The 57,671-nt window shown below is 56.3% G+C and carries 51 protein-coding genes and 8 pseudogenes (2 of these 59 cut by a window edge); 29 read left to right on the forward strand and 30 right to left on the reverse strand.

Features of this window, described 5'->3' with window-relative positions:
• Positions 1-481 (forward strand): annotated as a pseudogene (locus tag HB780_RS33305) (helix-turn-helix domain-containing protein) (its annotated part extends 32 nt beyond the left edge of the window); the annotation flags it as partial.
• Positions 482-906: 425 nt separating this feature from the next.
• Complete coding sequence (gene repC / locus HB780_RS32805) at positions 907-1,260, forward strand: replication initiation protein RepC (protein ID WP_286202867.1); 354 nt, start codon at positions 907-909, stop codon at positions 1,258-1,260.
• A gap of 97 nt (positions 1,261-1,357) precedes the next feature.
• Here repC and HB780_RS01985 read toward each other — a convergent pair whose 3' ends face one another.
• Positions 1,358-1,639 carry a hypothetical protein gene (locus HB780_RS01985; protein ID WP_183686647.1) on the reverse strand — a complete coding sequence of 94 codons (282 nt, stop codon included), beginning with the start codon at positions 1,637-1,639 and terminating at the stop codon, positions 1,358-1,360.
• Between the two features lie 167 nt (positions 1,640-1,806).
• Here HB780_RS01985 and HB780_RS01990 point away from each other — a divergent pair, with 167 nt between their 5' ends.
• Together HB780_RS01990 and HB780_RS01995 are read left to right on the forward strand one after the other, a co-directional pair.
• Positions 1,807-3,423 (forward strand): RcgA family putative transporter, encoded by a 1,617-nt coding sequence (locus tag HB780_RS01990; RefSeq protein ID WP_183686649.1) that lies wholly within the window; start codon positions 1,807-1,809, stop codon positions 3,421-3,423.
• The gene (locus tag HB780_RS01995) at positions 3,413-4,417 is read left to right on the forward strand and encodes an alpha/beta hydrolase family protein (RefSeq protein WP_183686651.1); all 1,005 of its coding nucleotides are present in this window, start codon (positions 3,413-3,415) and stop codon (positions 4,415-4,417) included. Before HB780_RS01990 ends, HB780_RS01995 begins: the two co-directional genes overlap by 11 nt.
• Before the next feature lie 1,161 nt (positions 4,418-5,578).
• Here HB780_RS01995 and HB780_RS02000 read toward each other — a convergent pair.
• A complete protein-coding gene (locus HB780_RS02000) occupies positions 5,579-6,478 on the reverse strand; it encodes a LysR family transcriptional regulator (RefSeq protein WP_183686653.1) in 900 nt (299 codons plus the stop codon).
• 117 nt (positions 6,479-6,595) lie between these two features.
• Here HB780_RS02000 and HB780_RS02005 point away from each other — a divergent pair, with 117 nt between their 5' ends.
• The 4 genes and pseudogenes from HB780_RS02005 to HB780_RS02020 all read left to right on the forward strand — a co-directional run bounded on the left by HB780_RS02005 (position 6,596) and on the right by HB780_RS02020 (position 9,653).
• Positions 6,596-7,474: an NmrA/HSCARG family protein gene (locus tag HB780_RS02005; protein ID WP_183686654.1), complete on the forward strand. Its 879-nt coding sequence runs from the start codon at positions 6,596-6,598 to the stop codon at positions 7,472-7,474.
• Between the two features lie 44 nt (positions 7,475-7,518).
• A complete protein-coding gene (locus HB780_RS02010) occupies positions 7,519-8,478 on the forward strand; it encodes an alpha/beta hydrolase (protein WP_183686656.1) in 960 nt (319 codons plus the stop codon).
• A gap of 2 nt (positions 8,479-8,480) precedes the next feature.
• The gene (locus HB780_RS02015; RefSeq protein WP_183686658.1) at positions 8,481-8,864 is read left to right on the forward strand and encodes a hypothetical protein; all 384 of its coding nucleotides are present in this window, start codon (positions 8,481-8,483) and stop codon (positions 8,862-8,864) included.
• 160 nt (positions 8,865-9,024) lie between these two features.
• A pseudogene (locus HB780_RS02020) lies at positions 9,025-9,653 on the forward strand (NAD(P)-dependent oxidoreductase).
• Positions 9,654-9,685: 32 nt separating this feature from the next.
• On the opposite strand, the gene HB780_RS02025 reads toward HB780_RS02020, so the two are convergent.
• A complete protein-coding gene (locus HB780_RS02025; RefSeq protein WP_286202868.1) occupies positions 9,686-10,639 on the reverse strand; it encodes an AraC family transcriptional regulator in 954 nt (317 codons plus the stop codon).
• A 39-nt stretch (positions 10,640-10,678) separates the two neighbouring features.
• Here HB780_RS02025 and HB780_RS02030 point away from each other — a divergent pair, with 39 nt between their 5' ends.
• The gene (locus HB780_RS02030) at positions 10,679-11,413 is read left to right on the forward strand and encodes an SDR family oxidoreductase (RefSeq protein ID WP_183686660.1); all 735 of its coding nucleotides are present in this window, start codon (positions 10,679-10,681) and stop codon (positions 11,411-11,413) included.
• Between the two features lie 214 nt (positions 11,414-11,627).
• On the opposite strand, the gene HB780_RS02035 is transcribed toward HB780_RS02030, so the two are convergent.
• The 15 genes and pseudogenes from HB780_RS02035 to HB780_RS02105 form a co-directional block, all read right to left on the reverse strand.
• Positions 11,628-11,789: a hypothetical protein gene (locus tag HB780_RS02035; RefSeq protein WP_435693851.1), complete on the reverse strand. Its 162-nt coding sequence runs from the start codon at positions 11,787-11,789 to the stop codon at positions 11,628-11,630.
• A pseudogene (locus HB780_RS02040) lies at positions 11,786-12,196 on the reverse strand (nucleotidyl transferase AbiEii/AbiGii toxin family protein); the annotation flags it as partial. The pseudogene HB780_RS02040 and the gene HB780_RS02035, both read right to left, overlap by 4 nt.
• Before the next feature lie 132 nt (positions 12,197-12,328).
• Positions 12,329-13,088 (reverse strand): annotated as a pseudogene (gene istB / locus HB780_RS02045) (IS21-like element helper ATPase IstB).
• Positions 13,085-14,578 (reverse strand): annotated as a pseudogene (gene istA, locus HB780_RS02050) (IS21 family transposase). The pseudogenes istB and istA overlap by 4 nt, the downstream one beginning before the upstream one ends.
• A gap of 119 nt (positions 14,579-14,697) precedes the next feature.
• The gene (locus HB780_RS33310; protein WP_353622944.1) at positions 14,698-14,895 is read right to left on the reverse strand and encodes a preATP grasp domain-containing protein; all 198 of its coding nucleotides are present in this window, start codon (positions 14,893-14,895) and stop codon (positions 14,698-14,700) included.
• A gap of 230 nt (positions 14,896-15,125) precedes the next feature.
• Positions 15,126-15,614, reverse strand: a pseudogene (locus HB780_RS02060) (IS6 family transposase); the annotation flags it as partial.
• 74 nt (positions 15,615-15,688) lie between these two features.
• Entirely contained in the window at positions 15,689-16,639 is a 951-nt protein-coding gene (locus HB780_RS02065) for a carbohydrate kinase family protein (protein ID WP_183686664.1), read from the reverse strand.
• 104 nt (positions 16,640-16,743) lie between these two features.
• On the reverse strand, positions 16,744-17,187 hold the full coding sequence (gene rpiB / locus HB780_RS02070; RefSeq protein WP_183686666.1) for a ribose 5-phosphate isomerase B: 444 nt from the start codon (positions 17,185-17,187) through the stop codon (positions 16,744-16,746).
• 252 nt (positions 17,188-17,439) lie between these two features.
• Positions 17,440-18,087, reverse strand: a complete 648-nt coding sequence (locus tag HB780_RS02075) for a class II aldolase/adducin family protein (RefSeq protein ID WP_183686668.1) — start codon at positions 18,085-18,087, stop codon at positions 17,440-17,442.
• Between the two features lie 330 nt (positions 18,088-18,417).
• The gene (locus tag HB780_RS02080; RefSeq protein ID WP_183686670.1) at positions 18,418-19,230 is read right to left on the reverse strand and encodes a GntR family transcriptional regulator; all 813 of its coding nucleotides are present in this window, start codon (positions 19,228-19,230) and stop codon (positions 18,418-18,420) included.
• A gap of 283 nt (positions 19,231-19,513) precedes the next feature.
• Positions 19,514-20,467: a nucleoside hydrolase gene (locus HB780_RS02085; RefSeq protein ID WP_183686672.1), complete on the reverse strand. Its 954-nt coding sequence runs from the start codon at positions 20,465-20,467 to the stop codon at positions 19,514-19,516.
• 37 nt (positions 20,468-20,504) lie between these two features.
• Positions 20,505-21,425: an ABC transporter permease gene (locus HB780_RS02090; protein ID WP_183686674.1), complete on the reverse strand. Its 921-nt coding sequence runs from the start codon at positions 21,423-21,425 to the stop codon at positions 20,505-20,507.
• Positions 21,422-22,450 (reverse strand): ABC transporter permease, encoded by a 1,029-nt coding sequence (locus HB780_RS02095; protein WP_183686676.1) that lies wholly within the window; start codon positions 22,448-22,450, stop codon positions 21,422-21,424. Before HB780_RS02095 ends, HB780_RS02090 begins: the two co-directional genes overlap by 4 nt.
• Entirely contained in the window at positions 22,447-23,967 is a 1,521-nt protein-coding gene (locus HB780_RS02100) for an ABC transporter ATP-binding protein (protein WP_183686678.1), read from the reverse strand. Before HB780_RS02100 ends, HB780_RS02095 begins: the two co-directional genes overlap by 4 nt.
• A gap of 66 nt (positions 23,968-24,033) precedes the next feature.
• Entirely contained in the window at positions 24,034-25,059 is a 1,026-nt protein-coding gene (locus tag HB780_RS02105; RefSeq protein ID WP_286202869.1) for a BMP family ABC transporter substrate-binding protein, read from the reverse strand.
• A gap of 417 nt (positions 25,060-25,476) precedes the next feature.
• Here HB780_RS02105 and HB780_RS02110 point away from each other — a divergent pair.
• Positions 25,477-26,250, forward strand: a pseudogene (locus HB780_RS02110) (IS6 family transposase).
• Between the two features lie 85 nt (positions 26,251-26,335).
• Positions 26,336-26,635 (forward strand): hypothetical protein, encoded by a 300-nt coding sequence (locus HB780_RS02115; protein WP_183686680.1) that lies wholly within the window; start codon positions 26,336-26,338, stop codon positions 26,633-26,635.
• Positions 26,636-26,854: 219 nt separating this feature from the next.
• Here the strand turns inward: HB780_RS02115 and HB780_RS02120 are convergent, their stop codons facing one another.
• Positions 26,855-27,682, reverse strand: coding sequence for a purine-nucleoside phosphorylase (locus HB780_RS02120; protein ID WP_183686682.1), 828 nt, complete (start codon positions 27,680-27,682; stop codon positions 26,855-26,857).
• A 106-nt stretch (positions 27,683-27,788) separates the two neighbouring features.
• Between HB780_RS02120 and HB780_RS02125 the strand changes: the two are divergent.
• Positions 27,789-28,726 (forward strand): annotated as a pseudogene (locus HB780_RS02125) (sugar-binding transcriptional regulator).
• Between the two features lie 78 nt (positions 28,727-28,804).
• Here HB780_RS02125 and HB780_RS02130 read toward each other — a convergent pair.
• Genes HB780_RS02130 through HB780_RS02140 form a run of 3 tightly spaced genes read right to left on the reverse strand, consistent with a single transcriptional unit; the run spans position 28,805 to position 31,336 of the window.
• Positions 28,805-29,542, reverse strand: coding sequence for an amino acid ABC transporter ATP-binding protein (locus tag HB780_RS02130; protein ID WP_183686684.1), 738 nt, complete (start codon positions 29,540-29,542; stop codon positions 28,805-28,807).
• Positions 29,542-30,402 (reverse strand): amino acid ABC transporter permease, encoded by an 861-nt coding sequence (locus tag HB780_RS02135; protein ID WP_286202870.1) that lies wholly within the window; start codon positions 30,400-30,402, stop codon positions 29,542-29,544. The genes HB780_RS02130 and HB780_RS02135 overlap by 1 nt, the downstream gene beginning before the upstream one ends.
• A 10-nt stretch (positions 30,403-30,412) precedes the next feature.
• A complete protein-coding gene (locus HB780_RS02140) occupies positions 30,413-31,336 on the reverse strand; it encodes an ABC transporter substrate-binding protein (RefSeq protein ID WP_286202873.1) in 924 nt (307 codons plus the stop codon).
• A 48-nt stretch (positions 31,337-31,384) separates the two neighbouring features.
• Here HB780_RS02140 and HB780_RS02145 point away from each other — a divergent pair, with 48 nt between their 5' ends.
• Entirely contained in the window at positions 31,385-32,683 is a 1,299-nt protein-coding gene (locus HB780_RS02145) for a trans-sulfuration enzyme family protein (protein ID WP_183686686.1), read from the forward strand.
• Between the two features lie 508 nt (positions 32,684-33,191).
• Here HB780_RS02145 and HB780_RS02150 read toward each other — a convergent pair.
• Together HB780_RS02150 and HB780_RS02155 are read right to left on the reverse strand one after the other, a co-directional pair.
• Positions 33,192-33,527, reverse strand: a complete 336-nt coding sequence (locus tag HB780_RS02150; RefSeq protein WP_183686688.1) for a hypothetical protein — start codon at positions 33,525-33,527, stop codon at positions 33,192-33,194.
• A gap of 80 nt (positions 33,528-33,607) precedes the next feature.
• Positions 33,608-34,087 carry a DUF305 domain-containing protein gene (locus HB780_RS02155; RefSeq protein ID WP_286202871.1) on the reverse strand — a complete coding sequence of 160 codons (480 nt, stop codon included), beginning with the start codon at positions 34,085-34,087 and terminating at the stop codon, positions 33,608-33,610.
• A gap of 124 nt (positions 34,088-34,211) precedes the next feature.
• On the opposite strand from HB780_RS02155, the gene HB780_RS02160 reads away from it, so the two are divergent.
• The 8 genes from HB780_RS02160 to HB780_RS02195 all read left to right on the forward strand — a co-directional run bounded on the left by HB780_RS02160 (position 34,212) and on the right by HB780_RS02195 (position 40,428).
• A complete protein-coding gene (locus HB780_RS02160; RefSeq protein WP_183686690.1) occupies positions 34,212-36,698 on the forward strand; it encodes a heavy metal translocating P-type ATPase in 2,487 nt (828 codons plus the stop codon).
• Between the two features lie 18 nt (positions 36,699-36,716).
• Positions 36,717-37,121 carry a Cu(I)-responsive transcriptional regulator gene (gene cueR / locus HB780_RS02165; RefSeq protein WP_183686692.1) on the forward strand — a complete coding sequence of 135 codons (405 nt, stop codon included), beginning with the start codon at positions 36,717-36,719 and terminating at the stop codon, positions 37,119-37,121.
• A 25-nt stretch (positions 37,122-37,146) separates the two neighbouring features.
• Positions 37,147-37,395, forward strand: a complete 249-nt coding sequence (locus tag HB780_RS02170) for a hypothetical protein (RefSeq protein ID WP_435693852.1) — start codon at positions 37,147-37,149, stop codon at positions 37,393-37,395.
• 170 nt (positions 37,396-37,565) lie between these two features.
• Positions 37,566-37,829 (forward strand): type II toxin-antitoxin system ParD family antitoxin, encoded by a 264-nt coding sequence (locus HB780_RS02175; RefSeq protein WP_183686694.1) that lies wholly within the window; start codon positions 37,566-37,568, stop codon positions 37,827-37,829.
• The gene (locus tag HB780_RS02180; protein WP_183686696.1) at positions 37,826-38,131 is read left to right on the forward strand and encodes a type II toxin-antitoxin system RelE/ParE family toxin; all 306 of its coding nucleotides are present in this window, start codon (positions 37,826-37,828) and stop codon (positions 38,129-38,131) included. Before HB780_RS02175 ends, HB780_RS02180 begins: the two co-directional genes overlap by 4 nt.
• A gap of 31 nt (positions 38,132-38,162) precedes the next feature.
• Positions 38,163-38,687, forward strand: a complete 525-nt coding sequence (locus tag HB780_RS02185; protein WP_183686698.1) for a hypothetical protein — start codon at positions 38,163-38,165, stop codon at positions 38,685-38,687.
• Positions 38,688-39,089: 402 nt separating this feature from the next.
• Positions 39,090-39,560, forward strand: a complete 471-nt coding sequence (locus tag HB780_RS02190; protein ID WP_183686733.1) for a transposase — start codon at positions 39,090-39,092, stop codon at positions 39,558-39,560.
• A 259-nt stretch (positions 39,561-39,819) separates the two neighbouring features.
• Positions 39,820-40,428 (forward strand): hypothetical protein, encoded by a 609-nt coding sequence (locus HB780_RS02195; protein ID WP_183686699.1) that lies wholly within the window; start codon positions 39,820-39,822, stop codon positions 40,426-40,428.
• A gap of 359 nt (positions 40,429-40,787) precedes the next feature.
• Here HB780_RS02195 and HB780_RS02200 read toward each other — a convergent pair whose 3' ends face one another.
• Together HB780_RS02200 and HB780_RS02205 are read right to left on the reverse strand one after the other, a co-directional pair.
• Positions 40,788-41,471, reverse strand: coding sequence for a DUF1796 family putative cysteine peptidase (locus HB780_RS02200; RefSeq protein ID WP_183686701.1), 684 nt, complete (start codon positions 41,469-41,471; stop codon positions 40,788-40,790).
• A 464-nt stretch (positions 41,472-41,935) separates the two neighbouring features.
• The gene (locus HB780_RS02205; RefSeq protein WP_183686703.1) at positions 41,936-42,598 is read right to left on the reverse strand and encodes a class I SAM-dependent methyltransferase; all 663 of its coding nucleotides are present in this window, start codon (positions 42,596-42,598) and stop codon (positions 41,936-41,938) included.
• A 331-nt stretch (positions 42,599-42,929) separates the two neighbouring features.
• Between HB780_RS02205 and HB780_RS02210 the strand changes: the two genes are divergently transcribed.
• Positions 42,930-43,658, forward strand: a complete 729-nt coding sequence (locus HB780_RS02210) for a class I SAM-dependent methyltransferase (protein WP_183686705.1) — start codon at positions 42,930-42,932, stop codon at positions 43,656-43,658.
• 115 nt (positions 43,659-43,773) lie between these two features.
• On the opposite strand, the gene HB780_RS32810 is transcribed toward HB780_RS02210, so the two are convergent.
• A complete protein-coding gene (locus HB780_RS32810) occupies positions 43,774-43,905 on the reverse strand; it encodes a hypothetical protein (RefSeq protein WP_286202872.1) in 132 nt (43 codons plus the stop codon).
• 163 nt (positions 43,906-44,068) lie between these two features.
• Here HB780_RS32810 and HB780_RS02215 point away from each other — a divergent pair, with 163 nt between their 5' ends.
• Positions 44,069-44,878 carry an ABC transporter permease gene (locus tag HB780_RS02215; RefSeq protein ID WP_183686707.1) on the forward strand — a complete coding sequence of 270 codons (810 nt, stop codon included), beginning with the start codon at positions 44,069-44,071 and terminating at the stop codon, positions 44,876-44,878.
• 439 nt (positions 44,879-45,317) lie between these two features.
• Here the strand turns inward: HB780_RS02215 and HB780_RS02220 are convergent, their stop codons facing one another.
• The 3 genes from HB780_RS02220 to HB780_RS02230 all read right to left on the reverse strand — a co-directional run bounded on the left by HB780_RS02220 (position 45,318) and on the right by HB780_RS02230 (position 50,033).
• Positions 45,318-47,099 (reverse strand): autotransporter outer membrane beta-barrel domain-containing protein, encoded by a 1,782-nt coding sequence (locus HB780_RS02220; RefSeq protein ID WP_183686445.1) that lies wholly within the window; start codon positions 47,097-47,099, stop codon positions 45,318-45,320.
• A gap of 253 nt (positions 47,100-47,352) precedes the next feature.
• The gene (locus HB780_RS02225) at positions 47,353-49,149 is read right to left on the reverse strand and encodes an HAD-IIIC family phosphatase (RefSeq protein ID WP_183686447.1); all 1,797 of its coding nucleotides are present in this window, start codon (positions 49,147-49,149) and stop codon (positions 47,353-47,355) included.
• 404 nt (positions 49,150-49,553) lie between these two features.
• On the reverse strand, positions 49,554-50,033 hold the full coding sequence (locus HB780_RS02230) for a hypothetical protein (RefSeq protein ID WP_183686449.1): 480 nt from the start codon (positions 50,031-50,033) through the stop codon (positions 49,554-49,556).
• 979 nt (positions 50,034-51,012) lie between these two features.
• On the opposite strand from HB780_RS02230, the gene HB780_RS02235 reads away from it, so the two are divergent.
• From HB780_RS02235 to HB780_RS02260, 6 genes are all read left to right on the forward strand, one after another.
• Positions 51,013-53,028, forward strand: coding sequence for a hypothetical protein (locus HB780_RS02235; RefSeq protein ID WP_183686451.1), 2,016 nt, complete (start codon positions 51,013-51,015; stop codon positions 53,026-53,028).
• A gap of 574 nt (positions 53,029-53,602) precedes the next feature.
• Positions 53,603-54,076 carry an IS66-like element accessory protein TnpA gene (gene tnpA / locus HB780_RS02240; protein ID WP_286202845.1) on the forward strand — a complete coding sequence of 158 codons (474 nt, stop codon included), beginning with the start codon at positions 53,603-53,605 and terminating at the stop codon, positions 54,074-54,076.
• Positions 54,073-54,429 (forward strand): IS66 family insertion sequence element accessory protein TnpB, encoded by a 357-nt coding sequence (gene tnpB / locus HB780_RS02245; protein WP_435693849.1) that lies wholly within the window; start codon positions 54,073-54,075, stop codon positions 54,427-54,429. The genes tnpA and tnpB overlap by 4 nt, the downstream gene beginning before the upstream one ends.
• A gap of 71 nt (positions 54,430-54,500) precedes the next feature.
• Positions 54,501-56,033, forward strand: a complete 1,533-nt coding sequence (tnpC, locus tag HB780_RS02250; RefSeq protein ID WP_183686455.1) for an IS66 family transposase — start codon at positions 54,501-54,503, stop codon at positions 56,031-56,033.
• A 14-nt stretch (positions 56,034-56,047) separates the two neighbouring features.
• The gene (locus HB780_RS02255) at positions 56,048-56,275 is read left to right on the forward strand and encodes a hypothetical protein (RefSeq protein WP_183686457.1); all 228 of its coding nucleotides are present in this window, start codon (positions 56,048-56,050) and stop codon (positions 56,273-56,275) included.
• A gap of 198 nt (positions 56,276-56,473) precedes the next feature.
• Positions 56,474-57,671, forward strand: partial view of a tyrosine-type recombinase/integrase gene (locus tag HB780_RS02260; protein WP_183686459.1) — the 5' portion only. 35 nt of this gene lie beyond the right edge of the window; the window shows 1,198 of its 1,233 coding nt (coding positions 1-1,198); its start codon is at positions 56,474-56,476; its stop codon lies beyond the right edge, outside the window.

Genomic DNA, 57,671 nt, shown 5'->3' on the forward strand with positions numbered 1-57,671 from the left:
GCGGGTGACCGCCGCTAGCCTTGACACTCACCGCACTGTTGCAAGTTACCAAGCGGATCATCGAACCAGATCCAGTATCAGTCGTCCTTCGCGGACGCAGGCGCTGCAGGTGGCCAAACGTTACGCCTCAGCAATCGGGCTGAAGGCCGCAAAGATTGCGCTAATCGACCAGCTATTTGCCTTCAGCATGGCCATAGACTGGTCCGACGCTCAGACCGTTCCGGTCGTTTGGCCATCAAATGAATTGTTGGCCCGGCGCCTGGGCATCAAAATATCGACCCTGAAATATCATCTTGCCGGCTTGGTCGAAGCGGGTCTGATTTGCTACTCCGACCATCCGACCTATCAGCGTCGTGGCCGGCGCAGTGAGGATGGCCGCATCGCCGAGGCCTACGGCATCAATTTATCGCCAATTGCGGCCCGGTACAGCGAACTACTCGATCTCGCAGATACAGCGGACTTTGAAGCACGAAAGTGCAAGGGCCTCTCCAATCAGCGCACTCTGCTCAGGAGGGGCATCGCGGCAATCATAGAGGCGGCGAGGCTGGAACTGGGATCACTCAGCGATGAGTGGAATTCGGTGCTAGCACGCCTTGATCGACTTCGCGAGCGACGTGGGCGGGGATCGGTCGAACTGGCTGATGTCGTTGACGCGCTTGAGGCTCTGCGCGCTGAGGCAGCCGAGCTCCTTGAGGTTCTCTATGACAGCCGAGATTTCAACACCGCGGTAGCGAAAACTCGGCCTCTACAAACTACAGCTGAAACTCGACATTCTGAATCTTGTAATGGAGAGCGGAATTGCGCTGACGCGCAATACATTGGTGAGCCCAGCGCCATTGGCGCGATGGCTTATGAAAAAAGCCTGCGGATACTCCGGCGCCAAGCAAGCGAAAAACGCAGCCAGCGGTGCCGGATGACGACATTGTCAACGTTTCGTTGCCGCTGCTGCGCTCGGCATTGGTCCATTTGTCTCAGATGGTGCCCGAGGTGTTCGATCACTGGGCGGTGTTCCGCTCTTCGGGTGGGCTTCTTTGCCGACTGTGTTACGTCAATCCCCAAGTCTATCAGGAGGCCGTGGAGGTGCTTGGGCAGGATCTTGCGATTGTCGCCTTGGCGCTGACTGCTGAACGCAACGCAGATGGTTCTGTTTTGAACCCGGGCGGATATTTGCGAGAACTGATCAATCGGCGCCGCCAGGGGACTTTGCGATTAAGCCGATCTCTGTTCGGGATGGCGTCATCAATTCGAAAGGTACATTAGTGATCGCGCGTCACGCGCTCGAGCAGCAAAATGACGAATTACGCTGGAAAAGCCACCGTCGGGATCAGTTTGAAGGCCTGCTCGCAAAGGTGTTGCGTCAGCTATCTGTCTTTTGAAGAAGGAGAACGACCTCGTATCCAAAAGTTTTTAGTAGAAATCCGGCTGGTTCGGCCTCATCCGTGACGACGTCTATGGAGTCGCTTTCACGAACTTCGCCGGAAATTTGCAGCCCCTGATCGAAGCAATGGACGGTCCATTCAGCAAATGATTGATACCCCTGTTGCCGGGCGAGCTGGTCCAGCGCGAAACCCCGCGCACTGTTCTTGCTCAAGCCGATATGGGGGACGTTTACGACAATGGTGTTAGCGGCATTAGCCATATTCGAACTCATTTTCCCAAAGTGATGATTGACAATGCGGAGGCGATCGAGTGTCGAGGCATGCCTTGTCCCTCTGATGGACAATGCAGGCGGGTTGATATAGCGGTTGATTGGGGAGAAAGGCACGATAGGATACGAAATGCAACGAAATCAAAGCCGGTAAGCTTTTGTTAAAAAACGGAAAAGTTTTTATCCCGCCGCCAGACGACGGGAGTGATTTCAAAGAATTATTCAAACGATTGGCTGCGGCCGGAGCGGGCCGGCCTTTGGGCAGTGACGGTTTCCCTGCAGGGCCGTGGACGCCGGAGCTTCTTGCGTCGGCGATTTCACAGATTGATTCGAACCGGGTTGGGGTGGATCTGCGAACGGTACAGCTTTGGTTTCAAGAGAACGAGAAGGGGATCAGCACTGCCAACATTCGTTGGCTTGCGAGGATTTTTGGGTGCGATGATCCAGTCGCAACCAGTGAATGGCAGATAGAGCTTGGCGAGGCGCAATCTCGGTTCACGGCAAAGAGACGAGAATCGAAGAATGCGAGAAGCAGCGCCAGCGTTGCGCCCGGGGTTCCGGAAGTGGCATGGACTGCGACTGTCGCTGATGTAACAGGGGCGCCGGCGGAGTTGGCGCGGCAGACCGATATCAAGCGGTCGGACCAGGGGCTCGGTTTGGCCCTGAGATCGGAAGCGCTTTTTTCCCGCGGTTCTCCCTTGAATTTACCGGCGTCGGTATTTGCGGGTGCCACAGCTCTTGGTTTCTTGTCTTATATCACAGGCATTCACAGCGCCACTTACGTCCGGGCGGACGGCGTCGTGAAGCAGGTTGGGTTTCTTTGGGCGCCGAATTGGACATTCCTCTTCATGGTGCTCCTGCCGCTGTTCTTTTCGCTTGTGACAGAGCTGCTCGTCTTTTGGAAAGGTGAAGGGCGTCTGAAGCTGTTAGCGCAGGGCGACAAGATGGAAAGCGACCATCATTGGGGGCGCAATGTAGAGGCTTCTTCCTATTCATATTGGGCAGTTTTTTTGATTTGCGTATTGTTCGCCGGTCTTTTTCAATGGATCGGCGTGTGTTTGGTCCCACTAATAAAAGGCGGCGCCGACTATGCGACAAGCTGGGGTACTTTAGCTGTTGTGCGCCCCGAAATCATATCGGTGCCAATGTCGATTGTGTTCACAGCGCTCGCATATCTATACATGTGCCTGTGCTTTTACCTGTTTTTCGTAGGTCTCATTTTGCTTCACACGATGGTCCATGATCTCTCGAGAATTGAAGAGGCATCGAAGACCCGGCCGGAGGTGGAATATCGACACGAATTCAATGAACTCGGTCTCAGACTGATGCGCGGAATTTTCCGGTGTACGGTTTTGGGTGTTTTGGTTGCCATATGCATGAAAGCCCAAAGCGCTTACCTGACATCGAACCGAGAGAACATTATCGCTTGGTTTGTCGGCGATATGTCATCAGCTTTGCATCACCACGCAGATGACAGCAACAGGTTCAGCTATAGTATGCCGACGCATTACAGCAGCCTTCTTGTCGCTATTTCGACCTGTGTTGTTTTTCTGTATGGCTCCATCCGTTTAGGTGGCGGAAGTCGATTTCAGGTGCCTTTGTGGAGGATGTCGGCGGTCGTAGCCTTACTCTTTGTTAGCTACTTGCTGATTGATGCATTTGCAGGCTTTTCGCTCGTTCTGGGCATTGGAGTCCTCCTCGGGATATATGGCCTGTGTGATCCAGGGTTTGGGCATCGCGAACCGAGTGAGGTAGGAAATCAGCGTGTATCATAATTGGCTTGATCGATGGGATGAGCGGCGGGCGCGGCGCGGTGAGGAGGGGAAGAAATCAACGTATTTCGTCCTTGACGCGGAACGCGCCTTTCCTGGCGCGGAGAAGGCAGCAAGTCTCGAGGAGTTTTGTGTTCTTGCAGACCAGGCCGTGGCTGATCCCGCCTTCTTCGATGAACCGAGTGGGAGCGATCAAGGTTTTCAAAGGCAAGATGGGTGGCTCAAATTTCCATCGGGCATGTCTACTGACGTTGAAGAGAACAATGTCGTCTGGGCGAAAATCACAGAAAGCGGGTCTTTCGATCAAGCATTGGTGATTTTTCATCACTGGAATGCCAGCGCGCGAAATCGTCAGATTGCCAGCTTTTTCTCGAAACGCGGCATCACGGTTGTCGAGATTGCTATGCCTTATCACTTCGAACGCAGCCGTCCAGGGGCGGTGCATGCCGACTATATGCTGAGCCCTAATCTCGGTCGAACTATCCAGTCTGTAAGGCAGGCAGTACGGGACGGGCGAAAACTCATTCGCTGGTTGAAAAGCGAAGGCTATCGAGAGATTTCCGTTCTTGGTATGAGCTTGGGTTCATGGGTCGCAGGGTTGATCGCAGCACACGACGCGAGTGTGTCGAAAGCCTCGTTATTTCTGACGGCGGGAAGTCTCGCGGATATGGTTTGGACGGGGCGCGCGACAAGATCGATACGTGAAAGCCTTGAGCCTGAGATAAAGCTGACTGACCTCCGTAGGGCTTGGGCACCGCTCAACCTGGAGAATTACGCGCAAAATCTCGCACGACCGGATCTCGCTCTTCATGTCGTGCTGGCTAAGAGAGACAAGGTGGTTTTGCCAGAACTATCGCAGAGGTTCATGCAAAGCTTGAAAGACGCCGATGCTCAGCCAAATATTCTGGAATTAAACTGTGGGCACTATTCGCTCGGCATGCCGCCTTACATTTTGTTGGCGGGTTTGGGCCTGAAACGGTTTCTGTCGTTCCGCTAGGCTCAGAGCTCGTTGATCAAACCCAGAAGGTGACGGTTGCTGCAATGCTGATGGCCGAGAGGAGGTGCGTGCGAAACGGTGCCCATGCGAGGTCCTGCGCGTATCCAGAGTGCGAGTGGGTTTCGCGCGAGGTCAATGAAGGGGTTGTCAGCAGCGCCTCTTCGAGCCTGGCGATGATCCGCAGATTGAACCGAGTTCGAACAATCTAATACCTCTGCAATTACCTGCCGGCTTTCCAGCTCGTCATGCTTGAGACGTTCAACAACTTCAGCAACGAAATGAGGAGGTGTATTCTGATCAACGGCGATAGTCTGATGTCTCGTCCCGCGCCGCAAATGGCCAGCTCGATCCTTCTGTCGAACATGCTACCACGGCGGGAGCTTGAGGTGACAGTTTGCCAGCCGGGAAGTCGATGGTCGGGAAGTGGTCTGTCGGGCACCGTCATGTCTGGATGGCACCCGCTTGGCAAGATGATTTGGGTGATGTTTGAGCTTGGCGGGTCGGGTGCAGTCATGTCTCCGGCCTGTAAGCGCGGCTTAATATGACCGCTGGCCCTGGTGTTTTGCGCTCAAATCGTTCCCTATCAAGTTACCGCGCCTAGTCGCGCTATACAGTGCCTGACGACTGTCTGTCGCGACCTTTTCAGTGTTGCGCGATCCCGGTATGGGAGCACGCGGATCTATTCCAAATCATTGGAGCGTGTGCTAGCTGCGTTATGCTTAGTGAAATGCAGCCATCAAGGACCACAAAGGGGCCGCGGTGAGGGTACGCTAATTGGACCATCTCATAATATTGGTTTTGCTCCGCCGCCTGGCCTGATTTTACTCCGGCGTTGACAGATGCCGCGGATGCCTCCGCATGTGTACGAGGTCTGGACATTGTGGCCGGATGGCCCCCACCTGCCAACCCGGGTGCGGGCGGCCATAGATGCACTCGTAACGGAACTGCCGAAGCAAGCGTCATCTTCACGGCGCTCGAACGAGGGCTGACACATGCCTGAAATTGAGTGTTCGCAGACGGTCGAAGATGCCGCGAATGTCTACGTCATCCATATGGTAGGGAATAAGATGGACCGGCTTTCAGAGATCGAGGCGTTCCCTGCTGTTGTCGAGACGGGCGGGTTTACGGCCGCTGGATTGAGAATTTAAGGCCCTGCACCTCTCAACCCGGCGGTGCGACGAAGGCCTTCTCTGGAAACGCCCTGCCAACCACCTCCAGGAATGCGCGCACCTTGGCGCCGACGAGGCGGCGTGAACTTTGCAGCGCCCAGATCTCCACGGGCGGCCCGGCAAGTGTTCCCCAATAGGCCAACCGACCAGCCTCGATGTCTTCGGCGACCAGGAGCTTTGGCAGCAAGGCTGCACCGGCACCCGACAGCACCGCATCGCGGACCATCAGCAGAGACGAGAGGCGGAGAACCGGGTCCGGCCGCAGGACAATGTCCGCCTCCGTTCCGGACTTGATACGCCAGAGAGTCCCGGGCGGTGTTGCGGAGAGCAGAACGGCCTTTACCGTCGCTTCCTCGCCATCCAAGCTGGGGGCGGGGCGGGGCATGCCGGGTGGTGCAACGATCAGGCGTTCATCGTTGAGAAAGCGGCGGCCGACGAGGCGTTCGTCCAGCGACGGGTCGATCCGGATGATCAGGTCATAGCCGTCCTCGACCGGATCGACCTTGCGATCCTCAGCAACGATTTCGAGCTGGACCTCCGGACAGGCCAAGGCAAACCGCACGCCGATGCGGGGCAGGGCGACATGCGCGAAGACGACAGGCGCACTGACACGTAACCTGCCTCTCGGCGTGGATGCGCCAAGCACGACCGCTTCTCCGGCCTCGGCGATTTCGCTCAGCAGCCCGTGCGTGCGCTCATGCAGCGCCCGTCCTTCCTCCGTTAGTCGCAGATTCTGCGCCCCGCGCTCGATCAGCCGCACCCCGAGGCTCTCTTCGAGTTCGGCGACCCGTCTTGACAACGTGGCCTTAGAACGGCCGGATACGCGGGCAGCGCGGCCAAACCCACCGTGGGCAGCAACGAGATCGAAATGGGACAATGCCTGAAGATCCATTATTGTGTTCCGTATTTGAGACAAGCAATCTCGATATTGTCGTCTTCTCATCGAAAATAAAACAGCTATCTTTTCCCTCATCAAATGCACATCAATCAAACACAAGGAGATTTCGACATGACCACTCTCGTGACAGGCAGCACAGGGACCATCGGGGCACAGGTCCTGGCTCATCTTCAAGCGCGCAATGCCGATGTTCGCGCCCTGACGCGCTCGCCGGAGACGGCGCAGCTTCCCGCCAGCGTTAAGGCGGTTCGCGGAGACCTCGCCGATCCGGATTCGGTGCGCGCAGCGCTCGAAGGCGTCAGCACGCTATTCGTGCTCGCCCCAAATGTCGCCGATGAACTGACCCAGGCGATGCTGACCCTGACGGTCGCCCATGAGGCCGGCATCAAAGGCATCGTCTATCTCTCAGTGTTCGGCGGCGATGGCTATGCCGACGTGCCGCATTTCGCAGGCAAGTACACGGTGGAACGCATGATCGAGGCGCTTGATCTGCCCGCGACGGTTCTGCGTCCCGCCTATTTTATCCAAAACGACCTTCGTCAGAAGGACGGACTGCTGAAGGCCGGCGTTTATAGCTCGCCGATCGGCGCGAAAGGTGTGTCGATGGTGGATATTCGCGACATCGGCGAGGCCGCCGCGATCGAGTTGGTTCGCCGTGAACAGGCCGCGACGCCGCTCGGCCGCGAAACCTACGCACTGGTTGGTCCCGACAGCCTGACCGGCGAAGGCATCGCCACAATCTGGAGCGAAGCCCTTGGCAACGCGATCCGGTATGGCGGCGACGATCTCGTCGTCATGGAGCAGCGCACCAAGACCATGCTGCCCGCCTGGCACGCGCTTGACCTGCGCCTGATGTTCAGCCGCTATCAGGCCGAAGGTGCGGTGGCGACAGCCGACGATCTGGCAGGTCTGACCAAGTTGCTCGGACGCGCACCGCGTTCCTATGCCGCTTTTGCCAGGGATGCTGCCGCCCAGTGGGCGAGGAACTGAGCCAGCATTTTATCCCTCCCCAATCCCGACGAAGGAGACCTGCCATGATAAGGATCCATCCCCTCTCGCCTGAAGATGCTCCCGCGGTGGCCGCGATGCGACAAGCCGCCTCGGCCCATAAGGGCGAGGCACTTGGGCCGGAGGCGCGGGCTATGTTCGACGCCATGTTTGCCGCAACGCCCGGGGCGGCGGATGTCTGGGTCGAGGCAGCGACGGTCGGCGGTATCGCCGGCTTCTGGCTCCGAGTGCCAAACGCACGACCGGGCGCGCGCATCCTCTATCTTCACGGCGGCGGCTATGTGCTCGGCTCAGCCCAGGCATTGACCCATTTCGCGGGGCAAATCGCCGTACGCGTCGGCGCCGATGCCTTCGTCCCGGACTACCGGCTGGCCCCCGAGCACCCGTTCCCGGCTGCGATCGACGATGCGGTCGCCGCCTATCGCGGCCTCGTCGCAGACGGAGCTGAGCGGATCATAGTCGCTGGTGACTCGGCTGGCGGTGGCCTGACGCTGGCGCTGCTATCGATCATCGCCGCCGACAAGGCTAAGGGCGCGGTGCAGCCAGTCGGCGCGGCAGTGATGTCGCCCTGGACTGACCTGGCGCTGACCGGCGACAGCTTCGAAACACGTGCGGAGGCAGACCCGATCTTCACGCGCGGCGTCCTCCAGGCCTTCGCTCACATGTATCTTCAGGGCCAGGATGCGGGTAACCCCAAGGCATCGCCGCTTTACGCCGAACTCGACAGACTGCCGCCGATCCGCATCGATGTCGGTGACAATGAGCTACTGCTCGCAGATTCCGTCCGCTATGGTGAGCGGGCAAGGGCGGCGGGCGTCGACATTACAGTATCGGTCTGGGAGGGCATGGCGCATGTGTTCCAATCCTCCCTCGGCCAGTTTCGCGCAGCCGAGACGTCCGTGACTGCCATCGCTGATTTCCTTCGCCAGCGGCTCGATGCCCCGGACGCAGCCACCGTTCCTTCCAACCCACTCAAAGGAGCTTGATCATGACACGCGTATTGTTTGTAGGCCAGAAGCCGGACACCGTAGACTTCTCCGATCCCTCCCTGCCACCGGGATTCAATGCTGAAAAAATCCAGGCGGGCATCGATATCGCTGAGACGACCATGACCGAGCGCGGTTGGGACGCCGACATCTTCATGATCGCTCCCGACGACAGTGGCATCGCAACATTGGCCGCGCAGATGGCGAGTGTGGACTATGATTGCGTCGTGATCGGTGGCGGCCTGCGCATCCCGCCCAAGGGGCTTCCGTTCTTCGAGAAGGTCGTCAACGCGATCCACCAAAGTGCACCGAAGGCAGCGATCGCATTCAACACCCGTCCCGAAGATACGGCAGAGGCCGCGGCGCGGTGGACCGGCGCGGATTGAGCGCAAGATCAGGTTGTCGATGTGGGAGAGCATGCAGCTGCCTTCCAATCTTCTCTCGGCCGTTTCTCGCGGCCGAGCTGGCCGTTACCGCCATCGCTAATCTACTCCGCCAAGGCTCAGCAATGCTTCGCGTCCGTCAGCACAACTTCGGAGGTTTGACATGAAAATTCTGGTATTGGGCGCGACCGGCGCCACCGGCCGGCTGATCGTCGGCAAGGCCGTCGCAGAGGGATACAAGGTCGTCGCCCTCGTTCGCTCCAAGGCAAAGGCCGCGGATCTCGCCGGCGCCGAATTGATCGAAGGCGATGCCCGCGATCCCGCCGCGTTGACCCGCGCGATCGCCGGCTGTGATGCCGTCGTCAGTTCGCTAGGCACCGCCATGAGCCCGTTCAAGGAAGTGACCCTGCTCTCGACGGCGACGCGCGCGTTAGTCGGCGTCATGGAAAAGCAGAACATTCCTCGTCTGGTTTGCATCACCGGACTGGGTGCCGGCGACAGCCGCGCCATGGCGGCTTCTTCTTCGACCGGCTGTTCCTGCCTCTGATGCTGCGCAAGGTCTATCAAGACAAGGATCGCCAGGAAGATGCGATCCGGGCCAGCACGCTTGACTGGACGATTGTCCGGCCGACGGTGCTCAACGACAAGCCGGCGCGCCGCGGCCTCAAGGCGTTGACCGACCTGTCCGGCGTCCATGGCGGGACCATCGCCCGATCCGATGTTGCCGAGTTCGTCGTGCAGCAACTCACCGAAGATACGTGGCTGCGCAAAGCGCCGTTGATCACCTGGTAGGTTGTCCTCAGGTCGATCGCGTCTGCAGTTCCTCAAGATCGCACATGCGCTTTCGGAGGTGAACCGAAGGTGGACCTGAAAGCATGGCCAAATGCACTCTGCGACGTATATCCAACCTTGCGTGCGATGCTGGCGACAGTCTCATCACCTTGAATTAGCGCCGCACGAGCGATGGTGAGACGCCACGCCCGTACGTAGGCGAGTGGCGGTTGTCCCACCCGGCGCGTGAACTCCGCAGAGAAGGCCGCCCGCGACATACCCGCCACCCCGGCGAGCTGGGCCACCGTCCATGGTTGCGAGACGTCCCCGTGAATGACGCGAAGGACCCGGCCGAGCCGAGGTTCCAACAGAGCACCGAGCCATCCGATCTCCACCTGCTCGATACTGCCCGCGTAGGCCCGGATCGCCTCAACGAGCAATACATCAGCTAGCCGGGCACTGACGATCTCGCTACCGATGATATCGCGCTCGATCTCGTCATTCATCAACCCAAGGATTGTTGCTATCGCTCCGGACGCAGCCGACGATCGGGGAACGAGCAGGAAATCCGGCAGCATGTCGAGGAGGAAGTCCGAATTTCCAGGGTCGAACGTGACGGTTCCCCCGATTGCAATTGTCTCGTCACCCCCCAGACGGGCAACATCGCCGCCTGCGTCATAGAGGGCTTGGCCGTCGTTGGGCGGCACCTCCGGATCGCTGGCTATCGCATAGGCCACGCGCCCCAACAGGCAGACATCTCCTGCGCTCATACGTTGGGGCGCCTGCGCCGGTCTGATGATCCAGGCTGTTCCGCGCAACAGCGCCACAAACTTGAGCCGGTCGAGCGCTGGAAATGTGAGAGCCCATCGTCCTGCAGCTTCCAGCCGGGTGCGACGGCTCACGCTGGCACCAAGAACGTTGAGGAAATCCGATAGGGGATCATTCATAGCTTTAGACGATCGCGATAATTTCATAGACTGATAAGCATAGGTCATCTTGAGCCCCATGCCTATCTTCTTGGATGACACCAACAAAGGAGAATAGCTTTGGGTATCGAAGGCAAGGTTGTCGCTATTACGGGCGCAAGCAGCGGGATCGGTCGCGCGACGGCGAAACTGCTGGCAGAACGAGGGGCTTTTGTCGTGTTGGGAGCGCGCCGCGAGGAGGCGCTGGCAGCGATCGTCAATGAGATTACCGCTGTAGGCGGCAAGGCTGTATATAAAGCGACTGACGTTCGCCAAAGGAGCGATCTCGAAGCGCTTGTCGCATTCGCACTCGAGCATCGCGGCAGGCTCGACGTGATCGTCAACAATGCAGGGATTGGGCCCCTATCGCGTTTCGATGCGCTCCGCGTCGAGGAGTGGGACGCCATGATCGACGTCAATCTGCGTGGCACGCTCTACGGCATCGCGGCCGCTCTGCCGGTCTTCCAGCGTCAACAATCGGGCCACGTCATCAACATCGTCTCGACTGCAGGCATCAAGATCGTCCCCGCCATGGGCGTGTATGCGGCGACAAAGAACGCAGTGCGGACCATCAGCGAAACCTTGAGGCAGGAAGCAGGACCGAATCTGAGGGTAACCGAGATTTCTCCGGGGATGATCTCCACCGACTTTGCAAGCTCGATAACCGATCCGGCCGTGAAGTCGGCTATTGAAGAACGCATTTCCAATGTAGCCATCCCACCGGCTTCGATCGCTCGGGGCATCGCCTACGCGATCGAGCAGCCGGACAATGTGGACGTTGGCAGTATTGTTATACGACCGACCGCTCAAGATTGAACGGCTACGGTCAGTTGAAACCTTGGCATAGGCCAATAAACGTCTCTGGACGTCGGCGGAATGACAACCATCGCCGCCCTAACCAGTTGTTCCAATCCACGAAGATCCTTCTATCGGGGCCCCAAGGGTCCGTCCGAGAATTTCGGTATCTTGGTTTTCATCGAAGCAATGCATCTCCTCCCGCGGCAAGCTTTTTGTTTTGGGGACTGGCTGATCAGAACCCGGGATCGAACTGCGGTTCTTGCCCGCTCACTCCGGTGTTGAGCGATGACAGGGTGATTCCCAGCCGCACCGGCCGTCTGAACGGGAACACCGAGGCGAGCAGGGTATCTGCAATCTCCAGGATCATGTCGGTGTCCGAGATCGAAGCGGTCAACCGACTACTTGCTCCTTGTTGAGGAAACGCTCCAGATCCTCGATGCTCGTCATGACGGCTTCGAACTCAGGCGGTGTCGCAAAGATCATCGCCGACATTCTCTCGTAGTCGGTCGCCAGTTTCTTGCGCATATCGGCCGTCGGCACCAGCCGGAAACTGCCGGGTACGGCCCGATCATAGCGATGGTCAGGCGCGCGGAACATCAGTTCCTTGTGCTGACGGCACGCTTCGGCAAGATCGAGCATGGATGCGGTCGTCTTCCCGTAGTCGGGATGGCTCCAGATCTGGTGAACATCGTAATAGTGGCGCGAGTATCGGTTGAGGTCGGGGACCTTTCTTTCCGCATTCTGGTCGGCATTTCGCTTCTCGGTCATTTCCGTCATGGCATGAAGGATGAGGACCTTTTGTCAACGCCGGAGTAAAATCAGGCCAGGCGGCGGAGCAAAACCAGGCCACCATCGGCGCACGCATGAGACCTCCGGGAGGGCGTAGCCCGAGCGGGGGTCTCATGCGTGCGCGTCGATTTTCTGAAGGGGGTTTCAGCCGGCCTTTCGGGCTCGGCTTTGGGCGAGACGATAGCTATCGCCGTTCATCTCCAGGATATTGACGTGGTGGGTGATGCGATCGAGCAGTGCTCCGGTGAGACGCTCCGATCCCAAGGTTTCGGTCCATTCGTCAAATGGAAGGTTGCTGGTAATCAGGGGTCGCGCCGCGTTCATAGCGTTGTGAGATCAGCTCGAACAGCAATTCTGCGCCGGTCTTGGAAAGCGGCACGAAGCCCAGCTCGTCAATGATGAGAAGCTGGTATGCGGCCATTTGCTTCTGGAAGCGGAGCAGACGTCTTTCGTCACGGGCCTCCATCATCTCGCTGACCAAGGCGGCGGCTGTCGTGAAGCCGACAGACAGCCCCTTCTGACAGGCTGCCAGGCCGAGACCGAGTGCAACATGGGTCTTGCCCGTGCCGCTGGGCCCAAGCGCGATCACGTTCTCGCGACGCTCGATCCATTCGCAACGGGCCAGTTCCAGCACCTGCATCTTGTTGAGCTTCGGGATGGCGGCGAAGTCGAAACTGTCGAGGCTTTTGACGACCGGGAACCTGGCCGCCTTGATGCGACGCTCGACCTTGCGGCGGTCTCGTTCGATCATCTCCCGTTCGGAAAGCCGAAACAGGTATACAACATGATCTACGCCCTCTGTGGCGCATAGCCGGGCCAGCTTCTGATACTCGCGCTGGAAGGTCGGCAGCTTGAGGGTTTTGAGATAATGGGAGAGCAGGATCTCCGGCACTTCGGTGCTCATGCCGCTTCCTCCTCATGGTCGGAAAGCAATCGCATATAGGCCTTCGCGGATGTCGTTTCGACCGTCGCCCTCGGTAGGTACGGATAGATGGAAAGGTCCAGTCGCGGCGGCCGGCGCTCCACCCGGCAAAGGATCAGATGTTTGACGGCGTCGAAGCCGATCGCGCCGAGCTGGAGAACCTGCTTTACTGCAGCATGCAGGTCAGCAAGCTCAAAGCTTTCCAGCAGGCGCAGGACCTGCACATATTCCCGCCGGCCATGCTTTGCCATGCGGCCTTCCATCAGTCGGCGCAGCGTAGCGAACTCTTCCGGCAGGTCCCAGCCCTGAAGAGGGGCAGCCTGATCCAGCGCATTGATCTTCTGCTCGATCAGCGGCAGATAATGAACGGGATCGAAGACAACGTCTTCCCGTTCCCAGCACCGCGGATGGCGGGCGATGATCTCACTGCTGCAGCCGATCACCACCTTGTCGACATAGCCTCGGACCCAGACGTCCTGGTGGCCGTAGGCAACCGGGACGGAATAGTCGTTGGTTTTGTAACGCACGAGCGATTGGGCCGTGACTTTGACGCCTGCCTGATCACACGCATCGAAAGGCGAAGGCGGCAAGGAGCGCATGGCAGCAAGATCGCGTTGCAGGCGCTCGCCGATCGTCTCCTTCTCGCCCCGCAGCCTGTCGCGCTGACGTTTGCGGCATTACTCCTCCAGCCAGGCGTTGAACGCCTCCCATGTCGCAAACTGCGGGATCGGTACCATGAAGTTACGTCTGGCATAGCCGACGAGGCCTTCGACATTCCCTTTATCGTTGCCTTTCCCCGGACGGCCATAGCGATCCCGGATCAGGTAGTGAGACAGCAAGCCGCTGAACAGCGCCGCACGCTTGCGGGTGCCATCGGGCAGTATCTTCGCCACCAGGCAGCGGTCGTTGTCGTAGACGATCGATTGCGGCACAGCACCGAAGAAGGCAAACGCATGGACGTGACCGTCTACCCATGCCTCCGACACGGCCGCTGGATAAGCCCGCACATAGCAGCCGTCGCTGTACGGCAGGTCGAGCACGAAGAAGTACGCCTTTCGCTCCACGCCGCCAATCACCACCATCGCTTCGCCGAAGTCCGCCTGCCCATGGCCCGGCGGATGAGCCAGCGGCACGAACACCTCCTGGCGACGTTGATCCCGCTCGCGCACGTAGTCCTTGATGATCGTGTAGCCGCCGGTGAACCCGCACTCATCTCGCAGACGGTCGAACACCCGCTGGCCGTGACGTTGCTTGCGCGGCACCTTCAGGTCCTCATCAAGCCAATGATCAATTATCGAGACGAACGCATCCAGCTTGGGCCGCTGGATCGGTGACCGCCGCTGATAGCCGGGCGGTGTCGAATACGACATCATCTTGGCCACGCTGTCGCGAGATATGTTGAAATGCTTCGCAGCCTGACGCCGGCTCATCCCTTCCGAGCAAGCCAGTCGAACCTTCAGATATAATTCCACGGTGTAGATCCCCAGGCCCTCCTGCATTCGTCGCAGAAGGGTAAATAGGTGGCCGAGTTTTACTCCGCCGAAGCGGGACTATCCCGCCGCTACCGTGGCCGACTTTTGCACCGCCGCTCTCAACCTCTCAACTGCGACCAATAGTCAAGCATTTCCGGAGTGATCGTAGACGGCAAAACCAAAACGTCACCAGGTCGAGCGAACCACAGCATGCGTAGCGCGGCGTTGGCTGTCGTGATCTTTTGGCTAATTCCCATTTGCTCCTGAGCGCCAACCATTGCGTCATTGTCTACATTCCCAATCAGTATCCTAGGCATAAAATTCCTTAATAGATAATTTGGCTGCGCAGGCAGCTGTAGCGTCTTGTTGGCATAGCGCCGCCATTTATAACCTTGGATTATTTACAGTTTGTTGACTCTCAGCTATACCGGACGCACTCTTAGCGAGCGTTCACGCTTGGTGGGATTTCAAGTGCGCCGTTTGCAGCTTTCGTCCAAAGCTCGTCGCTTCAACTGAATCCGAATCACGGATCACGCCAGGCAAAAGGTGACTTGAAGCGCTTCATGATCCGCTCTCGCCGCCGCGGACTGGCTGGTGGGAATGCTCCGCCCGATTGTTCGGGCCTTTATGGAAGCGATGCTCGACGTCGGGCATGATGTCCCGCTTTGCGGCGCCGTAGGATCGAAGCTTGTCCGTGATCATCACCCGTGGCGCTCGGCTTTGGCTCTTCAATAGCTTACCCATCAGGCGTTTGGCGGCCTTGGCATCGCGGCGCCCTTGTGCCAGCACCTCCAGAACAAAATCGTCCTGATCAACGGCGCGCGACAGCCAGTGCTTCTTGCCTCGGATCGAAATGACGGCCAAACTTCGCCGCCTACAGCCGGACCGTCTGATGGGAGACAATGACCCCGCGGACAGCCAGCAAATCCTCGACCATCCGCAGGCTGAGAGGGAAACGGAAATAAAGCCACACGGCGTGGGCAATGATTTCAGCGGGAAAGCGATGGCGGCGATGTAGCGGATCACGGTCCGTCAAGGCCCGTCATCGCACATCGAATTCCACGTTCCGTTAAGTTGACGATGCCTAAGCAATTCCTTCTTGCCCGACGCTCAGAGCCGCTTTTCACGCAAAGCGTTCATTGCAGAAATCGTATCATCGAAAGAAACGAGCTTGCCATCCGAGCCGAGTCCCATGGCGACCTTTGCGGCTACCGCCGAGGCGAAGCGCACCGACTGCCGAAGATCCCAACCCTTGACAATACCGGTGATGATGCCGGCAGTGAAGCTGTCGCCGCAGCCTGTGGTATCGGATACCTGTACCTCGAACGCCGGCAACTGGAAGTCCTTGCCATGTTCGGGTGAGACATAGACCCCGGCAGCACCAAGAGTGAGCACCGTGTTCTTCACACCGCGTGTCTTGTAGAATTTGGCAACGTCAACCGGGTCATATACACCGGCCATTGCGCTGGCTTCCTCTATGCTCGGTACGAAGTAATCGACATACGGAAGGCATGGCTCGACGAGAGAGAAGGTCTCAGGGGTGGCCTGGATCAGATCAAATGTGGTGAGCCGGCCTTTCTCCTTGGCCGCCTTCAGAAACTTTACGGTCGGCGCGCCATCAAAGGACTTAAGCAACCCGGTTCCGCCGACATGCACGACTTTTGCGTCGAGGGCAGCCTCGTAGTCCTCGTCATTCACATCGAAAAGCGCGGCTGTGCCGGGAACATACAATGCGGGGCGTTCGCCGTTCGGTCGGACGGGCAAGATCGTGGCCGACGTCTGGGCGACATCCGTGCGTCGCACCAGCGAGCATTCGATGCCAAATCTTTCCATCTTGGCACGCAGGAAATCGCCCATTTCATCGGCCCCGACTGTCGTCACAGCGCGTGTCCTGAGGCCCAGGATCGCGCAATCGACTGCCGTCGCACCGGCGGTACCGGCAACCGTCATGCGAATCTCCTCGACATAATCAGCCCTGCCGCCCTCGGGAATCCTAGTCACTGGCCGCGCGAGAATGTCCAGCACGTAGAAGCCGACCGAACTCACATCGAAAGTCGTCATTTTTCACCCCTAAATGTTCATTCAACTAGTGATTCCAATCGCTTCGAAAAACGGATTGTGACATCGGATGATCGTCTCCCCGCATAAATCAAACCTGATCAGGCTTACAATTCCGTCAACATGTCGACGCGGAAGCCATGGATCTGCGGCAGGAAATCGGTTGCGAGGAAAGTCTTGAGGCAATCTCGTGCAACCCACACACCGGTCATCTGGGCGCCGAGGCAGAGCACGTTGGCATTGTTGTGCTCGCGAGCGAGGCGTGCACCGAGCGCATCGTGAATCGGTGTCGCTCGAATCTCCTTGAAACGGTTTGCCGCGATGCTAATGCCAAGTCCGCTGCCGCAGATGAGAACGCCCCAGGCCGCTTCGCCGCCGATGATCGCGTTTGCGACGGCCTTGGCATAGTTCGGGTAGTCGACCGCATCGGCGGTATCGCAGCCAAAATTTATGACTTTGTAACCCATCTCTTCCAGATCTGCCTTCAGGATGAATTTGAGATCGTGGGCGACATGGTCGTTGCCCATCGCAACGATTTTGGAGTTCGGCATTTCAGTACCTTTCAGCGCAGCGAATTATCGGGTTGCCTTGACCAGGCAACGGTCTGAGGAAACGGGGTTACCGCCTGCTTTTCGATCCCAATCTAAGGCTTGTATCAGCAAGGCCGCGCTCAAACGGAGTCTCTCGACAAAGGTCTCGGCATAGTTGGGAAAATTGACCATCGTCCGGATGGCATCTTTCTCGTCGTTTTCGTCAGGGGTCTGGCAGCATTGCTCCACCCGCCGCGGCTTCAGACAGACGTCTCATTTGTTGTGGCCGTAAGTGCCCATTTTCTCGAGAACGCGGCTGATTTCGTCAGGAGGCAGCACGCGGGCCTGACCAAGCTGCAACGTCCCGTGATATTGACGCGCCAGCGTCTCCACTTCTACCGAAAGCCACAGCGCATTCGAGAGCGATGTCCCGACCGCAATGATCCCATGATGCTCGAGAAGGCAGGCCTTGCGATTTTCGAGCGCCTTGACTGCATTTTCCGACAGTTCGGAGGTGCCGAAGGTGGCATAGGGCGCGCACTTGATGTCACTCCCGCCTGCCACCGCCACCATGTAGTGAATGGCCGGTATGTCGAGGCCCATGATAGCAATCATGGTCGAGTAGATCGGGTGGGAGTGCACGATCGCATTGACCTCGGGTTTCGCGGCCATAATATCGCGATGGAAGCGCCATTCGCTGGAGGCTTGCAACAGCCCCTCCGTCGTGCCGTCCATGTTGAGTTTCACGATGTCGGAAGCCGTGAGGGTCTCATAGGGCGTGCTTGTCGGCGTAATGAGCACGTAATCCTCATGCCGGACGCTGATATTGCCCGAGGTTCCCTGGTTGATCCCGAGACGGTTCATCTCCAGGCAGGCCGCGACAATTGCCCGTCGCTTTTCGAGTTCCGTGGTTTCGATCATTTTTTATGCCCATTTCAGATAGATTTAGCCACCGTCGACCGACACGAACGAACCGGCGGCGCCAAGAACAGGACGGTGGAGGCGATGTCAGACGCACATATCGTCTGCGTCATCCGGTTCATGTCCAACCAGACTTTGCGCCGTTGCGAGAATATCGACACAGCGCCAGAAACATCCTCCCCAGGCGTCAAGTACCAATGCCGTTGGCGCAATTCCCTGACGACCGCCCATCGCCGCTCCGAGGCCCAAATTAGAAAGAATGCCGGAAGCTGTCAATCTGGTAATTACCAGAATTAGATAGCTTCCCATACTTATCCGTCAATAGGCTCTTCACGAGCCAATTTTGACGTGAATCCGAGCGACGGAAGAGTCGTAGTAGGCTTGGTAATATTCGAGCGCATTGCCGTCGTGATCATAGGCAATCGACTCGATCGCGATTAACGGATGGTTGGGTTCGATTCCCATTTCCAGGACAACATCCTCCGGCGGCAGTTCCGCCGTGAACCACCGCTCGGCGTTCTTGACCGTCAGACCGTAATGTTCCTTGAGCGTCTGGAATATCGACCTATCCTCGATATCCAGCTTTTCCATACCCGGGACCTTATGCGCGGGCAGCGAGATGTGCGTCAGCGTTAGCGGCTTTCCATCGGAAAAATAGACGCGGCCGATACGGATGACGCTTCCATTCTCCGGAATCTTGAAAATCCGCTGTTCGGACTCGCTCGGCGCCACGCGAACAAATTCGAATGTCTTGACGGTCACGGTGTGTCCCCTTGCGGTGAGATCGCCGAACACGCCGAGATTGGCGGTGATGAAATCCGTTTCCTGCTTGCCGCCGGCGACAAACATGCCCTTACGCGGCATCTTGACGATATGGCCTTCTGCCGCAAGTGCGCCAAACGCCGCGCGGATCACCGGCTTGGACGCCTCGAAAATCTCGCACAGCGTCTGCTCCGGCGGGATCTGCGACTGCGGCGGCAGCAAGCCGCTTATGATAGCGTCCTGTATGCGGTTCTTGAGTTGCACCCACAGCGGCGAGGCATCCGAACGATCGAGATTGGCTTCGGCGAGCTTGCGGAAAATGACCGCCGACTTATCGTCGCCACTGTATTTCGGGCGCCCTCGCGACCTGACCTCGGACATCAGCTCCCCCCCAATCCTTGCCCGTCCCACACGGTCGGACATTCAAAAACTCTTATTTTCAACGGAAGTCCGACAACCGCAGCGGCCTGTCAATGGGCAAGCCGAAATCTTTGATTATGTTCATGTAACCATGGTCCTCTTTGTAGAGGCTGGCCTCATTTCCCAATTGATCACGATATGTCTCAGAAGCCGCTGATGCAGGATGCATTCAGCGGCTCCACAGGATAACAGGATGTCTTGGCTGGCACGCGCGGGGCAATCTCACGGCAATGAACGCTCACAATCATCCCTGCATGATTATCTTCATGAATTCCTTTTCGAAGCGGCTGTTGTCCACATCGAGCGCCACATCGGCATTGAAGAGATGCCTGGAGACAGGCCGGCGATCGGGGATCGTCTGGCCACGGGTGATTTCACCATGCAGCTCGATATCGGCGAACATTCGTTCGGTGACGACGAAGCTTGGATCCTCGCAAACCGCGACGGCAAGTGGATCGTGCAATGGGCATCCGTCATTATCCGGGTGCATCTGCCTGTACGAATCGACATAGAACTGCGTGATCTCCATCATCGTCCGCGCGGCATCGTCACCCTTGTCGCTGATCTCGGCCATCATGGCGGAAGAAAGAAGCGTCCTCATGGTCACGTCCATGCCGATCAGAACGATTTCGGCGCCGGAATTGAGCACGATGCGGGCCGCTTCGGGGTCGTTGTGGAAATTGGCGTCGACCATCGGGTTCTTCACGCCGTGGATACCCGGATGGTAGAGCGTCGAGCCCATGATGACGATCTTCCGGATCATCCCGGCAATTTCGGGGGCCTTGGCAAAGGCGAGCGCGACATTGGTCATCGGGCCCACCGGGCATAGCGTGATCTCGCCGGGGTTTTCCTTCACCAGGCGGATGATGAGGTCTACGGCATGTTCGTCGACCGGTTTGATCATGGGGGCCGGCAGTTCGACGTCGCCCAGCGCGTTGGTGCCATGCACATAGTCTGCCTCGCGCTTGAAAGGCTTGAGCAGCGAACGGGACACGCCTTTGGCGACGGGAATGTCCGGCCGACCGAGCAGTTCGAGGATTTTCAGCGTATTTTCGGTGGCGATCGCCACTTCGGTATTGCCATAGACGGTTGTCAGCGCCTCGAGCTTGATGTTGGGATGGCGCACGGCATAGAAGATGGCCATTGCGTCGTCGATACCCGTATCGACGTCGAGGATCATGCGGCAGATTTCGGCCACGTCAGGTCTCCATTGTTCTCAGTGTTTTCGGATGTTGTCAGGACTGGGCGGCCGTCCCCTTGGAAAGACGGCCGAACTTCTTGCTATAACTGATGATCAGCGCCAGGAGCGTGACCAGGTAGGGAACCATGTCGGTGAGCTGATTGGGCAATCCCTCGCTCTGCATCCTCACCGAAATCGCATCCGCGATGCCGAACAGAATGCAGGCAAGTGCCGTCAGCAGCGGATTGTTGCGGCCGAGCATGCAGGCCACGACGGCGATCCAGCCGCGGCCGGCGCTCATGCCTTCGGAGAAGATGCCAACGGTCCCAAGAGAAAGTTGGGCACCGCCTAAGCCTGTCAAACTCCCGGCGATCAGCACGGTCAACACCTTATAGCGGATCACGTTCACGCCCATACTCTCGGCGGCCTCGGCATCCTCGCCCACGCCGCGTAACCTGAGGCCCGTGGCTGTTTTGTGCATGACGATGGCGACGATGGCGGTGATCAGCCAAGAGAGACAGGTCAGCCCCGTCTGACGAGAGAAGATCCAGCCGATCCAGGGAATTGAATTGATCGAGGCGATGCGGATCTTGCCTAGTTCGGCAATGCCGGGGTCGCTGAATACGCCGCTGACGCCAAACATCTGCCGCAAAAGATAAGCCGTGAGGCCTGATGCCAGGAGATTCATGCCGATGCATATGATCACCGGATCGCCGCGGAATACCGTCGCGCCATAGGCGAGCACGAGCGAGAAGACCATGGTTCCGACTATGGCGATGACGACGCCGGCCCAGGCATTGCCGGTATAGTAACTTCCGACGATAGCCGCGAAGGCACCGATCAGCAATTGACCTTCCAGGGCCATGTTGAAAACGCCCACGCGGCCGCAGAGCGTACCGGCCAATGCTGCCAGCAGGATTGGAGTGATGGCCTGCACGGTCGAACTGACGATGAAGGGGCTAATGAAATCCATCATGATGTGCGCCTTCCAACACCGTGGCGGATTGCCAGGAAGAGAATGATCACCGCCTGCAAAACCATGGTCAGCACCCGCGGGATCTGGGTCTCGCGCTGCATAGCAAAACCACCGGTCTGAAGTGCCGCAAAGAACAGACCGGCGGCAATTGCCCCCAGAGGCTCGCCCCGGGCAAGCATTGCCGCCATCAACCCCGACCAGGTATAGGCGGGAGTGAGGAGGGCGCCGTCCTGGAAGCGGTAGAGCGTGCCGAGCACGACGGTTGCCCCGACGAGGCCGGCGATCGCGCCGCTCGCGAATATGGTGGTCAATATCTGGCGGTTGGAGTTGACGCCGCCATAGGCCGTGAACCGGGCGTTGAGCCCGCGCATTCGTAACTCATAGCCACTGACGCTGCGTCGATCGATGAACAGGACTACGGCAATGGCGAGGATCAGGGAGAGGACGCCAATATTGAGAGGCCCATAGATCGTCATCAGCCGACAGCCTTCCGGGATCAGTCTCGTCTGGGCAAGACCTGTCGAGGTATCGCGCACCACGAAGCCGACGAGATAGGAGGTGATGCCGATAGCCGGATAGGAAAGCAGCAGGCTCGAAATGAGCATGGGGACGCCGAAGCGGGTTTGTCCCACTGCCGCAAGCGAGGCGTAGAGCCCGGCGGCGACCATGGCAAGCGCGATGGCGAGCACGATAAGAAACGGCGCGGGGCCGGGCACATAGAGCGGGACGATTGCCGCAACCAGGCCCCCGACCGCGAGCTGGCCGTCGCCGCCGAGATTGACCATGCCGCCGCGCAGCGGAATCGAGGCAGCGAGCGTCATGCCGACCAGCGGCACCGCCCAGTTGAGTGCATCGGGCCAGTTGCGCGGCGCCAGCGCGCCCACGACGATCTGCCAATAGGCGGAAATCGGATCGCCGCCCGAAAACAGCACCAGCAGGCCGCCGATCAGAACGCCAAAGGCGATGGCCACCAATACCGGGGGAAGACGCGGCAATCTATACGATTTGACTGTCCTGGAACTCATGCCGCCTCCGCCATACGCCCGGCCATCAGCAAGCCAAGTTTTTCCTCATCGGCCTCCGAGGCAGGAATGTCGGCAAGGACGCGGCCCTCGTACATCACCAGGATGCGGTCGGACAGAGCAAGGATTTCGCTGAGTTCGGCTGATACGAGAAGAATGGCGCAGCCGCGATCACGTTCCCGGACTAGTTCGCCATGAATGAATTCGATGGCGCCGACATCGACGCCGCGCGTCGGCTGTTCGGCGATCAGCAGTGGCGCCTGATGGCTAAGTTCCCGCGCGATCACGACCTTCTGAAGGTTGCCACCCGAAAGAGTTGCAACGGGAACCGCTTCGCCACCGATCTTAATGGTAAATCGGGCGATCAGAGACCGAGCATGGTTCATCACGGCACCCCGGTCGATCAAAAACCCTCGCGCCAACGGAGCCTTTCGCTGAAAGCCCATCGCGAGATTGTCGGCGGCCGATGCCGCTTTCGCAGTACCGGTCACCGCCCGATCTTCGGGCACATAGGCGAGACCCGCCTGCCGATGACTTTCGATATCGCGGAAAGTCACGTTGGCTCCGGCGATAGTAACGGTGCCGCTATCCGGATGCGATAGACCGGTCAATGCTTCGATCAACTCGTTCTGGCCATTACCTGCAACACCGGCAATGCCGACAATTTCGCCGGTGCGAACATCGAGGCTCAGATGGTCGACCACAGGTTTCATGCCGCCGGCTCTGATCACCAGGTCATTGACCGAAAGCACGACGTCGCCGGGCTTCGCCGCGGATTTTTGCACGGTCAGATTGACGGTGCGACCGGTCATGGCATGAATGATCTCGCGCGGCGTGGTATCGCTGGTCACCATGCGCTCAGTCACCTTGCCATTGCGGAGTACCGTGACGCGATCGGTGATCGCCATGACTTCATGCAGTTTATGCGTGACGAAAAGAATGGTGCGCTCGTCGGCGGTCAGGTTGCGGATCACGTCGAAAAGTCCGTCTCGCTCCTGCGGGGTCAGCACGGCCGTCGGCTCGTCGAGAATAAGGATCCGGGCATTGCGATAGAGCGCCTTCAGGATCTCCACCCTTTGGCGGACTCCCACGGAGAGTGCGCTCACCTTTGCAATCGGATCGACCTGCAGCCGGTAGCGTTCGGCAAGGGCGACGACGCGGGCAATCGCCTCCTTACGGTCGATGAAGCCGAAGCGGGCCGGTTCATGGCCATAAACGACGTTTTCCCAGACCGACAGTGAATTGAAGAGCTTGAAGGCCTGGTGGACCATGCCCATGCCGTGGCCGATGGCATCGAGCGTGGAGCGATACTGAACTTCCTTTCCACGTAGAACGATACTGCCCGCGTCCGGCGCCTGCTCACCGTACAGAATCGACATCAATGTCGATTTCCCCGCGCCGTTCTCACCCATGACGGCGTGTACCTCGCCGCGCATCACGCTCAGGTCGACATGATCATTGGCAACGAGGCTACCGAAGCGTTTGACGATGCCAATCACCTCGAGCTCAATCTTCTGCATGGGTTCAGCCTGTTACGAGGGGTTTGCGCGGGCAAGAGACCGGCATGGCGACGGTTATGGTCAACGTTATTGGTCAAGCTTCATCGGGTCGGCGACGACGACCTTGCCTGCGACGATCTCGTCCTTCAGAACGCGCACTTTCTCGATGACATCCGGGTATTTGGCGATCAGGCAGTCTGATTTGTCGACCTCCGGCTGCAGACCGGTGAGTGTCATGCCGCCTTCGGAAAGGCCGAGGGCGACCACCTGTTCGCGCTTGCCGGTCAGAATATCCTTGACGCCCTTTTCGACCGCGACATCGGTGAGCTTTATGACATTATCCATCACTTGGCCCGGCGACTGCTTGCATTGGTTGACATCGACGCCGAAGGCCGCCGCACCGGGGAAATCTTCCATTGCCTTGAAGATGCCGCCGTTCGAACCAGAGGCAGCGGCAAGGACGCGATCCACATCGCCTGTCAACATGACGGTTGCGCGCTGCTGGCCACGGGCCGGGTCGGAGAAGGGATTATCGCCGCCGATCCAGAGGTTCGCCGCGGTCTTGATATCCGGTTTCACGTGCTTGGCGCCGGCGAGGAAAGCGTCGTTGTAGCGATGAATGAATGGGATATCGAGCGCGCCGATGGCACCGACCTTACCGGTCTCGCTGGTCAAAGCCGCTTCGGCGCCCGCCAGGAAATTGGTCTCATACTCGCGGAACACCGAGCAATAGATGTTCGGCAGCATTTTGGACGGGCAGCTGTCGATCTGCAGGAATTTGACGTTGGGATACTGGACGGCGACCTCCGGCAGGATGTCGTTGAATTCGAAGGTGATGGCGACAACCAAATCAGCGCCGTCCTTGGCAGCGGCTTCAAGATTCTGGCGCTGGGTAGTCGGATCGGTGCTCTCATAGGTCTTGGCAGTACCGCCAAGCTCCTTGGCTGCGCGCTCGGTACCGATCTTCCCAAGCATCAGGAAGCTGTTCACCCCCACCGGATCGGAAGAGACATAGATAATGAGCGGCTTGCCGCTTTCGGCGACGGCGGGCTTAATTGAAGCGACAGTTGAAAGCGCCATGATACTGGCGGCGAGCATTTTCCCAAATTTCATGTGTTCCCCTATTTTATTCTTTGTTGGACCTCTTGCCACGAAATCCCTGGGGCACGTCGTGAGATCCAATGATACGGGCGTCGGCAAGTCCCGGCTTCATTCGGGATTCTCGCCTATCGAAATGCAATTCCGGGCGCTGCATTTCGCAAGTTTTAGAATTTTATAAAATCATCTCCAAACCGATAACTCAAGAAACGCTATTCGATGATATCGTGGATGTCAATCTGGTTATTACCAGAATTTGCGATGCGTCGCGCGGTCATTTCATTGCGCACTGAAGTGGCGTATGATTGGCGCAAAATAGGATCTCACCTCAAGCCTCCGACTATTTCTCCACGCTTCATGCTCCAGCCGGCTCTGTTGCAAAATTTCCGCTGATGCCCGAAAGAGCGTTGTCAATTTGCAGCGAGACTTTTGATGGGTGATTTCAAGTGGCGTCATTTTCAGGGTGAGATTATCGTTTGGGCGGTCCGCTGGTATTGTCGCTATGGGGTGAGCTACCGCGACCTTGAACAGATGATGGGTGAGCGGGGTGTGCCCGTAGATCATTCGGCGATTTACCGCTGGGTCCAGAAATATGCGCCGGAGATTGAAAAGCGGTTGCGATGGCACTGGCGCCGGCCGCAGTCAACGAGCTGGCGCGTTGATGAAACCTACGTGAAGGTCCGCGGACAATGGACTTACCTTTACCGGGCCGTCGACAAATTCGGTAATACCATCGATTTCTATCTGTCTCCGACCCGCAATGCCAAAGCGGCCAAGCGCTTTCTCGGGAAAGCCTTAAATGGCCTGAAGGACTAGGAAACGCCAACTGTAATCAACACCGACAAAGCGCCGACTTACGGCGTCGCGATTGCGGAACTGAAGGCCGATGGCAAATGCCCCGGGGACCTCATGCACCGGCAGGTCAAATATCTGAACAATGTCGTTGAGGCCGATCACGGCAAGCTGAAGCAACTGATCAAACCGGTGAGAGGATTCAAGACGCTGAAAACAGCCTATGCGACAATCAAAGGTTTTGAGGTTATGCGCACTTTACGGAAGGGCCAGGCAGCCGTTTTCAATCTCACCGGCGACATCCGCGGAGAAGCACGCATAGTTGAACGAGCCTTTGGCATCGGACCGAGCGCACTGACGGAGGCCGTAGCACTGCTCGCTCAGAATCTCGAAAACAGCGTAGCTGCCACGTAATCGACGTCCCAACCAACGGCCATCATAACCAAAAGGGAAATTTGCAACAGAGCCCCACAGGCTACGCTCGGCAGGTTGCAGCCTGATGGCGCGCCCGACGCATGTCTACACGATGGACTACGTCGGCAAGCTGATCGGCGAGAACCTCGAACTTCTCCAAGAAATCGCCAGCAACTCGGACAACATCGACTACGGCGAGATGATCCATGCCTACGATGGAAGCCAAGAGAGCATCGCCACCTTCACCGAACGAGGCGTCGAGAGCGTGAAGGAGTTTCTCGCCGATATCCGCGCCTGGGATGGCGGTGTCCGGCAATTCCTCGTCGACGAGCAATGCGATCCAGAAAAAATCGAACGCATCATGGAGGACGAGGCAAAATCATAAGCCCCGCGGCCTTCCCCGGATGGATACTGTGATCGGATCGAAACTCAAGGCGAGACACTTCGACAATTAGTAGACTGAAGCAAAGATTGGCGTCCGCATTCTTACCCGGATGACCGAACGTGGCCGTCCAGAGCTCACGTGCGTTGCATGAAATGCGCCTTGGGTAAGGGTTATCTCAACCCAAATCTGATCCCTGCAACAAAGCCGGCCAGAGCCGTTTTACTCATGCCGGATAGGAAGCGTAGGAATCAGTTGCTCCATCAGGGCGCGAAGTTTAGGGCGCACGATTGTCATGGAGGCCCAGACCTCATTCTCTGTTGTAATATGTGCGTGATCGACCGCGCTGACAGCGATGTCGGTGATCGCTGAGATGGCGAGTACTTTCAGGCCGACATGACGGGCGACAATAACCTCGGGAACGGTCGACATGCCAACAAGATCGCAACCGGCGAGCCGCAGCAGCCTAATCAGCGCCGGGGGCTCGAAACTCGGCCCTACCACATGGGCATAGACGCCGCGCTGAACCTCAGGGGCGAGCCGCTGCACAAGATCGATCAGATCGGCATCATAGGCTTTGTTCATCGACGGAAAGCGGGGACCTGCCTCTGAATCGTTAGGGCCGCGCAAGGGATCGAGACCGGCGGCGACCGCCAAGGACAGATGATCCTCGATGACGACAAGATCGCCGACACGGTAATCAGGGCGGATACCGCCGGCAGCATTTGTCAGCAGCAGCGTCCTGGCGCCGAGCGCAGCCATGACGCGAATCGGAAAGGTCACCTGCTGCGGATCGTAACCTTCATACATATGGACTCGCCCCTGCATGACCACGCAAGGACGATCAAGGAGCGTACCGACGATAAGCGCGCCGACATGGCCAGGTGCGGTCGCGACCGGAAAATGCGGGATGTCTGAATAGGATATGGCGATGCCATCGACCGCGTTGGCGAAATCGCCCAATCCCGAACCGAGTACCAGAGCGAATTCAGGCCGGAGGGAAACCCGCGCTTGAATGAAGTCTACCGCTTGCCTGACTAGTTCTTGCACACTTGCTGCCTCCACCTGACCTTGACTTATGTTTTTCTGCTTGTCATTTGTACAATACTGCTGCGTCGGTCATTTGGCCGCTGCCACCGGGGGGAGGCAGGAGAAAATGCATTCACCTATTGGACAACTCATCCACAAGGCTGCCTGGCTGTATTACGGGCAAGGGCTGCGCCAGGAGCAGATTGCCGAAATGCTTGGCATCTCGCGCGGAACGATCGTCACCTATCTGAAGAAGGCCAGGGACATCGGCGCCGTCAGCATTCGTGTCAATGCCGGCGTCTTCCGGGAGGATGTTCTTGCGCGTCAGCTGGAAGACAGTCTCGGTCTCGAATCGGTTTGGATCGTCCCCGATGGAACCGAAGAACTGATAATCGACTTCTCGATTGCGGCCGGAACGATCTTCCTCGATCTCGTCAAGCCCGGACACAGTATCGCGCTTGCTTGGGGGAGACTGTCTACGACATCGTCGATGCCCTGCCGATGGTTGATCTTGAGGGCGTCTCCGTGCTGCAAATGTGCGGCAACCTCGGCGCTCCATATAAATATCGTCCGGACCAGTGTACGCTGGAACTCGCCAGACGCCTGCGCGCCAGCGGCGAGAATCTGTATGCGCCTCTCGTACTGAGGACCGAAAAGCTGGCGAAAGCTCTGGCTGACGAATCGATAGTCCAGTCTCAGCTCGAGAAGCTGAGAGCCTGTGATCTTGCAATCTTTTCGCCGGGTTCCTGCACGCCGGAGAGCCATGTGATATCCTGCGGCGCGATGATCGAACCCGAGCTTGCTGCTCTGGTGAAGGAGGGCGCGGTAGGACTGATCGCCGGGCGGATTATCGATCGCGACGGAAACGCCATGGACTGCAGTTATAACCGACGGCTGATCTCGATCGATCTTGGCGATCTGCGCGCCTTGCCGCGACGTTTGTGCGTCGCTCGCAAAGTCGAGAAGGCTTCTGCCGTGTCGGCTGCTTTGCGCGGAGGGTACGTCACGCATCTGGTGATCACCAGTGCAATCGCAGCTCAACTGGCAAAGACAATCGACATTTGAACCCCTGCGCCGTCCCCCGGCGTCGGGGCGGTTGTGTGCCAAGCGGGTTCCATTTGCTGCTTTTCGGCCAGATTGCATCTAGAGGACGCGCTTTAGGAATTCGCGGGTCCGTTCATGCTGCGGATACTCGAAGATCTGCGTGGGTTTGCCCTCTTCAACGATAACGCCCTTGTCGAGGAAACAGATCCTGTCGGCGGCCTCTCGTGCGAAACTCATCTCATGGGTTGCTAGAACCATGGTCATTCCCATGCGCTTCAGTTCGCGCACGACATCAAGCACTTCAGCCACAAGCTCCGGATCGAGTGCCGACGTCACTTCGTCGAACAGCATGATTTCAGGCTTCATCGCCAAAGCCCGGATGATCGCCACGCGCTGTTGCTGCCCACCAGACATCTGGTCGGGGTAGTGCGTCAGCCGATCGGCAAGGCCGAACCGCGCAAACATGGCGGTAATCTCCGGCAGCAAGTCGGCGCGCGACCGCTTATGGATGCGTAGGGGCGCGAGCATGACGTTTTCGACCGCAGTCATATGCGGGAAAAGGTTGTAGCTCTGGAAGACTATGCCGATGCGTCGCCGGATCAATTGGGGATCGAGGTCCGGATCGGTGATGTCAGCGCCGTCAAGCAGGATCTCCCCATCGTCGATCTGCTCCAGCAGATTTATGCATCTGAGGAGTGTGGATTTGCCGGACCCGGACGCCCCGATCAGGCAGACCATTTCCCCTTCCCGAACGGTGAGACCAATTCCCTTGCAGACTTCCAGAGGGCCGAAGCTCTTGCGGACGCCGGACAGTTGTAGCTTGATGCTGCGATCCATCAACTCCGCTCCCTATTCTGCCGTGCGATCAGCCGGTCGGCATAGCGCGTGGCGGGCACGGTCACGGCCAGGAAGATGATCGATGCACCGACATACGGTGTAAAATTAGCCAGCAGCGACTTTTCGACGCCAGCCTGTCGGAGCAGCTCCACAGGCCCGATGAAGGATAGGAGGGCGACATCCTTCTGAAGCGAAACGAAGTTGTTCATGTTAGCGGGGATCACTCGACGGATCGCCTGCGGCAGGATTACAAACCGCATAATGTCGGCATGCGACAAACCCAGCGATTTCGCCGCCGATCTCTGCGACTCGTGGATCGATTCGATCCCGGTGCGATACACTTCGGCGACAAAGGCCGAATAGCTCAGCACCAATGCTACACTTCCCCAGATGTAAGGACTGTTCCACGGCCGCAGCAAGCCGAGCCCAGGAACACCGAAGCCGATCAGGTAAATGACCAGAATCACCGGCACACCACGAAAGACATCGCTGTATGCCACACCGAAAAGCCTTAAAGGGTATAAAGCCGGCGATCGCGCATCCCGGCACAGCGCGATGACAAGCCCAAGGACGGCTATGATCGGCGCGCACCACATGAAGATTGCGATATCGATGAGAAAAGCCGCCAGCAAGTTTGGAAAGGTTGACAACAGTATATCAACGTTGAAAAAGGCCGCTTGAACCTTCGGCCAACCCGGTGCCATTCGCACAAGGAGGACCAGCAGGCCGACAACGCCTATTGTGCTGGAGATCGCGATGGCAAGGCTCCTTTGCAAAAGCCTTTGCTCGCGCAGCTGCTTGCGGTTAGGGCCGGACGCACCTGCCCTACACACCAACCACATGTTCTTGTCTAAGGTCATCTGGCCACGCCTACTTGATCAACGGCACGCCCGTGGCATTCTGCAGCCATTCGGCCTCGATTGCCGCAAGCTTGCCATCTTTCACCATCCCGGCGATCGCAGCGTCCGCGCATACGCGCAACGGGTTTCCCTTTTCGAAGACGAGCCCAAATTGGTCCAGCCCGGTCTCTTCATCGCCATGCGGAAACTGGCCGAGCACCACACCGTCGTCGAGAACAGCAGCCGCCATGTAGAGGGCCGTCGGCAGGTCGAGGAGGGTCGCATCGATCTGCCCTGCCTTGAGGGCCTCGCTTATATCCGCCGTGTCGTCAAAGAGCGACGGCTCCGCCGCAGGACCGATTAACGTTTTGATCGCGCCCGGCGCGGTGGAACCGGCGACTGCACCCCAGACAAGCTTCCTAATCGACGCTACCGTTGCAACAGCGCCGGCCGCGACCACTGGTTTCCGCACCAGAACGGCCCGTGCAGCGGTATAATATGGCGTAGAGAAATCAATAACTTTCGCCCGCTCCGTGGTAATCGAATATTGCTGAAGATTGAAGTCGAAATCCTTGGCGCCAGGCTGGATGGCCTGATCGAAGGAGGTTCGGACCCACTCCACCTTGTCTGCAGGATAGCCCATTCGGGCAGCTACCTCGTAAGCGACAGCCGCTTCAAACCCCTTTCCAGACTTTGGATCATCATCGAGTACCCACGGGAAGTAGGTCGGGTTTCCGGTGGCGACCGTCAGGATACCTGGCTTAATCGTCGGGGATAGGCATTTTTCATTCGCGCTAGCATGCCCAGCGAACAGCGCGAAAATGCCAGCAGCGATAATGAGGTCAAGCTTTTTCAAATTCATATTTATAAGTTCCCACTTTTTTAGCTCCACCGTTTTTGAAGGTGGATTTATACTTTTGGCAATGGCATTTACAAAAAGACAAGATACGGTCACTGTCAAGGGAATTAGAAAGCCTTCATTCCGAACGACTGGAGTCATAGCGTGCCTGACATTTCAAACTCTCGGCGCTTCGCGACCGTCGTCAATCATCTGGGCGAACATGATGACGGCCGGTTCTCCCACACGATGCCGATCTACCAGACTTCGACATTCGGCTTTGTCGATGTCGAGGACGCGGGCGCGGTTCTCGGTGACCGGACAAAGGGTCGCTATGTCTACACACGAGGAAGCAATCCGAACGCTCGCCACCTGGCAACCAAGATCGCCTATCTGGAAGGCATGGACCTGATCGCGGCGGCGCCGGAGCGCGATCCCGCCGAAATCGTGGCGGGTGAAGTGACATCTTCGGGCCTGGCAGCAATCGCCTGCGTGGCGCTGACATTCCTGAAAGCCGGTGATACTGCCATCGTTCAAGCCGCTGCCTATGGGGGTGCGCTGAGCTTCTGGGAAACCGTCGTCCCACGCTACGGAGTAAAGACCGTCTTCGTTCATGGAACTGACCCGGAAAGCTGGGCGGCCGCCTTAAATGCCAATCCCGATGCCCGGATCGTTTACCTGGAGACCCCTTCGACCCCTTTGCTGCGCATTTACGATCTTAGCGCCATCGTCAAGATGGCGCATGGAATTGGAGCGCTCTGCGTCGTCGACAATACTGCCGCCACGCCATACCATCAGCGCCCCCTATCCTTCGGAGCAGACTACGTCGTCCACTCGACGACCAAATACATCAATGGACACGGCCTCCAGATCGGTGGCGCGATCGTATCGCGCCATGTTGAAACCATGATTGTCGGCGGTGCTGTCTGGAACACAGTCGTCTTCCACGGTACGACGCCAAGCCCCAACGATTGCTGGCTGAGCAACAACGGGCTTAAAACGTTGGAGTTGAGAATGCAGAGGCATTCCGCCAATGCCCTGGAACTCGCCGAATTCCTGGAGAAGCAAGATGCCATCGCTCGGGTTTTCTACCCCGGTCTCGCCTCTTCTCCAGATCACGATCTCGCCAGGCGGCAAATGCACAATGGCTTCAGCGGCCTGGTTTCCTTCGAGGTTGAGGGCGGAGCCGAGAACGCGCTTTCGCTGATGAAGCATTTGCGGCTTCCGATCATCGCTTCGAGCTTCGGTACCACGGACAGTCTCATCCAGCATCCAGGGACGATGAGCCATTCCTACATGACGGAAGAGCAAAAGCAGGCCTCGGGCATTACGCCGGGTCTGATCCGCATGTCAGTCGGTATCGAGGCGATAGACGATCTCATGGAAGATTTTGAGCGCGCATTAAAGATCATGCGTGATCTATGGCCCAGTCAGGATTTGTCCCGCGGTATCCGTCATGGGTGAAAGGTTCGCGCTGCTGCTTCTACGCGCCCTGCCCAAGATGGTTCTTTTGCAAAAATCCCGTTAACGTCCGAAAGAGCGCTGAAGATTCTCAGCGAGACTATTGATGAGCGATTTCAAATGGCGCGGCTTTGGTGCATGGCTCCCGGCGTGAATGGATTCTGCATCTTTGATGCTGTGACTATGCCGTTGTTGCCCCGGACCGGACGGACTTTGGGCGTGCACATGCCAGCATTCGGTTGAGGACGGCTGTGGATCTCAGTTACCGATTTCATTGAAGCGCTAAGCTGAAAATCCGATACGTCGCCTTGCGCCAAAATTCGCTGGGGCAGGGGACGTCGGCCCCTGGAAGGACCAGGGAATACCTAATTCACCGTGCGTGCTATGCATCGCACAAGCAACCATCGCCCCTCAGAGATTCGCGACTATCCAAGGCTCTTTACCGCTTTGGCAATTCAAAGCCGAAATTGAAATTCTTAGTTGAAATCGGGCTCAATGATGGCCGCTAACCTCAACCAGTGCAAGGCATTTTGACATTTGAAATCGGCAACTGAAAGCGACACCAGGAGAGAACGGTCTCGCGGTAACCCCGCAGCTTGGCAGTCGCCTCGACGGCAATGACAATAGCTTGCATCTCGTCAAGCACCGACGCAGCGAGGAAGACCGGAACATTCGAAAACAAATGCGGCCGAGACGCCATGAAGGTCTCGGAGAACCCAGGCTCGCCGGCCTCCAGCGACAATGCAGCCGAAAGTGCTGTCCCGTCGAGGGTAACGCAGAAGCATTTGCGGTTTAGCCGTGCCGCAAGCGACGAATCGGTTTCCGACGCGGTGGGAACTCGGGGCATATTACATCTTTCGCCGGGGGCGAGAGGCCCTGGCCAATCGTCTCCGCTGTTGCCGGTGAGGCGGCTGCTTAGAACCCGTTTCACTTGGCGTTGGTTTTAAGCCACTCGGTCATATCCGCAATTTCTCTGGTCTGCGCGTCGATAACCTTCCGCGCCATGTCCTTGGTCCAGGCATTCTTACCGTTTTTTAGCTCTACTTTGCTCATGTCGATGGCGCCCATGTGGTGAGCGATCATGCCGCAGACGAAGGCCACGTCGGGGTCCTTGTGCATCATGTCCTTATCCATCTGCATCATTCCGGTCATTCCAGCCTTCTGATGCTCTTCGGTCATCATGCCGGTCATCATCCTGGAATGGTCGGCGCTCATATCCACCTTCACGTCGCTTTTGCAAACCTCCGGAAAACTGCTGTCCTCGGCGTTAGCGATCGGGGCGGCGAACAGCAGGATGGCGCTTGCGAGCAGGAGAGACTGTTTCATGGATTTACCTTTCAAGCTGGAACAAACCTCTTCATGAGGGAGGTATTTGCAGCGTGCTCCTTCCAGCGAGGGGAAGGTCAAGGGAAATCGGTCCCATTGCTACATTTTCGTCCAACGCCACAGCATGTTCACTTTTGAAGAAACCGCTTGACCTTCCAGTTACTGGAACCGGTACTCTTTTGGATCGACATGAAAGGTATTGCCAATGGCTACCCACGATCACAAACACAGCACAAGAGAGTCCAGTCCTGCTGCCAATACTCAAGCAGCAGATGCGGTGGTTCGCGACCCGGTCTGCGGCATGACCGTGGATCCGAAAGCAGCCGGGCCAGTTGTCGAGCACGGTGGCCAAACCTATCATTTTTGCGGCGCGTCTTGCCATGACAAGTTTGTTAAGGCCCCGCAGGACTACCTGACAGCGATTGATCCGGTCTGTGGCATGAGCGTTGACCGCGCTACCTCGACCCACTTCACTCGTCACGAGAGCAAGGGCTTTTACTTCTGTTCAGATGTCTGCCAAGTCAAATTCGACGCAGAACCGACCAAATATCTCGGCGATAGGCCAGTTGCCGAACCCATGAAACCCGGCACCCAGTACACCTGCCCGATGCACCCGCAGATCATTCGCGACAAGCCGGGTTCATGCCCGATCTGTGGGATGGCCCTTGAGCCTATGGGCGCGCCTACTGGAGATGAGGGCCCAAGCCCAGAGCTGGTGGATTTTACCCGGCGGCTGTGGATCAGCGCCATACTAACCGTGCCCTTGCTTATCATCACAATGGGGCCGATGATCGGGCTGCCTTTCCGGGAATGGATCGGCGAACCGCTAGCCACCTGGCTCGAACTGGCTCTGGCCACCCCGGTGGTGCTCTGGGCAGCTACTCCGTTCTTCCATCGCGGCTACGAGTCGGTTATCAACCGCTCGCCCAACATGTGGACGCTGGTCTCACTCGGCGTCGGCGCAGCTTATGGGTACAGCCTGGTCGCGACCCTATTCCCCGGCATTTTCCCCCATACGTTCCGTGACCACGGCGGAAGTGTCCCGGTGTATTTCGAGGCTGCTGCCGTCATCGTCGCCCTGATTTTCCTCGGGCAGGTGCTTGAGCTCCGGGCACGCGAGCGCACCGGCTCGGCAATACGTGCATTGCTCGATCTTGCTCCCAAAACAGCGAGGCGCATCGGTAAGGACGGGTCCGAGCAAGACATCCCGCTCGACCAGGTGCTGGCCGAAGACCTGCTGCGTGTCCGCCCGGGCGACAGCATTCCGGTCGATGGCATCGTCACCGAGGGCCGATCTTCCGTCGATGAATCCATGATAACCGGCGAACCCTTGCCGGTGGAGGTGACTGAGGGTGCCAAGGTGACTGGAGGCACCGTCAACAGGAATGGTACTTTCATTATGCGGGCTGAACGTATTGGTGCCGACACCATGCTCTCGAAGATTGTGGAGATGGTCGCCAAGGCCCAACGCTCTCGCGCCCCCATCCAGGGCCTTGCGGATCGAGTGTCATTCTATTTTGTGCCAGCCGTGGTCCTGGTCGCACTTGCAGCCTTTGCCACGTGGGCGATCATAGGCCCGGACCCCAGTATGATCTATGCAATCGTTTCGGCGGTCTCGGTGCTGATCATCGCTTGCCCGTGTGCCCTTGGGCTTGCCACACCCATGTCGATCATGACGGCGACCGGGCGTGGCGCTCAGGCCGGCGTGTTGATCAAGGATGCCCAGGCGCTGGAACGGTTCGCCAAGGTCGATACTCTCATCGTCGACAAGACCGGGACCCTTACGGAAGGGCGGCCGAAGCTCACTGATATCCTGACCGCTGAAGGCACGACCGAGGCAGACCTGCTGGGGCTTGCCGCGAGTTTGGAACAGGGATCGGAGCATCCGCTGGCAGAAGCCATCGTTGAAGGAGCAAAGGAACGCGGGGCAACCCTCCTGGCGACCACCGAGTTTCAGGCGATCACCGGAAAAGGCGTGGCCGGATTGGTCGACGGCAGGCGCATCGCCCTGGGGAACCAGGCAATGATGGTCGATCTGGAGGTCGACGTGAGAATACTTGCCAAGCAGGCGGACGCCCTGCGCACCGAAGGCAAGACAGCAATGTATGTCGCGATCGGTGGCATTGTCGCAGTGGCCGATCCGATCAAGGCCACCACGAAGGAGGCTATTCTCGCCCTGCGCGAAAGCGGCTTGCGGATCATCATGGCGACCGGCGACAACGAACTGACCGCAAAGGCGGTTGCCTCCAAGCTCGGAATCGATGAAGTCCGCGCTGGCGTTCTGCCGGAAGACAAGAAAGCACTCATCGACCAGTTGCACGCCGGCGGAGCCAAGGTCGCCATGGCGGGGGACGGTGTGAACGACGCGCCTGCCCTTGCAGCGGCCGAGGTCGGTATCGCCATGGGCACAGGTGCTGACGTCGCGGTGGAGAGTGCCGGTATCACGCTGGTGAAAGGCGATCTGAATGGCATCGTCAGGGCCAGGACCCTGGCTCAGGCGACAATTCGGAACATCAAGCAAAACCTGTTTTTTGCGTTCATCTACAACGTACTTGGTGTGCCGATTGCTGCCGGGGTCCTTTACCCTGTTTTCGGAACACTGCTGTCGCCGATGATCGCAGCGGCCGCCATGAGCCTATCCTCGGTGTCCGTTATTGGAAACGCGCTCCGGCTGCGCGGTCTGAAACTGTAAGCTCAAGGAGGTTTTTCCGTGAATATAGGTGATGCGTCGTTACGATCGGGCCTGCCGGCCAAGACCATTCGCTACTACGAGGATATCGGACTTTTGAAGCCTGGACGGGCGGAAAACGGCTACCGTGACTACTCCGTCAAGGACCTCCACGGGCTGCGATTTTTGCAGCGTGGCCGCAATCTTGGGTTTTCGGTAGACGAGTGCCGGCAACTGCTGTCACTCTACAATGACGAGGCCCGTGAAAGTGCGGAAGTCAAGGCGATTGCACAGGCCAAGTTGGTGGAGATCGACCGGAAGATTGCCGAGCTGGTTGGATTGCGCAGTGCGTTGCACCACCTTGTAGCAAACTGCCATGGCGACGAGCGGCCGGATTGCCCGATTATCGACCAACTTGCAGGAGAACTAGGCGTGCAATCGAGCTGAGCACCGTAAAGAAACGACGTGTCAGGTGGACAAAACGCCGACGGCGAAGCGGGAGCAGTTTATTGATGAATTGCGGTCAACGCCGGAAGGCAAGGCCGCGCTCGAGGAAGCCAAACAGGTTGCCAAGGCGCTCGAGGATCGGTTCGGTCATTCGGATCCTCGCAGTTTCGCCGAGGAGCTCGAGCAGCGTCCGGAACTGGCGAGATCGGGCCGAGCAGATCAAAACCGTCGCCCGCATGGTGGAGCGCACCCGTATGGCCGAGTTGAGTCGTGACCACACGCTGAAACAGCAGCTTTCCCGCTCGCAGGGGCTTGGGTTAGGCAGATAGGAGAGAGATCATGAGCATAGCAGACGGCGCCATGCATCGAGGCCGATCTGCCATGTCAGAATTGTTGATAACTATTATCGGGTCATGATATAAGAGCGCAACGGGAAGGTACGACATGGCAAGCAGCGCAGACCTTGGAAAACGTCTCGAAAATTACGTATCTGACCTTATCAGGGTCGGGCGCTATAATTCGCGCAGCGAAGTTCTGCGCGAAGGGGTGAGGCTGGTCGAAGAGCGCGAAAAGCGCCTTGCCGTCCTGGATGCCGCAATCGAGCGCAGCCTTGCTGACGCTGATGCCGGACGTATCAAGCCAATCTCCGAGGTTGCAAGCCGCCTTGCCGCCAAATACGAGCGCATGGCAGAAGATGCCGGCAAGTGAGGATTGTTTTCTCGGCCGAAGCGGAATCCGACCTTGAGCGGATTGGTGACTATATTGCCGCCGACAACCCTCTGAGAGCGCTGAGCTTCGTCAGGGAGCTGATCGCACGGTGCGAGCGGCTAAGTGACATGCCGCGCGCCTATCCTCTTGTTCCGCGCTATGAGCATGCGGACGTGCGCCGCCTCCCTCATGGGAACTATCTCATTTTCTATCGGGTCGATGAGAACCAGGTCGTGATCCTGCATGTCCTTAACGGTGCCCAGGACTATGAAGCCCTCTTGTTCCCAGGTGACGAGAGCTAAGTGTGGTGGGTTTGCTCGAGGTTGAAGCACGATGAAATCACCATGGAAATTTCTTGTTCAATTGACGTCGCGGGGACGACCGGCAGAAGCGCGCGAGGGTTCGATTGAGCGTGATGCCGAAACCACCGTAATTGAAAGCGAAGCCGAACAAACGTCGGTACTTCCGTTAGGCTTGACGACAGCAGTCGATAGACCTGACTACGATGACACCCCACCTGTCGATCTCGTGGCGACGACGCGCGATGAGGTTCGCCTGTCGAGTGCTGACGTGCATGCGTTGGTGCGGGAAAAGGCGACAGGCAAAAAGTCTCCACGCATACCGCAGACGAAGCGGCCAGCACGCGCGAGGAAAGCACGCGCCCATGCGGATGCGGCGAGCACCGTGACCGCGCGTCAGGATCAAAGTGCGCAATCCCCGTCGCCCCGGGAAATCTTCTTCGAAGAGACGGTCAGTCTTGATGAAGAAATCAAGCAACTGAGAAGCCAATTGGCGCAAAAGCTGCGCCTGCAGAATAGTCAGCTTAAGAAGATGCTTGAGCGATTTGGGGGATCGTGAGCTTGCCTCACAAATCACGATCCAATCCAACTCATCGCCGACCCCTCTCACCTCGCCTCAGCGAAGGTGAAATCTAGCGCTACACTTCTCACCCATTCCGCCGAGGGCTTGAAAGCGCCCAAGAAGGTCTAGGGACCCATTCACAGAATGGTTGAGACACAAGCAAAAAATGCGTTAAGAGCGGAATCCACAATCCCAAGCCTCCCAGAATTCGTTACTTCATGTAAGATTTCGACTAATTCAATCCAAGCGTGTGAATAGTGAGGCGATCTTGTTCCAATCCAAGCTTCATGCTAACGCCACGCCAAGCTCAAGCCGCCGTTAAAGTGGGGCGCCGACGGTTTGTGTTGACACTATAGTTTACCCAACAGAAAATAGGCGATGAGCGCGGGGAAAATACTAATGGTTGACGAGAGTAACACAGGACTGGTTGCTGCGGTTGTGGGCACGGAAACCGAGGTGAAGACACCAGCGGCGAAGAAGCCGCGGTCGCCACGGCGCCAGAAGACCACCGCTGAATCGGTTCGGTCGGTCGCAAAGGCTATAGCAGCAAAGGTGCCGACCGCTAAATCCAGCAGGTCTAGCGAGCAGGAACGAGCAGAGAAGCTCAAACTGATTGAAACGCAAGTCGCCGAAGGCACAAGCTCGCTCAAGGACGCCATCAAGAGCGCCAGCATATCGGAGCAGACTTACTACAATTGGAAACGGGCCTTAAGGCCCGCTGATCAAAGGCAAGAGAAACCCGCCCCGGCCGGCGATGAGTTCGCAGATCTCGTGCAACTCGAACAGGAGAACCAGAGGCTTCGCAAGATTCTGGCGGAAAAGCTGCGTGCGGAAAATGCCGAACTGCGCAAGAGGCTTGGGCTGGATTAATCCAGGATTGGGACTGCGTGGGCGGGCAGTTTCTCCGTTACCCATCCCCTTGCGTGACGCCGGAAGTTCCGGCTCTGCGTCCGATGGATTGCTTATGAAAAGCAAGTCAGCGACGGGCCTATCGGCGCAAGGGACAAATTGCCGCCTAGCGCGGCAGCCGGTTGAAGCGCGCGGGGAGGAACTGTATTGGTCCACGATCAGAATATAGCGGCGCCGATCGGCGCTGGGTTTTTCATCGGTTGCTTAAGGTAAAGAATATATGAGAACGCCGCAACGAAGCTTCGTTGTTGAATTCAAGTCGGGGCGACGACAGCCAAAGGCCGGAACGAACTCGATTTGGGGAGACACGGACCTCAAAGCCGTGGCGCGCGAAGTCGAAGATGACACATCGCATCTGTTCAAATCGAACGAGGCACCCGGCACGCATGCTGCAGGTGGAGACGTTCTGCCTGATGTGATCAATGTGGGTTCTGCCAGCGAACACGCGGGCGATCTCGATGTTGCGCGGGCAGAAATACCATCGGTCAATGGCGCACAGGTTGACGTGCTAGAGCCGCACGAAGGCGATCGCCTGGACGTCGAAGCTGTTGCGCAAGTGCAGGAGAGCCAGCCATCGTTGCGGCCTCGAGCAACATCAGAAGACGTTGCTCCAAAGCGCGCCAAGCGTGGGCCCGTGACAGCGCATGTTTCCGTAGGTGCGCACGCGGATCAAAACACGCAATCTAAGACAGCCATGGCCCCGATTTCCTTCGGCGAAGTGGCTGCCCTTGATACGGAAAACAAGCGGCTCAAGAGGCTTCTGGCTAAGCAACTTCATGCGCAGAACCAGCAGCTCAAGAAGATGCTTGAGCGGTTCGACATCATATAGGAGATCGCGGCGGCGGGGCAGTCTGAAAATCTGCCCATACAGGCAAAAGGCGTTTCGTTACCGAAGATACAATTTAAGAGTGTATTTCTCGCGTAAGTTTAATTATGGAACTTGTGCTACTCGGTAGCAGGCCATCCAAGACTCTAACTTATCCAACGGCGGTCTTGCGCTTATCGTCTATCGCGGCAAGTTACTTCAATGCGCTGACGCCGACGATGATGGCAGCATAATCGAGGCGGAAATCCATTTAGCGAAACGCCCGTAAATATTGAGACAAACCGAGCCACCTCTGACTTGCCGCGCCCAGCGGCGACGATTGGCCGGCAGGTGGTATAATTAAGACAGAAAGTGATCGCTGATTAGGAGAGAACCGCAGGAGGCAACAGGATGTTGTTTCGTTCGTTATCAAGGATCCTATCCCACACCCGATCATCGCCCTCCCACCGACGATAATTATTGTCACCCTGGATCGCAACCACGCTGACGCGTTGATCAAGCTTGGCGTTCGCGTTGACGATCATTGTAGTCGCCTCTTCGTACACGAAGAGCAGTCGGAATATCAGCTTGGGGAACAGATTAGCCAGAATTTTGGTGAGAACGTCGAGCTGGCTGAGATCAAAGGACTCAGGCTCCTTGTTATATGGCCACGCTATGGCAGGCATGGCATTGGCGCCATAACGGACGAATAGAACCGGTCCGGTCGCACTAGAAAGTGTTCTAATCATTTTCTCATGTTTATAGTGCATTTTGGAAGCCATGTTGCGCATCGCTTCCATCGAAAAAAGGATCTCCTTAGCATCATTTTTGGGGAATTCATGCGCAAACAAGACGCCATACTTCAAACATTCAGCTGATTGAGCGTAGCGATTATCCTTAACAGACTTCCCTAAATCTGCAGTCCCATCTCGCAAAATGCCGAGGAGACTATGCCATGGTGTCACAAGGCCGTCGAAGCAGCTGATCGTCCGCTTCTGAAAGAACCTCGTAAGCTGATAATCAACCTGGCACCACGCCCCCAAACTTATACCGTGCTCAAACTGCATCTCATATGTCCCTCATTAAATATTACGAAAATACAATATAGTGAGGGACGGTAGCAAGTAATAATTGTTGCATATCTGCAACGCTTCGTATCGATCTTTTCAGCATCCCGAAATCTCTTAGTTCAGCTTCACTCGAAACACTCAACGGTCGGCTCTTAAGCCATACTTCAAAAAGGATCATTTTTCAGGGGGTAGGCCACAGGGCCTTCAAGCTCAATACGCTTGCGCCACAACCCGAAGAAATCCAAGAGCGAATGGTCGGCGTCGTTGAAAATCTCATATGGCACTCATTCGTCAAGCGTCACGATCGAACAGGAATGCCCTTCTTATCTGTATCCGTCCTGTTGGAGCAATGACTGTGGCAAGGCCATCTTTCATCGCGCTGGGTCTGTGGAAATGGCGGAGAGTTTACTCCGCACGACCTGATCAACGCCGATCACTTTAACCGCGTATCCTCGACATGGTTACTTGGGCTGACTCTCGGGGGTCACCAGCATGGCTTTATTGATATAAGGCGTCTTTTCCAGAACCACGATAGAATCATAGAAGTGAATCGCAGACGTCGTGCGAGTGATATGGGTTTCGGGCACGATTTCATCTCCATACACAGTGGACTTGGCGTGCATCTCATCGACGAACCCTTTGCACCGGTTGATGAATGAGTTCTCCGAGCGCAAACCGCCCCCGAGTTGAGGCCAGTAAGAGCCATTCAAATCTTCCGCCAGATAAATGCCGTCGCGGGCCATACGCGGATAAAGATAGTCGAATGACATATTGATATCGCTGTTGTGATGGCTTCCGTCATCCAGAACAATATCGGGTGGGCCGAATTCGTCGAGGAGGCTCTGCAGAAATTGCCGGTCGCTCTGGCTACCGATCCTCACGTTGATTTGCTCTTCCTCATATGCTTTGCATTCCGGCCGAACATCAATCGACACGATGCGAGCCATTGGGCCGAAGTAATATTTCCACATTTGAGAGGAGCCACCGTGTCCCGTTCCGATCTCGAGGAAGGTGAGCGGCCGATTGATATATTGAGAAAAATGCCTCTCATAGATCGGAAAATAGTGGGCGTACTTGATTATCTGCCGACCTGTATTGTTCAGAAAATACGTGTAGAGGTTCATGGCCATCTTTCTGCGGGTACGTTGGTGACCGGAAAGTTGCGTTCATAAACTCCTACAATGTCAAAGCCCCCGTCAAGTATATTTTATTAGATATGCGAAAAATAAAATCCTGTCGCGACATCACCTTCATTAATCAAGTAATCCTCTGTATTTCGATAATATTATCAGGATGGCTGAAAACGTATAAACTAGGCGGTTTCTGGCTGGCGCAGCAATAGAACTATCGAGATATTGCCTCTTGGTCATAGCGTTGATCATCGTGTGGATACGACGACCCATAATCCCCTGCCAAACCGAAATGGTTTGTGCAAATGGTGAGGAAGCTCGAATAATGGATCAAGGCACCTCTGTGGATACGGCGGCAGATGACGCTGCGGAGCTGATATTTTTTCGCAAGGTAAAGACGGCTCACGACAAACTGTTTGGGGCCAGGGGAGGACCTTACAATATAGACTCGGTCGCCTACTTCACGGCTGCCATTGAAAGCTATCAGTATGCTCGCGAGCAAATGCGAAATGCCGCTCGTTTCGATACTCGTGAAGCATTATTACACTTCAGCCTGGATAAAGTATCGATAGATGGGCTCGTTCTTGAGTTTGGCGTTTTCTCCGGACACACGATCAACATCATGGCTGACAAACTCAACCACAAGATGATCTATGGCTTTGATTCATTCAAAGGGCTCCCGGAGGATTGGACAACAGGTGCAAAGGCTGGCGCATTTGCACGGGAGGGCCTTCCGTCCGTTCGGGAGAATGTTCAACTTGTGGTCGGATGGTTCGACGACACGCTGAGAACTTTCTTGGCCAGCCATCCGGGCAACCTTTCTTTCCTTCATGTTGATTGCGATCTTTATTCCTCAACGAGAACGGTTCTTACCGAGGCGCGCGATCGTATCGTTCCTGGGACAGTCATTCTGTTTGACGAATATTTCAACTACCCCGATTGGAAGCGGCATGAGTATCGTGCGTTCCAGGAATTCGCCTACGAGAACAACATAAAGTATGAGTATATCGGCTTAGTTCCGGCCTTTGAACAAGTGGCGGCGAGGATCCTCTGAACGCCGCGCACGAGTCAGCCAAACAGGTAGGCGAGGCTCGTGGTCAGGAACACGATGAGAATTTTTTGCGGGCAAGCAGCAGCTCGGCCAACGTTAGGCAGATGCGGCGGCAGCACTACTTCCAGATGGTGCCGCTGCCGGCGCGCATTGGCCCGAAAGTCGGCAACGCGATTCTGTAATCGACCGGCTGTCGGCGCAGCTTTCCGCCGGGGATTTCTTCCTTGGCCTCGAGAGTTGTGAGAACCATGGCAGCACTTTTCCAGTTGCTTGTTTGGCGACCGACACGAGCATTCGCGTGCTATGTACCGTAATTGTCCAAAGTTGACGCAAAGAAGATTGAGCGGCGAGCCTTGCCCGGTATCGTGAAATGATCCGTCGATAACGCACGGGTGAAGAAAAGGAGACCCCGCATGGACCCGACATATGGTGAATCTCGTGGTCGCGGGCAGTTTATGACGGGATTGAAGATTCAAGGCCGAGTTCTCGGTGCCATGATCATGCGTGAAGTGGTGACGCGCTACGGGCGGGAGAATATCGGCTTTCTTTGGTTGCTCTTGGAACCGATGCTCCTCACTGGCGGCGTGATGATCATGTGGACGCTTATGAAGCACGAGTCCCACGGGCTTGCGGTCGTCGCCTTCGTTCTCAGCGGTTACATGCCGCTGACCCTCTGGCGCCACGTAACATCTCACGCCGTCTCCTGCCTTCGCCAGAATTTGCCGTTGTTGTATCACCGTCAGATACGCTTGCCCGACGCACTCATCGCCAGAGCGCTTCTCGAGGTCGGCGGCACAACGGCGGCCCTGATCATTGTCTATACTACGGTCCGGCTCGCTGGAATCATACCGCCCTATCAAGATTTCGGTCTGCTTCTGGCGGGTTGGTTGTTCATGGCGTGGTTTTCCTTTGGCGTGGGGCTGATTTTCGCCGCTGGATCGGAAAGGTTCGAATTTGTGGAAAAGCTTATCCAGCCGTTCCAATATCTCTTGCTGCCGATTTCCGGCATGTTCTTCATGGTCGCCTGGCTGCCGAGCGGAGTTCAGAAGCTTGCACTCTATGTTCCGCTCGTCCATTGCTTCGAAATGTTTCGCGCCGGCGTATTCGGCGACACGGTGAAATCGTTTTATGATGTCGGCTACATTTTCAAATGTTGCCTGTTCACCACGGCCGTTGGCCTCTTTCTCGTCAGATGGGCGCGTCACCATGTGAAGTTCGAATAGAGCGCCGTTGCTCATCTGCCTAATGGCTTCCATAAAGAGCGGCGTCGTCGGAAAAGATGGGAGGCCTGAACAATCGGGCGAAAAATTCCCAATCAGCTGATCCGACGGCGTGAGAAGATCATGATGCGCTTGAAGTCAACGAGGTATTTTCAACGTTTTGTTTCCTGTACACGACGCGATTGCCAACCTCGTTCGAATTTCCCACCACGATACCGATCATCGTGAGGTGCGAGCAAAAGCCATGGAGACGACGCCAAATCGCGCCCTTCATGCCGACTGAACCAAAGGCAAGAAGCCAAATAGTGCCTGCTCGACGTTGAGTTTAGCTGCCCCCGTTGCGAACAACGTGACAGCGGCAACATCACATGACATCAGATGGCCAAGACAGTTTGTCATCGCGTTAGAATTCGGCGGCCGCACTACGCTGCACATATCGTCTCTATCGTAGGAACCAGCAGCCATACGTGGAATTGAAAACGCCGTCGACCGTTTGGTTAAATGTGGTCGCCAAAACATTGCATACGTTGCCGCCAGTCGTGAAGTTCACGGTTCCTTGGACAATCATCTTTACTCTCCGACCTTGAAACATCGGATTGATCGATGACACCGTTCCACTGCCCGTTAAAATCGCAATGCCATTCAAGGGAAGTGTTACCAACGCCGCCGTTGGAACCGGAGCGGCAAAAGCATCATCAACTCCAAGATTGTCTGCCGCAATGAATTTTATAGCATTCGAATTGTTGGTAGGTGCCCAGTCAATAGGTGTCGTCGTGTAGATAAAATTATTGCCGGTCACGATGCCGATGTTCTGGCTACTGGTAGCGATTCTTATACCGGTCGCTAATGTCCCGCCGGCGTAGTTGTCGCATTGACCAATCCTATTGTTCTGGATCGAGACGTCGGAGGCATTTCCCTCGTAAACAATTGCAGCAGCGGATGAAGTTCCGGAGGAGCAGATGGTACTATCTTTGATTCTAATATTGGTCCCGGATTTGATGTCTATCCCCGGCAAATTTGGTCGGGCATAAACTGTTTGCTGAACCATGTCGATGCCGGTCACGTTGGGACTGTTGGCTGTGTTCTGAATTAGAATAGCGGCTCCCCCTGAAACATTTGATGCCCACGCTCCAGCGAATCTATTTCCAAACAAGGTTGCAGTATTGGAATTCGTATCGATGACAAGGTCGCTGGCTTGATCTGTATCCCCCAAGGCCGATCCAGAGAATGAGGACCATTGGACCACTTGACCAGCACCCGGAAATAGCTTGGTTCCGACGCCGCAATTATAGCTAAATACATTTCCCTGAGCGAGTATTCCTCCGGAATCAAGCACCAAAAGTCCGGTGCCTGGTTGATTGTTGCAATAGACCACGTTGTTCTGAAGCTTCAAATCGACAGTTCTTGCGCTTATAGAGTTGGCCCCAACCCGTATTCCTCCACATGATGGAGAATTACTGGATATCGTTAAGGTATTGGCAAAAATCACGGTTTCCAGGTTTTGGGCGCCGGCGCCACCGCTGTTTCCAGACACGTCAATACCCCAGCAAATTCCATTTATCTGGTTACCCTCTACCCGCACTGAATTCGCGCCACCGGGGATTGCTATAGCCGCCCCACTTGTGCTGGTTTTGCTAACGGAATCAAAACACAGATTTTGCAGCACGGAGCCGGCGCCCTGAAGGGTAAGAAGATCAAAGTTCGCGGTACCTGCTCGCAATCCGGACAAGCATCCGCTATCATAAATGCCTTTACCGCCGCCATCTCCCTCGATAATAATTTGGCCAGCTGATACCAGTGATGAATTGACGAGAAAAAGTCCGCCGCCGATGTGCAGCATCTTTCTCTGCATCGCATTGATTGCCGCCTGGATGCAGGTTGAGTTGTCAAAGGATGCATTTCCAATGCAACCCCACTGCCGGACATCCGCGTTATTTGAGCCATATCGCGCTATCCAACATTTTCCGTCGGATGATGGCACCTGCGAGCCAACGTCACCGCCAGTTATTGAACATGCTGTTGGCGTAGAAATAAAGATCTGCGGGGGAGCTCCGACACCTGTTGCCGCGTCCAGACGTAGTACCGCTGGAGCGAATGTAGACGCAACAGCTTGCAGCGCTGTTGTATTTTGTACAACCAGCAGATCTGCTGTCTGAGCCCAGACTGAAGCTGGCGAAAGGAATATGAGGCTGAGAAAGCACGTGGCGCGCATCCAAGAGAGCATTGATTGTCCCCACAAATCGGTTTTTTGGAATTCGATAGTAAATTCTCTCGATCAGTCTTCTCGATCCTTCAGAGTTCGTGATGTTCGTGTTTGAGAACTTCCTCGCGGCCGCATTTAGCCCACAGGGAGAAAGCCCGACCTGGGCCACATCAGAGGTCGGGCTCCATCCTGCTGCTACAGGGGTATCAGGTCACTGCTGTTGGAAAGAGAGACATTGTATTCACCACCAAAAAAATGTGGGGTGAAATCTCTCTCAAGCGACCCCGATCGATACGTGTGTGTACGCTTCAGGGAAGTCGCCATCGGTTACCCAATGCGTTCCATCGTAATAGAAACCGCATTTCTGAAAGAGATCGCGAGCGATCAAATTGGCTTCCGTTTCGACAATACGCCCGCTCTTCAGGCCTCCATGATGGTAGAGAAAACGGATGACCGCGCTTTCAACCCCAAGCCCAACAACCCGGCAGCTCATGACGAATTGATCCAGATACGGTCCGTTCAATATGGCGACGCCGACCAGTCCATAGGAAGAGTAATTGTCCTGAACTTCAAACGTCGAGAATTTCCAGCCATCAGCAAACGCCCGGCTGCATTCTTCCATGCTCCATCGCTTGCCGGTCGTATTGAACTGGTTGGATTTGTTGATCAACTCGAATGCCCGGGGAAAGCTGCTATGGGAGCTATCCGTTATCTCTCGGATAGCAACCTTCACACCGAGAGATGCAAGGAAGTCGGCGCGGTTCATCTCCGATTTGGCGGTCTCACGCTTGACTTGATCCTGGATCATCTCCGTACGGCGGCTCGACTCCTGACTGATATAAGGCACCTGCAACTCGGGCGCCCACAGAAGAATTCGCCGGATCGAGTATAGCTCCTCTCCCAAAGTGCGGATTGTTGGGAAAGCTGCCTGGACCGATTGGCGTTCGACCGGGTTATCGTCGATAAAGAGAACGTTTTTCGGCAGGAGATTTGTGTAGGTCAGAATCTCCTGGATGTTTTCAGCTTTCGGCCGCCAGTTGATTTTTCGGATCGCGAAATCGTCAAGAGCAAGCCGGCCACCAAGAATATCAGGCCAAAGCTCGGTTATCCGTGCTTCTTCGTTTTTGCTGACGATTGCCAGGACAATGCCCCTGTGTTTGAGATACTTCAGGGTCTCGACCATCCCAAGCGGCCAGCCCTCCAGAATGTAAGGATGGATGCCCTCTTCAGCCACGACGCCGCGCCAGACGGTATCATCGAGATCCACGATCACCAGCTTAACGCTGTCTTGCTGCCGGATCGTCCGATACATGGCATCGATCTCGCTCCAAATGGCGAGAATGAAATCCTGTGGGTTGAACGGATAGAGATCCGAAAGCTTGGTTGGAACAGCGATGCGTTTCGTATCATGCACACTATCCCAATCATTGGCGAAGGATGCATGGCTCCACGGCCAAACAAGGTCTTCCTGAATAAACTTCTTGCCAAAGGTAGAGGCTATCGCGTCCGTCTGAACGATATGGGTGTTGGCCCTTTCGACCGCAATCTGATGAAGGACCTTGTTAAGTTGCTCGACAAAATAGGTCGGATTGCGAAAATCATGGCGGGGCAAAAGCCGGCCAATCAGGTTCTGTTGGGGGGTCAAGAACTCCGCTATGAATGTGAGCAAATTGGAATTTTCTGTGTATTTCAGTGCACCGTTCAGCGTTTGGATGAGCCTGTTCTTTGCCTCCTCAAACTTAGCGATGAAAGGCTCCTCACTTTCGTGGGATATGTTCGCGAGCATCGTCTCAGGTACGACCGTGCGTAACGGAAGATAGATAAACTGAAAATCGTAGTCACTCGCGGGTCTCGGCAAATTGCTTTCAGCAACACCAGGGAAATTGTAAAGAATATGCTCGACTTGAGTCCTTGGGAAAACCCTATGAGCATGATGATAGATGCCTTGCGAAATACACGAACCGATAACAAGAATTCGTTTTACGTCAGTCTCTGAAACAGCGAGCTCTCGCGGCGTACGAAAGCCGTACTCTTGAGAGGATCTCGTCACTGGTGCATTGCTTTCGAGCATTTCTCTGTCCTGACCATGTGGTTAAGCCCAACTATCGCCTCGAAACCAATCAACCGTTTCTCCTGCCACATTCTCCAACGAGACATATCGGTGATCAGTGTTTTTCGATTGAATTAGCTTGTTCAAATAAACAAGAATCTTGTTAGGTACGCTAGAGTCTTGGAATTGATCTTCACATCTCATCTTACAATGATGCCAAAATGCCCACTCGTCGACTAAAGCCTTGATATCCAAACCATCTAAAGACGTGAGATCTTGAGTCATAAGAAGCTTCTCGGATGACGCCAGAGCGCAATATCACCATTGCTCGGCGTTAGTGCCAGCCAGAAACCGCCGAGCTTATACGTTTTGTGACTCGCTGATTATGTTGCCGAAAACAGACGCTTCTCTTCGGAGCTAACGCATCACCGGCGATTACCCAATTCACCACCTCTACGCATTTCTTCCTTCGTCAATTCGGCAACAGTCCTCACCTGCAATCTGGTGATTTCGACCACGATATCCCCATCGATCTTGTGTGTGTCCTTCGCGTCGACAAAAATTGGATTTGAATCTCGACGCAGACGATGAATTTTTATCGATTGATGTAGTGCCGGCATGAGATACCGTTCAACACATCTGACCAATACTTCTTGTTCGAACGACAATAGCCAGTCACTAGGGCCTGCAAGTACATATCCGGCTAGGTGTTTCTCTAGAAGGTGGCCGTTGTCGAAACCGTCTGCAACGACCAAGTCACTAGCTCGTAACTTGATCAAGATATTGATATCCGCTAGATACTTATCAATTAGCTCCATAAATCGATCTGCCGCACCGTAATCTAAATGCGCTCTTTTGTACTCAGACCAATAATCTCGGGCATTGACGAGCTCTGCCTTGTTCATTTCGCTGAACGGCTTCTCGACGCTTTCGTAAGGAATTTTCGCGTCCTCCCTTTAGGCAGCATTTTTCTCACGCTAGCCGTATTGTTCTCACGCCGCGTTGCTGCAACCTAGTCGAAAAGCGTCAAAAAAGCACGGATTGCGGAAATTTACTCGCCTCAATATTATGCTTTAATATGTTCACAACACTGCAAGCTGCCGTCGGTCTGGGGCGAGCTGTGCTATCATGGGGTGGTCGTGATGTCTGTATCGCTGACGCTGAAAAGTGAGGGATAGGTAGCTGGCTGCGGAATATTCGACGACTATACGTGCCTTACCAGGCTGGCAGCGCCATCACAAATGGCGGTTCCTTTGCGGAAGTCAGCCGGCCGATGACAACCACTACCCAAAATGTGATGTCTGAGGGGCTGCCTTGACAGCCTCTGTTGAGTGTATAGCGCCACTCCTGCGCACCACGACATCCAATGATAATTTCAATACGCACGATTGAGCTGCTTGCTCAATGCGCGGGGGATCAGCGCAACCACTCCCGGTGATGGTGCCTAACGCTGCCATAATTGAGATGCGAAAGCACGTCCCTCGGACCGCGCAATCGCCGTTACGTTGGCTTAAGATGACAACGTCTGGGCCACAAGCCGCGCCTTCTCACCATCCAACCGGACTGCAGCTACGGCAGACGAGCTCGCCTGCCAAAATCTCGAAGTTCGAGGGCGACTGAAACTGGCGCTCATATGCTGCTTTAAATACGTCTCACGTGTGAGATTGACGCAAAATGGCTAGCGTATATGCGTTGCTATCCTGTAATTCATATTACAATCAAAAAGAGAATCGTAACCCAATTTTAGCCCGGCCGTATATAGCCCTTTGGGCAGATGCCATTGAATAATGTCATGCCGCGCGCTCCTTAACTGGAACTAGTCCAAGCGATTTCCGGCATGACTTGAAGAGCCATTTATGTTTTGCACCTCGTCGGAGATCCTCAATGAAAACGTTCTTTTGCTTTAGTCTCCTTTGTTTGATGCCTGCCGGGGCCTTCGCACAATCCGGGCCTGTTATGGGGCCTCCAACATCAACGATTGGAAACGTCGCGGTTTTCGGCAACACCACCGGTACACAGATTTCGGACGGCGGAAAATCGCTGCCGGGTGGTGTAATCGTAGGCACGACAGATACTCAGACCCTCTCGAATAAGACGATTACCTATACCGCACCTGGTACAGGCGCGGTCGCATCGACGGTTAGCGGAAAAGTCAATCAGATCATAAATGCGGCTGATTTTGGTCTCGTCAATGATCCGAGTTGCGCGACTGACGCTACAGGAGCGCTTCGGGCTGCTATTGCAGCCGCCGCGGGCAAGAAGCTCGTCCTTCCGGCGGGACAGTTTTGTCTGAACACGGCGACCAGCACTCTACAGATTAACAATGCCATGGAGATCGAAGGACAGGGCACAGGCACCACTCTTATTAAATGGAATGCACCGGCTGGTTCAAATTATGCGCCAACATTTGATGTCTTGGCCTCCGGCGTAACGGTGCACGATCTGGCTGTCGACGGCAATGCGGCGGTTCGGAACTATCTGGATTCCATCTACTACGGCGGCGTTGTTACGTCACTAATGGCCCCGTGGGGTGAAGTAGCCTTTGTAATAGAAGGTGACAAATTTACTGGGTACAACCTCAAGGTCAGCTCTGCGTTCTCCAACTGTATAGGCATCGGTAAGGTGACAGATGGGACAAAATCTACTTTTGGGAGTCCTCAAAATGTAAATCTAAACAATATTTATACCGAATTTTGCGGCAGTGGTGTTGCAGCTGCGAACCAACCTATCCCGGGACATTCGGGCTTCGGTATCGACAACGCATCCGGCCAATTTGTAAATATAAGCAACGTCATCGACAGGCAGTCTTATAGCAATTTCGGGAATGATATAGATACTGGCGCAGCGACGAATTGGACAAACGTATGGGGATACTTTGCGCGCCATGATCCTAACAACACCGGCGCGCCTTCGAGCGGATTTGGCTTTTATAACGGATCCGCCGGCGGCACTTTTACCAATATAAATATCATATCACCGGACACCTTTGGAGTTTGGGCTGACGCGTCCTCCTCACAAACATCATGGAGCAATATTACCGTCCGTGGCGCGGGTCAGGAGTGCCTTATTATCGGTGCAACTTCATCAAGCTGGAGTAATGTCGAATGTCAGTTGCCATCGCACTCCGTGGCCGGCGCTTATGCAGCAGTCCGCATACGCACCGATCAGCAATCATGTAATCCGCCAGGACAGAACTGTCAGCCACTGCCGATCTCCAACTTAAATATGAACAATTTGGTAATCGAGGGAGCCACCGATACCGCGATTGCACAAGCGACGCCGCCTTCCTGGTCCTATGCTATTACCGCAACAGGTGGACCCAACAATGTGACAGGAGTGATCAATATGAATGCGGTCACAGGCCTGCAAGGGCCCACAGGGTTCAACATTGCTCCAACGGTTACTGGTCTGCTGATCAATCACAAGGAGGCTCTGAGCCAGTCTTTTGGCGATGCGGTAATAGGTCCCCTTTCACCTTATAGATTTGCATTTGGCGGTCTTATGAATGTCAAATCCGTTGGACAGAATGCGAGTTGGCAAACTGCCGCATTTGGTGATTTCTCGAACAACGGCAGCTTGTTTGTTTCTGATACGGCGGCACCAAACAAAAGACTTGCCTTCGGTTGGGACCCGGTAAATAACATCAGCGTTATACAATCCGTGTCTGCGTCTGTTTCCGGGATGCCCCTTGCACTCAACCCGTCAGGAGGCAGCGTCCAAATAGGGCGGCAATCATTGCCTACGACAGGTACAAATGGTTTTCCGTATATTCCCGCGACGACCGGCACACCAACAGGCGTACCGGACGCCGTGACAGGTATGGTGCCCATGCAATACGATAAAACCAATCACAAGTTTTGGATCTACGACGGAGGCTGGAAGAGCGTTACCTTGAACTGATCCGCTTAAAGCTGTCGGCACCAAAGATTTAAACGAAAAAGGCCGCACAACCGAGTAAGGCTGGCTGTTGTGTGCCATGGTGGCCTTACAGCGGGCCGGATAGATTCCTTAAGATCACGTCAGCTTGACGCTTAGGCATCAACGTTAGGCCGAATTTAAGAGCGGTGACTATATCCGCGCAGAGTTCTTTGCTGATACAGTGAAACTCACGCGCGGCCTCTATTTTTTGCGTCGAATGTGCGATTATGCGCGAGAGATGCAGAAAGCTGTTATGCCGTACCCGCGGGTTACAGCCGGCCTCACGCGGCTCTTGGCTATTTGACGCCGTCGGAATATGCTGGCGGTGCAGTTACTTCGTTGGGCCAAAACGGCCTCACCAGCGTCGGAGGCTAACGCTCCAAGCTGGACCACCAAACCCAAGCGCTTCAAACCCCGCATGTACTAACATTAGACCCGGATCAATCCGCGGGGGCATACCACGACCATCCATCGCCAACTACCTAAAATCCCGCGTCTTCACCTTGATCGTAAGCGGTGTTTTGACCCCACCTTCCGGATCAGCTTGTGATTGACGATGTTGAGCCTGGAAAGAGGGTTTGGACATATGCCGATTTCAGAGCTTACGCTTAAAACCAAGGATGATGAGCCGGTTCGTCGGTTCGAGGTTTTTACTGGTAGTGGTCGTCGTCGTGAATGGAGCGACGAGCAGAAGGCGCAGATCATTGCGGAAAGCTATGAGCCCGGCGTGACGGTGTGCTCGGTGGCTCGGCTTCATGGGCTGGCATCGCAACAATTGTTCACGTGGCGACGGCTTGCCCGCAGGCCGCTCGATACATTGCCGGACGAAGCACCAATGTTTGCGCCTGCGGTTATCGTCGCGCAGGACATGCCCGCGCCGAAGAAGGTACGGCAAGCGCGTTCACCGAGGAAGGCTCATGGCGACGCGGTGATTGAGCTGGAGATCGGTGGTGCGACAATCAGGATTGCGTCTGGCGCTGACGCCTCGACGATTGCAGCCGTCATTGCGGCCATGAAGGCCTCATCGTGATTGGTCCGTCCGGCGCGGTGAAAGTCATGATCGCCACCAAGCCTGTCGACTTCCGCAAAGGTGCGGAGGGGTTGGCTGCACTGGTTAAGGCCGAGATGGGAGCCGACCCGTTCTCCGGAACGATCTATGTGTTCAGGGCGAAGCGAACCGACCGCATCAAACTGATCTTCTGGGATGGCAGCGGCGTGTGCCTGGTCGCCAAGCGTCTTGAGGATGGCGAGTTCCATTGGCCGCGAATGCAAGACGGCGCGATACATCTGACATCCGCACAATTCTCGGCTTTATTCGAGGGGCTGAACTGGAAACGCGTGCATGCGCCAAGCGAAACGCGCACACCTGTTCAGGCCGGATAGCCGCCGCGACCAATTGAATCAGCTGTATCGAACATCTCGTTTTGGGCGGCAAAATATGCTGTTGTCGATCTATGACGATAAGGGCGGACGAGCTTCCGGATGACCTGAACGCGCTGAAAGCGATGGTGCTTTCGCGCGAGGCAGAGAATGCCCGCCTACGCCAGATCATCAAGGAATTGCAGCGCCACCGCTTTGGTCGCCGCGCCGAAACGCTTCCCGAGGATCAGCTTCTCTTGGGCTTGGAAGAGGCCGAACAGGTCGAGGCGGATGGTCTGGAAGCGAAGGAAGAAGCCTCGGCCGCTGTGCGTCAGGTACGCATTGCTAAACGCCGAACGAACCGGGGTTCGTTACCAGCCCACTTGCCGCGCATAGAGATGATCGTCGATATCGATGATCATGCCTGCCCAGGCTGCCGCCATGACCTACATCGGATCGGCGAAGACGTCAGCGAGAAGCTCGACATCATTCCGGCCCAGTTCCGGGTGCTGGTTGTTCGCCGCCCGAAGTATGCCTGCCGGGCCTGCGAGGATGTTGTCGTCCAGGCTCCGGCTCCCGCCCGGCTGATCGAAGGCGGCATTCCGACCGAAGCAACCGTCGCTCAGGTTCTGGTCTCCAAGTACGCCGATCATTTGCCGCTATATCGCCAAGCGCAAATCTACAAGCGGCAAGGCATAGACCTTGATCGCTCGACGCTCGCTGATTGGGTCGGACGCGCCGCCTGGCATCTGCGGCCCGTTCATCAACGGCTGCTCGACGTGTTGAAGACATCTTCCAAGCTCTTTGCCGATGAGACAACAGCCCCCGTGCTCGATCCGGGACGCGGCAAGACCAAGACCGGGCAACTCTGGGCCTATGCTCGCGATGACCGGCCTTGGCAGGGAGACGATCCGCCAGGTGTCGTCTATGTCTACGCACCGGATCGCAAGGCCGAGCGCCCGATGGCGCACCTCGAAGGCTTCGTCGGCATTCTCCAGGTCGACGGGTACAGCGGCTATCGCCCGTTGGCTGCTAAGAACACCGTCTCTCTGGCTTTCTGCTGGTCGCATGTTCGTCGGCGCTTTTACGAGCTGGCCGCAGCCGGACCCGCACCCATTGCCACCGAGGCGCTGCGCCGCATTGCCGAACTCTACAGAAACGAAGACGAGATACGCGGCCGGACGCAAGATGACCGTCGTGCCATCAGACAGGAGAAGAGCCGTCCGATCACCGACAGCCTTGCACCCTGGTTCACCGAACAGCTCGGCCTCATCAGCCAGAAGACAAAGCTGGCCGAAGCGATCCGGTACACCCTGTCGCGCTGGGATGGGCTGACCAGGTTCATCGACGACGGCCGTATCGAGATCGACTCCAACACAGTCGAGCGATCCATCAGGCCAATTGCCCTCAATCGGAAAAATGCACTCTTCGCGGGCTCCGACGCCGGGGCCGAGCACTGGGCGACCATCGCATCGCTCATCGAGACCGCCAAACTCAATGATGTCGAACCGCTTGGCTATCTCACCGACGTGCTTACCAGGATCGCCAATGGCCACCCCAACAGTCAGATCGACGAGTTATTGCCCTGGTCGTACAGGGTCGATAAGCTTCTCCCGACAATAGAATAGGCGTGGAGTGTGCCGTGACAGAGCAGAGCATCTCATGGGAGCAGGATGGAATCGACTCGGGCTGGTTCTTCGCCAAGAACGTCGGCTCAGTGAGAAGCAGTTTCAGCTATCGCCCTGGAGGCTGGTGGTTCCTTCCAAAGTGGTTGCCTGACACGGCAGAAAACGATGTCGGCCCCTTCAAAACCAAAACTGCCGCGTTGGCAGAAGCAGAGAGCCTAGCTGCCCACCAGCTCACGAAATAGCAGGAAGCATCAACTTCAGCCGCCATGGCCTCAGAACAGCGCTTACCCTTGATCGCATCCAAATGCAGATAAGGATCTTATCCCGAGCCCGAGACTATGCCGATCAGGCTGCCTAAGCCTCGGGATTTCCGGTAAGAAACGCCGCATCGGCTCGGCATAGTATTCTGCCCTCCTTGCAACAATGCAAAGGAGATCAAGATGACCACGACCATTAATCTTTACAGCCGCCAGCTATGGCAGCGGTTTGATGGGTGGATTTTTCGAGAGGACGTTGAAGGGTACATCACTCGGATGCAAGCTGCCGGCTATCGCCTGCGGTCAATCTGCCGGGCGACAAGGATGGTCGGAGAGTATGCGCGGTGGCTTATCGATGATCATAACGATGGAAGTGATGTTTCACCCAAAACGGTCTCCAGTTTCCTGAGCCACCGAAGAAAGATTGGCAAGCTTCGAAACGGAGATAGATCTGCCGTTTTCCGATTCCTTGCCGAACAGCTTGATGCTGGCGCCGTTGACGGCTTGCCCATTGCAGACCCGCACGAGCAGATTCTCAACTCGTTCAGTGAGTACCTGAGAAGGACGCGTGGGTTTCATCCTACCACGATCAAGGCCAGCGTATACTACGCGCGGCCGTTTTTCAGGGAGATCTGGAACGGGGCAGACGAGCTAGCGCAGATATCTCGTCAAGACATTATCAGCTACATTGAAAGGCACGTCCGTGATCGCAGTATAAGTACTATGCAAGGCGTCTTTACGCGGTTGCGGTCATTCCTGCGATACCTGTTTACCGCAGGCTTGCTCGATAAGGATCTGTCATCGAGCATTCCGGCTATCAGCGGGCGCAGACACGCAAAGCTGCCAAAGTTCTTGACCCCTGTACAGCTGCAGAGTGTCCTGGATGCCTGCAATCGCACCACGTCGGCGGGGCGTCGTGACTATGCAATCCTGCTGCTGTTGGCCCGCTTGGGATTGCGTGCCCACGAAGTCTCAAAACTGGCGCTGGATGACATCGACTGGCAAATTGGTGTGGTTTCCATCACGGGCAAGGCCGGAACGCAGTCCGTGTTGCCTCTGCCGTGCGACGTCGGAACGGCGATCGCAGACTATCTGGTAAACGATCGACCATCTTCAGTGTCACGGCAGGTCTTCCTGCGCCTTGAGACGCGGAAGGTGGGTTTCCCAACGGCTACCGGCGTCATTTTAGTCGCCACGAGGGCTTTGAAGCGCGCCGGCATTACCGGGATCGCAAACGTTCGATCGCATGTCTTCCGGCACACATTGGCGACAGATATGATTCGATCCGGTGCTACTCTAAATGAGATCGGCCAAGTCCTTCGACATCTGAGTCACGACACCACACGGATTTACGCCAAGGTGGATCTTCCGCGTCTCCGCC

The sequence above is a fragment of the Rhizobium lusitanum genome (assembly GCF_014189535.1).
Classification (GTDB): Bacteria; Pseudomonadota; Alphaproteobacteria; order Rhizobiales; family Rhizobiaceae; genus Rhizobium; species Rhizobium lusitanum_C.

What these genes read in the sequence shown, in the direction of transcription:
- HB780_RS01985 (WP_183686647.1), bottom strand. Translation starts at nt 1,639, where the DNA reads ATGGCTAATGCCGCTAACACCATTGTCGTAAACGTCCCCCATATCGGC.
- HB780_RS02000 (WP_183686653.1), bottom strand. Translation starts at nt 6,478, where the DNA reads ATGGATCTTCAGGCATTGTCCCATTTCGATCTCGTTGCTGCCCACGGT.
- HB780_RS02005 (WP_183686654.1), top strand. Translation starts at nt 6,596, where the DNA reads ATGACCACTCTCGTGACAGGCAGCACAGGGACCATCGGGGCACAGGTC.
- HB780_RS02010 (WP_183686656.1), top strand. Translation starts at nt 7,519, where the DNA reads ATGATAAGGATCCATCCCCTCTCGCCTGAAGATGCTCCCGCGGTGGCC.
- HB780_RS02015 (WP_183686658.1), top strand. Translation starts at nt 8,481, where the DNA reads ATGACACGCGTATTGTTTGTAGGCCAGAAGCCGGACACCGTAGACTTC.
- HB780_RS02025 (WP_286202868.1), bottom strand. Translation starts at nt 10,639, where the DNA reads ATGGGGCTCAAGATGACCTATGCTTATCAGTCTATGAAATTATCGCGA.
- HB780_RS33310 (WP_353622944.1), bottom strand. Translation starts at nt 14,895, where the DNA reads ATGCCTAGGATACTGATTGGGAATGTAGACAATGACGCAATGGTTGGC.
- HB780_RS02065 (WP_183686664.1), bottom strand. Translation starts at nt 16,639, where the DNA reads ATGACGACTTTCGATGTGAGTTCGGTCGGCTTCTACGTGCTGGACATT.
- rpiB (WP_183686666.1), bottom strand. Translation starts at nt 17,187, where the DNA reads ATGCCGAACTCCAAAATCGTTGCGATGGGCAACGACCATGTCGCCCAC.
- HB780_RS02075 (WP_183686668.1), bottom strand. Translation starts at nt 18,087, where the DNA reads ATGATCGAAACCACGGAACTCGAAAAGCGACGGGCAATTGTCGCGGCC.
- HB780_RS02080 (WP_183686670.1), bottom strand. Translation starts at nt 19,230, where the DNA reads ATGTCCGAGGTCAGGTCGCGAGGGCGCCCGAAATACAGTGGCGACGAT.
- HB780_RS02090 (WP_183686674.1), bottom strand. Translation starts at nt 21,425, where the DNA reads ATGATGGATTTCATTAGCCCCTTCATCGTCAGTTCGACCGTGCAGGCC.
- HB780_RS02095 (WP_183686676.1), bottom strand. Translation starts at nt 22,450, where the DNA reads ATGAGTTCCAGGACAGTCAAATCGTATAGATTGCCGCGTCTTCCCCCG.
- HB780_RS02100 (WP_183686678.1), bottom strand. Translation starts at nt 23,967, where the DNA reads ATGCAGAAGATTGAGCTCGAGGTGATTGGCATCGTCAAACGCTTCGGT.
- HB780_RS02105 (WP_286202869.1), bottom strand. Translation starts at nt 25,059, where the DNA reads ATGAAATTTGGGAAAATGCTCGCCGCCAGTATCATGGCGCTTTCAACT.
- HB780_RS02115 (WP_183686680.1), top strand. Translation starts at nt 26,336, where the DNA reads ATGGCGCGCCCGACGCATGTCTACACGATGGACTACGTCGGCAAGCTG.
- HB780_RS02130 (WP_183686684.1), bottom strand. Translation starts at nt 29,542, where the DNA reads ATGGATCGCAGCATCAAGCTACAACTGTCCGGCGTCCGCAAGAGCTTC.
- HB780_RS02135 (WP_286202870.1), bottom strand. Translation starts at nt 30,402, where the DNA reads ATGACCTTAGACAAGAACATGTGGTTGGTGTGTAGGGCAGGTGCGTCC.
- HB780_RS02150 (WP_183686688.1), bottom strand. Translation starts at nt 33,527, where the DNA reads ATGCCCCGAGTTCCCACCGCGTCGGAAACCGATTCGTCGCTTGCGGCA.
- HB780_RS02160 (WP_183686690.1), top strand. Translation starts at nt 34,212, where the DNA reads ATGGCTACCCACGATCACAAACACAGCACAAGAGAGTCCAGTCCTGCT.
- HB780_RS02175 (WP_183686694.1), top strand. Translation starts at nt 37,566, where the DNA reads ATGGCAAGCAGCGCAGACCTTGGAAAACGTCTCGAAAATTACGTATCT.
- HB780_RS02185 (WP_183686698.1), top strand. Translation starts at nt 38,163, where the DNA reads ATGAAATCACCATGGAAATTTCTTGTTCAATTGACGTCGCGGGGACGA.
- HB780_RS02190 (WP_183686733.1), top strand. Translation starts at nt 39,090, where the DNA reads ATGGTTGACGAGAGTAACACAGGACTGGTTGCTGCGGTTGTGGGCACG.
- HB780_RS02195 (WP_183686699.1), top strand. Translation starts at nt 39,820, where the DNA reads ATGAGAACGCCGCAACGAAGCTTCGTTGTTGAATTCAAGTCGGGGCGA.
- HB780_RS02200 (WP_183686701.1), bottom strand. Translation starts at nt 41,471, where the DNA reads ATGCAGTTTGAGCACGGTATAAGTTTGGGGGCGTGGTGCCAGGTTGAT.
- HB780_RS02205 (WP_183686703.1), bottom strand. Translation starts at nt 42,598, where the DNA reads ATGAACCTCTACACGTATTTTCTGAACAATACAGGTCGGCAGATAATC.
- HB780_RS02210 (WP_183686705.1), top strand. Translation starts at nt 42,930, where the DNA reads ATGGATCAAGGCACCTCTGTGGATACGGCGGCAGATGACGCTGCGGAG.
- HB780_RS32810 (WP_286202872.1), bottom strand. Translation starts at nt 43,905, where the DNA reads ATGGTTCTCACAACTCTCGAGGCCAAGGAAGAAATCCCCGGCGGAAAG.
- HB780_RS02215 (WP_183686707.1), top strand. Translation starts at nt 44,069, where the DNA reads ATGGACCCGACATATGGTGAATCTCGTGGTCGCGGGCAGTTTATGACG.
- HB780_RS02220 (WP_183686445.1), bottom strand. Translation starts at nt 47,099, where the DNA reads ATGCTCTCTTGGATGCGCGCCACGTGCTTTCTCAGCCTCATATTCCTT.
- HB780_RS02225 (WP_183686447.1), bottom strand. Translation starts at nt 49,149, where the DNA reads ATGCTCGAAAGCAATGCACCAGTGACGAGATCCTCTCAAGAGTACGGC.
- HB780_RS02230 (WP_183686449.1), bottom strand. Translation starts at nt 50,033, where the DNA reads ATGAACAAGGCAGAGCTCGTCAATGCCCGAGATTATTGGTCTGAGTAC.
- HB780_RS02235 (WP_183686451.1), top strand. Translation starts at nt 51,013, where the DNA reads ATGAAAACGTTCTTTTGCTTTAGTCTCCTTTGTTTGATGCCTGCCGGG.
- tnpA (WP_286202845.1), top strand. Translation starts at nt 53,603, where the DNA reads ATGTTGAGCCTGGAAAGAGGGTTTGGACATATGCCGATTTCAGAGCTT.
- tnpC (WP_183686455.1), top strand. Translation starts at nt 54,501, where the DNA reads ATGACGATAAGGGCGGACGAGCTTCCGGATGACCTGAACGCGCTGAAA.